Origin of the sequence: Streptomyces sp. NPDC047841 (genome assembly GCF_040704085.1) — a bacterium.
In the GTDB taxonomy this organism is placed as follows: domain Bacteria; phylum Actinomycetota; class Actinomycetes; order Streptomycetales; family Streptomycetaceae; genus Streptomyces; species Streptomyces argyrophylli.
In genome coordinates, this window is sequence record NZ_JBEYRP010000030.1 from 1 (window position 1) to 57671 (window position 57671).

A 57671-nucleotide genomic window follows, 5' to 3' on the forward strand; every position below is an offset into this window, starting at 1 on the left:
GTACGACGCGGGCCTCGGAGGTGGCAGCCACCCCCGAGGCCCGCGTCGTACCGGCGGCCGGCGGACGTTCAGCCGTGCACGCGGATCGACTGCGCCGGGCACAGGTCGGCGGCCTGGTGGACCGACTCGTGGTGATCCGCGGCCGGCTCCTCCCGCAGCACCAGGACGAGGCCGTCGTCGTCCTGGTCGAACACCTCGGGGCTGAGCATCGCGCACTGGCCCGAGCCCACGCACCGGTCCCGGTCGGCGGTGACACGCATGAGGGGGACTCCGTTCGGGTCGGCCGTCACCAGGTGACGGGGAGTTCGTAGACGCCGTAGACCATGGCGTCGTCCTTGAAGCGCAGTTCCTCCGGCTCGGCCGCCAGCCGCAGGCCCGGGACGCGGCGCAGCAGCGTGCCGTAGACCGTCTCCAGCTCCACCCGGGCCAGGTTGGCGCCGATGCACTGGTGGATGCCGTAGCCGAACGCCAGGTGGCTGCGGGCCTCCTTGCGGCGGATGTCGAGGGTGCCCGGGTCGGGGAAGACGGACTCGTCGTGGTTGGCGGCGTTGTTCAGGGCGAGGATGCCCTCGCCGGCGCGGATGGTGACGCCGCCGACCTCGATGTCGTCCACCGCCACCCGTGCCGTGCCGGAGTCCGAGATGGAGAACACCCGCAGCAGCTCCTCGATGGCGTTGGGCAGGAGCGCGGGGTCGTCCCGCAGCGCCGCCATCTGCTCGGGGTGCTGGAGCAGGGCCAGCACCCCCAGGGCGATCATGTTGGCCGTCGTCTCATGGCCGCCGACCAGCATCAGCCGGGCCATCGTCACCACGTCGGCGTGGTCGGCGACCTGCTCGGCGCGGTTCTTCTCCAGGAACCGGCTGATGAGGTCGTCGCCCGGCTCGTTCTCCTTGAGGGTGACGAGCTTGTCGAGGTACGCGTCCAGGGCCTGCACCGCCGCCCCGTACTCCGCCGGGCTCAGATCGTGGTTCATCATCGCCGCCGACCACTCCTCGAACTGCGCGTGGTCCTCGTAGGGCACGCCGAGCAGTTCGCAGATGACGAGGGACGGCACCGGCAGCGCGAGCGCGGTGACCAGGTCCACCGGGCCGCCCTTCGCCAGCATCGCGTCGACGTGCTCGTCCACGATCTGCTGGATGCGCGGGCGCAGCTCCCTCACCCGCCGCGCGGTGAACTCCGGTATGAGCATGCGCCGCTGGGCGGTGTGCTCCGGCGGGTCCATGTTGAGCATCATCAGCCGGACCTGTGCCAGCATCTCCTCGGGGATGTGGAACTGGTGCGGGTAGCCCGGCAGTTTCAGGTTGGAGCTCACCCGGCTGTCGCCCAGCACCTGCCGGACGTCCTCGTGCCGGGTGACCAGCCAGGCCGGCTTGCCGTTCACCTTCAACGCGGCGCGCGAGACGGGTTCCTCCGCGCGCATCCGGGCGTACTCGCGCGGCTCGCTGAACGGGCAGGTGCGCCGCATCGGGAACCGCTGGAGCGGCTCATCCGTCTCGGGCAGGGCGTCGGCGGACTGGGTCATGGCTGCCTTTCGGAACGTGTCGGTGACGGAAGCGGGGTACGGGGGCGGGGTCGCGGTGTCACCAGGTGACGGGCAGCTCGTACAGGCCGTAGACGATCGCGTCGTCCTTGAACCGCAGCTCCTCGACCGGGGCGGCCAGGCGCAGCGTCGGCACGCGCCGCAGCAGCGTCGAGTACACGACGTCCAGCTCCATGCGCGCCAGGTTCTGCCCGATGCACTGGTGGACGCCGTAGCCGAACGCCAGGTGGCTGCGGGCCTCGCGCCGCACGTCGAGGCGGTCGGGGTCGGGGAACACCCGCTCGTCGTGGTTGGCCGCGTTGTTCAGCGGCAGGATGCCCTCGCCGGCCCGGATGGTCACCCCGCCGAGCTCGATGTCCTCCAGGGCGACCCGGGCGGTGCCCGCGTCGGAGATGGAGAAGAAGCGCAGCAGCTCCTCCACCGCCTTCGGCATCAGCTCGGGCTCCTCGCGCAGGGCGGCGAGCTGCTCGGGGTGCTCCAGCAGGGCCAGCACACCCAGGGCGATCATGTTGGCGGTGGTCTCGTGCCCGGTGACCAGCATCAGCTTGGACATGCTGACGATGTCGGAGTGCTCCACCGCCGGCGTCTGCCGGTTGAACTCGATCAGCCGGCTGATCATGTCGTCGCCGGGCTCGCTCTCCTTGGCGGTGACCAGCCCGTCCACGTACCGGTCCAGCTCGTAGTGCGCCAGGCCCCGGTCCTCGTCGCTGATGTCGTGGTTCATGATGGCCCACGCCCACTCCTCGAACCGGCCGTGGTCCTCGTAGGGCACGCCGAGCAGTTCGCAGATGACGAGGGACGGCACCGGCAGCGCCAGCGCGGTGACCAGGTCGACCGGACCGTCCGCGCCCTTGGCGAGCATCTGGTCGATCTGCTGGTCCACGATCTGCTGCACCCGGTCGCGCAGCTCGCGCATCCTGCGGACGCTGAACTCCGGCGCCAGCATGCGGCGTTGCACGGTGTGGTCCGGCGGGTCCATGGAGAGGAAGGTCAGCGGCACCGACTGGAGCGTCTCCTCCGGGACCGGCACCTGGAGGGGATATCCGGGCAGCTTCAGGTTGGCGCTGACCCGGGAGTCGCCCAGGATCTTCTTGTACAGGTCGTGGCGGGTGACCAGCCAGGCGGGCTTGCCGTTCACCTTCAGCCGGGCCCGGGAGACCGGCTCGGTCTCGCGCAGGTCGGCATAGGCGGCCGGCGGGCTGAAGGGGCAGGCCCGCCGCATCGGGAACTGCGGCAGCGCGGCCCCGTCGGCCGGTTCGGCAGGTGCAGTCATCATGTCCTCATCGCACGGAGGGAGCGGGACACGCCGGTATCGGAGCGGGTCCGGGCCCGGCGCCGGTGCGGCGCTGTCAGCCGCCCCTCGCACGCTAAGCAGCCACGACCGGGGCCCCAACCCCTAGGCGCCCCTAGGCACCGCTGCCCGTGACATGCGGGTGCGCGCGAGGCGGCCCACGGCCGGGGACGGCTGCGGCTCCCGGCGACGGGACCCGCTGCGGGCGCCCACCGTGGACGGCCATGCCGCTCGGCGATGCACCGGCCCTGGGGGAGGTGGGCGCGGTCTGTGTGGGTGGGCCGGCTGCTGGGTGGTGTGGGGGCCGTGGGCAAGGGCGGACGCGGTCGGTTGGGGTGAGTTCGCTTCCGGTGGTGGGCGGGTCGTGGCCGAGGGCGGGCGCCTTCCGTGTGGGTGAGCTCGCCGCCGGCGGGGTACCGCAGGGTGGGCGCGCTCCGCGTGGGCAGGCATCCGACGGGCGCCGGGACGTGCCGGCCGGGGGCGCGCGTCCCGGCGCTCACCCCGGCGCTCACCCCGCCGCTCATCCGGTCGCGCGGAGCCGCACGGTCCGGTTCCTTGGGGCACGCCGCGGCTCGCGGACGGCCGTCGCCCCGCCGCCCGGCGACCCCCTAGGCACCGCCCTCCCGGACGGACCCCGCCTAGGGGCGGTTAGGGGTCCGGCGGCGACGCGGCGGCGGTTAGCGTCGGCTGCGGAACACGGGCAGAGGCACCGCGGACCGGACAGGGGTACGGACCCCGCCGCCCCGGCTCTCCCGGTCCCGGCCGGCGTCCCGTCCCCGGCCGCCGCCGACGTCCCGCAGCCGAGCAGAGGTGATCAGCGTGTCCCCGGATCCCAGCGCGAAGGGCACCGTCCCCTTCGGGGAGTACCGGACCTGGTACCGGGTGACCGGTGAACTCGGCGCGGGACGCCCGGCGGTCGTCACCGTGCACGGCGGCCCCGGCAGCACCCACGACTACCTGCTGCCGCTGGCCCGGCTCGCCGAGGACGGCTGGCCCGTCGTCCACTACGACCAGCTCGGCAACGGCGGCTCCACCCATCTGCCCGACAAGGGCGCCGAGTTCTGGACCGTCGAGCTGTTCGAGAGGGAACTCGCCAACCTGGTGGAGCAGTTGGGGATCGGCGACGACTACGTGCTGTTCGGCCAGTCCTGGGGCGGCCCCCTGTGCGCCCGGCACGCCATGACCGCCCCGGCCGGTCTGCGGGGACTGGTCATCGCCAACGCGCCCGCCTCGTACCCGATCTGGCTCCAGGAGATGGCCCGCCTGCGCGCGGAGCTGCCGCCGGACGTGCAGGAGGCGCTGCTGCGGCACGAGGCCGCCGGCACCTACGACAGCGAGGAGTACCTGGCCGCGATGCGGGTCTTCTACGACCGCCATGTGTGCCGCGTGACGCCCTGGCCCCGGGACTTCCTGTCCTCCTTCATGGAGATCTACAACGACCCGACCGTCTACTACGCCATGAACGGACCCAACGAGTTCCACGTCATCGGCTCTCTCAAGGACTGGTCGATCGTCGAAGACCTGCACCGCGTCCGCACGCCGACCCTGCTGATCAGCGGCCGCCACGACGAGGCGACGCCGGCCGTCGTCCAGCCGTACCAGGACGGCATCCCCGGAGCGCGCTGGGAGATCTTCGAGGAATCCAGCCACCTCCCGCACCTGGAGGAACCGGAACGGTTCTTCGCGGTGATGACCGACTTCCTCAAGAGCCTGTGACATCCACGCGTCCGTGAAAGGGGGCGGAGAACCCGCCATGGCACACGACACCGCGCTCGTCTTCCCCGGCATGGGCCCCGTCCCGTTCGCCGAGGTCGGCAGGTTCATGGTGGCCAACCCCTTCGCCCGGGACCTGGTCGCCGTCGCCGACGAGGCACTCGGCTATTCGCTCGTGGACGCCTTCCGGACCTCCCCGGGCGACTACTCCGAGGCCGCCCAGGTCGCCTTCCTCGTCAACTGCCTGGCCTGCGCCCACTGGGCCCGGGACCACCTCGGCGTGGAACCCGGCATCGTCGCCGGGCCCAGCTTCGGCGAGAAGGCCGCCCTCGCCTGGTCCGGCGCCCTGGAGCTGCCCGACGCGATCCGGCTGACCGCCGAGATCGCCCGCTGCCTGGAGGAGTACTTCGCCGAGGAGCACCAGGACAAGGTCACCCTGTCCTTCGTCCGCGCCCCCCGCGACGGACTCGACGCGATCCTCGCCGACCTCGACGCGGAGGGGGAGTGGCACGAGATCTCCTGCCACGTCGACGACGGCTTCTACATGCTGTCCCTGTCCGAGCACCGCGTGGAGTGGATGCAGCAGCGGCTGCGCGCCATCGGCAGCCTCCCGCTGTACACCATGCGGCCCCCCATGCACGCCTCGGCCTTCCGTTCACTGCGCGACAAGGCCGCGCGCGAGGTGGTGTCCCGCTACACCTTCGCCGACCCCGAGCTGCCCGTCGTCGCCGACCAGGACGGCAGGCTGCTGCACACCGGCGAGGAACTGCGCACCATGCTGCTCGACGGCTTCGACCACGCGATGAACTGGCCGAGCGTCACCACGGCCCTCAAGGACGCGGGCGTCCGCCGCCTGTGCGTCGCCGGGCCCGACAGCCTCTTCGGCCGGGTTCCCAGCACGACCCGCCAGTTCGACGTCGTCGCCGCGCAGCCGCGGCTGGCGATGACCCCCCGGCGCCGCTCGCGCGCCGCCTGACCCCACCCGACACGTTGGAGGCACCCATGTGGGACGACCGGTTCGAACAGATACTCCGCCCCTTCCTGCCGTTCCTTCCGCCGCAGGAGGAGCTGACGCCGGAATCCGACCTGAAGGACCTCGGCCTGGACTCGCTCGGCACCGTCCAGCTCCTCGGCACGCTGGAGGAGGACTACCAGGTCCGCTTCCGCGACAGCGCGCTGACCATGGACACCTTCCGCACCGCCGGCGTGCTGTGGGACACCGTGCACAGCATGCTCCAGAGCACCGCGAGCTGACGGGACGGCCACCGTGCACCCCACCATGGACGGCACGCTGTCCGGCCGGTTCGCGCGCGGCCTGGCCCTCGCCCCGGACCGGCCCGCGCTGCGCGCCGACGGCGTCGAGCTCACCTACCGCGAACTGCACGAACGCGCCCTGCTCCTGGCCGGCTCGCTGCTGGCCGGGCTTCCCGGGCGGCAGCCCGCCGTGGGGGTGCTCGCCGGCAAGGGACCCACGGCGTACGCGGCCCTGCTGGCCGGCCTGTACAGCGGTGTCACCGTCGTACCCCTCCAGCCGGCCTTCCCCGCGGCCCGCACCCGGCAGATGATCGAGGCCGCCGGGGTCGGCGCGCTGCTCGCCGACGACGACGCCCTGCCCGCCCTGACCGCGCTGCACGAGGCCGGTGTCACCCTGCCGACCCTGTTCGCGCCCGGCGGGCACCCCATGCCGGCGCTCGCCGTCGACCCGGACAGCGCCCTCAAGGCGCCCCTGCCGGCCCGGCCCTCCGACATCGCCTACGTGCTGTTCACCTCCGGCTCCACCGGCCGGCCCAAGGGCGTTCCGGTCACCCACGCCAACACCGCGCACTACTTCCGCCTGCTCGACGAGCGCTACGACTTCGGGCCGCACGACGTCTTCTCGCAGACCTTCGACCTCAACTTCGACTGCGCGATGTTCGACCTGTTCTGCGCCTGGGGCGCCGGCGCCGCAGTCGTACCGGTCCCGGCACGGGCGTACGCGCACCTGCCGGAGTTCGTGGCCGAGCAGCGGATGACCGTGTGGTTCTCCACGCCCAGCGCGATCACCCTGGTGCGCCGCACCGGCGGGCTCGCGCCGGGCGCGCTGCCGTCGCTGCGGTGGAGCTTCTTCGCGGGGGAGGCGCTCAGCTGCAAGGACGCCGAGGACTGGGCCGCCGCCGCACCGGGCGCCACCCTGGAGAACCTGTACGGCCCCACCGAACTCACCATCACCGTCACCGCGCACCGCTGGACGCCCGGCCGGTACCTGAACGACATGGTGCCCATCGGCGCCGTCCACCCCGGCCACGCGACGCTGCTGCTGGACCCCGCCGGCGCGCCCACCGCCGGGGACGAGGGCGAACTGTGCGTCGCCGGGCCCCAGTTGACCCCCGGCTACCTCGACCCGGCCGACGACACCGGACGGTTCCTGGAGCACGACGGCCACCGCTTCTACCGCACCGGCGACCGCGTCCGGCGCGCCGGTGACGGCGGCTGGCTCTACCTCGGCCGCCAGGACGCCCAGGTCCAGGTGCACGGCGTGCGGATGGAACTCGCCGAGGTGGACGCCGCCGTGCGCACCTGCCCGGGCGTCGAGGACGCCGTGACCGTGGCGGTGCCCGTGGACGGCACGGTGGAACTGGCCGTCTTCCACACCGGCGAGCCCCTGCCACCGTCCCGGCTCGCCCGGCACCTGCGGGAGCTGCTGCCGGCCGGGGTCGTCCCGCGCGCCTTCCACCACCTGGACGCGCTCCCGCTCAACTCCAACCGCAAGACCGACCGCAGGAAGCTCGCCTCCCAGGCCACGGCCATGCGGCAGGCCACCGGGGCGGGACGCACACACGAAAGGCGGCAGGAGTCGCAGTGAACGGTCAACCCACAGCCCAGGCCCGTACCGACGCCCGGGTCCACGACCTGCTCGACGAGGCCACCGCCGAGCGCCCCGACGCCCCGGCGGTCACCGACGGCACGGGCCGCTGGACCTACCGGGAACTCGCCGCCCACAGCCACGCCGTCGACGCCTGGCTGGAAGAGCGCGGCATCGGCCACGGCGACCGGGTCCTCGTCCAGCTGCCCAGCACCCGCGAACTGGTCGCGCTGCTGTACGGCACCGCGCGCCGGGGCGCCGTCCTGGTCCCCGTCAACACCGGCATGAAGGACTACCACCTGCGGTCGGTCGCCGAGAACGCCGACCCCGCGCTGGTCGTCGTCAGCGACCCCGCCGTCGACCGGATCACCGCCCTCGCCGGCGGCGTACCGGTCCTCGGCCTCGGCGAGGCGTGGCGGGAGATCACCGCGCTGCGGGTGCGGGGCGCCCGCTCCGGCGGAGCGGACGTCGACCCCGAGGACATCGCCGTCCTCGTCTACACCTCCGGCTCCACCGCCGCCCCGAAGGCGGTCATCTGCCCGCACGGCCGGATGGTCTTCGCCACCGAGGCCATCAACCTGGAACTCGGCTACCGCCCCGACGACGTGGTGTTCTGCCGCTTCCCCATCTCCTGGGACTACGGCCTGTACAAGGTGCTGCTCACCGCGGCCGGCCGCTGCGAGATCGTGCTCGCCGACGGCGAGTCCGACCTGGTGCTGCTGCGCCGCATCCGCGAGACCGGCGCCACCATCGTGCCCATCGTGCCGTCCCTGGCCACCATGATCTGCGCCCTCGCCGAACGCGAACCCGGCCGGGAGTCCCGGGTGCGCATGTTCACCAACACCGGTGCCGCGCTGCCGAAGTCCACCGCCGACGGGCTGCGCACCGCGTTCCCCGGCGCCGAGGTGGTCATCCAGTTCGGGCAGACCGAGTGCAAGCGCGTCTCCGTGCTGCCGCCCGCCCACCAGGACGCCAAACCGGACTCGGTCGGCCGCCCGCTGCCCGGCACCCGCGCCTTCGTCGTGGACGACGACGGCAACGCGCTGCCGCCGTGGCAGACCGGCGAGATCGTGGTCGAGGGCCCGCACGTCATGCCCGGCTACTGGCGCGCGCCGGAACAGACCGCACGCGCCTTCCGGCCCGCGCCCGGCGGCGGACTGCGGCTGCACACCGGCGACTTCGGCCATGTGGACGAGGACGGCTTCCTGTACTACGAGGGCCGCCGCGACGACATGTTCAAGCACAAGGGCGTGCGCATGAGCACCACCGAGATCGAGAGCGCCGCCACCGACGTCCCCGGCGTCCGCGCCGCCGCCGTCCTGCCGCCCGCCCCCGGCCGCGACCTCGCGGTGTTCGCCGAGGGCGACATCGACCCGCACACCCTGCTGAAGGAGCTGTCCCTGCGGCTGGAGCCCGCCAAGGTGCCCGGCGTGAGCCGCGTCGTGGCCGAGCTGCCGCTGACCCCGCACGGCAAGCACGACCGCAAGCAGCTCGCCCGCCTCCTGGAAGGAACCACCCCGTGACCGGCCCCACCGAGCTGGCCGAACGCTTCGGCACCCCGTCCTACGTGTACGACCTGGACCGGGTGGCGGCGGCCCGCGACGACCTGTTCGCCGCGCTGCCCGACGAGGTCGAGGTGTTCTACGCCGCCAAGGCCAACCCGCACCCCGAACTGCTGCGCGAGCTGCGCTCCGGCGGCGCCCGCGGCTGCCGTGCCGAGATCAGCTCCGTCGGCGAACTCGACGCGGCCCTGCGGGCCGGCTTCCCCGGCGACCGGATCCTCTACACCGGCCCCGGCAAGACCACCGGGGAACTGACCGAGGCGCTGACGCGCGGTGTCCGCCTGTTCTCCACCGAGTCCTACGGCGACCTGTGCCGCGTCGGCGAGACCGCGCTCGGACTCGGCGTCACCGCCGACTGCCTGATCCGGGTCAACAACGCCACCGGCGCCGCCGCCACCAGCATCCGCATGACCGGCGTCCCCTCGCAGTTCGGCTTCGACAGCGAGACCCTGCCCGGCCTCGCCGCCGCACTGCGCGAGGTACCCGGCACCAGCATCGCCGGACTCCACTTCTTCCCGCTGAGCAACGCCAAGGACGAGGCCAGCCTCGTCGCCGAGTTCCGCCACACCATCGCCACCGCCGCCGCCCTCCAGGACGCCCTCGGCGTCGCCTTCCGCTTCCTCGACATCGGCGGCGGGTTCGCCGCGCCCTACGCCGTGCAGGGCGAGCGGCCCGTCTACGGCGGGCTCCGCGACGCCCTCGCCGAGGCACTGGACGAGCACTTCCCCGGCTGGCGGGACGGCGCCCCGCGGATCGCCTGCGAGTCCGGCCGCTACCTGGTCGCCGACAGCGGCACCCTGCTGACCTCCGTCGTCAACGTCAAGGACAGCCGCGACACCCGCTACCTCGTCCTCGACGCCGGCATCAACACCTTCGGCGGCATGTCCGGACTCGGCCGCATCCTGCCCGTGTCCGTCGAACCGCACGAGTCCGTCGGCGCGGACGGCACCCCCGCGAGCCTCGCCGGGCCCCTGTGCACCCCGGGCGACCTGCTGGGCCGGAACGTCCCGCTGCCCGACCTCGCACCGGGCGACGTGCTCACCGTGCCCAACGCCGGCGCCTACGGCCCCACGGCCAGCCTGCTGATGTTCCTCGGCCGGCCCGCACCCGCCGAGATCGTCGTCCGCGGCGACGCCCTCGTCTCCGTCTCCCGCATCCAGCACACCCGCACCTACGACCACGGACAGGCCCTGTGATGAGCCCCTTCCCGACCGCCCCCGCCCCCGGCGACCAGCCCGTGCTCGTGGCCGGCGGCATCTCCGACTCCCACACCTGGAACCTCGTCTACCTCCAGCTCCTCCTGGAGGAGCACGGGCACCGCGTGGTCAACCTCGGCCCCTGCGTCCCCGAGGACCTGCTCATCAGCGAGGCCCTCGCGCACCGCCCGGCCCTCATCGTGATCAGCAGCGTCAACGGCCACGGCTACCACGACGGCATGCGCACCGTCACCCGGCTGCGCGAACAGCCGGAACTCGCCGGTGTGCCCGCCGTCATCGGCGGCAAGCTCGGCATCGCCGGCCCCTGCGGCGACGACGAGGTGGCCGCGCTGCGCGCCGCCGGCTACGACGCGGTGTTCGACGACAGCGCCGAGGGCGTCGCCGCCTTCCGGCGGATGCTCGACACGCTGCCGCAGCGGGCCCTGGTGTGACCGGCGTCGGGTTCGGCGCGTTCGTGCGCCGGGCTCACGACGCCGGCCACCTGGTGGTCCAGCCCCGGATGGGGATGAGCAGCCCGGCACGGATGCGGGCCGGGCTGCTCGCCACCCGGGGCGCCGCGGCGACCACCGTCGGCACGATCACCCTGGACAGCTACACCCGGGTCGGCGACCTGGAGTCGGCCGGACTGGCCGTCCTGGAGGGCGTCGCCCTCAACGGTTACCCGATCGTGAGCCACGAGACGACCACGACCCTGAACGTCCTCGACGGGATCCACGGACCCGACTTCCCGGTCCAGGTCCGGCACGGCTCGGCCGCGCCGCAGGACATCTTCCGGGCGCTGACGGCCGTCGGACTCGACGCCTCCGAGGGCGGACCGGTCTCCTACTGCCTGCCCTACGGCCGGGTCCCGCTGCGCGAGTCCGTCGCGCACTGGGCCGTCTCCTGCGAACTGCTAGCCGCCCAGCGGGACTCGGGCGGCGAACCGCACCTGGAGACCTTCGGCGGCTGCGTCCTCGGCCAGCTCTGCCCGCCCGCCCTGCTCGTCGCGGTCAGCGTGCTGGAGGCACTGTTCTTCCGCCGGCACGGCATCCGCAGCATTTCCGTGAGTTACGCCCAGCAGACCGACCCGGGCCAGGACGCCGAAGCCGTGGCCGCATTGCGCAGCCTGTGCGCGCGACTGCTGCCGGACACCGAATGGCACGTCGTCGTCTACGCCTACATGGGGCTGTTCCCGGAAACCGAGCAAGGCGCCTACCGGCTGCTCGGGAAAGCCGCCGAACTCGCCGTCGCCAGCGGCTCCGAACGGCTCATCGTGAAAACCGTCGCGGAATCCCGCCGCATTCCGTCGGTCGAGGAGAACGTCGCCGCCCTCGAATACGCCGCGACCGTCGCCGCGCGTACGCCCCGCGCCCCGCTCGACGGCACCGCCACCCAGACCTACGCCGAGGCGTCGGCGCTGGTGAACGCCGTACTGGAGCTGGACGACGACCTCGGCGCCGCGCTGCTCACGGCGTTCGCCAGGGGACTTCTCGACGTTCCCTACTGTCTGCATCCGGACAACGCCGGATTCAGCCGGAGTTACATCGCCGCGGACGGCCGGCTGTGCTGGTCCGACATCGGCAGGATGCCGCTGAACGGTGTCGCCGACGTACGCCCGGCCCGGGCCATCACCTCCGCGGACCTGCTCGACTCGCTGTCCTATGTGCGCCGTTCGTTCGACCGGCACCACCCCGGGGACAGATCGCCGGTCGAGGTGCCGGCCCCTAGGGGTGCTTAAGGGTGTGGCCTTTCTGGGGCCGTCACTACGGTGTGGAAAAAGGAGAGGAAAACCGGTGTCGGCCGAAAGCGGAGATGCGTGGATGAACGGGCCCGGAACCGACTCAGCTCTGGCACGGCGGCTCGCCACGGCCGTACCGTCCCAGCACCGCAGGCTGGTGACCGAACTGGTGCGCACCGCCGTGACCGAGGCGATCGAAGCGGCCCGGCCGGGCACGGTGGACGGCCTCGACCCGGCCGCCCCGTTCGCCGCGCAGGGACTCGACTCCCTCGCCGCCGTCGACCTGCACCGGCGGCTGACCGAGCGCACCGGGCTCGACCTGCCGGTCGGTGTCGCCTACGACTGCCCGACCGTGTACGACCTCGCGGCCCGTCTGCTCGTCGAGGCCCACGGCCGGGCCGACGTCCCCGACGAGCCGGCCGCCGACGGCAGCGCCGACGAACCCGTCGCGGTCGTCGGCATCGGCTGCCGCTTCCCCGGCGGCGTCTCCTCGCCCGCCGACCTGTGGCGGCTGCTCACCGAGGGCGGCGAGGTGCTGTCCGGCTTCCCGCAGGACCGCGGCTGGGACCTGGACGCCCTCTTCGACGAGGACCCCGAGGTGCCCGGCAGCGCCTACGTCCGCAGCGGCGGATTCCTCGACACCGCCACCGAGTTCGACGCCGACTTCTTCGGCATCAGCCCGCGCGAGGCGCTCGGCATGGACCCCCAGCAGCGGCTCGTCCTGGAGACCTCCTGGCAGGCCCTGGAGGACGCCGGCATCGACCCCACGGGACTGCGCGGCACCCCGGCCGGCATGTTCTTCGGCGCCGAGGTGCAGGAGTACGGGCCGCGTCTGCACGACGCCCCGGACGGACTCGACGCCTACCTGCTCGCCGGGAACGCGAGCAGTGTCATCTCCGGCCGCGTCGCCTACGTGCTGGGCGCCGAGGGACCGGCCGTCACCGTCGACACCGCGTGCTCCGCCTCCCTGGTCGCCGTCCACCTGGCGTGCCGCTCGCTGCGGCAGGGCGAGTCCTCGCTGGCGCTCGCGGGCGGTGTCGCCGTCATGGGCGGCCCCGGTGTGTTCACCGCCTTCAGCCGGCAGCGGGGCCTCGCGCCCGACGGCCGCTGCAAGGCGTTCGCCGCCGCGGCGGACGGCACCGGATTCGCCGAGGGCGTCGGTGTGCTCGTCCTGGAGCGGCTGAGCGACGCGCGCCGCAACGGACACCGCGTCCTCGCCCTCGTGCGCGGCTCGGCCGTCAACCAGGACGGCGCCTCCAACGGCCTCACCGCGCCCAACGGCACCTCCCAGCAGCGGCTCATCCGCCGGGCACTCGCCGACGCCGGCCTCACCGCCGCCGACGTCGACGTGGTCGAGGCGCACGGCACCGGCACCCGGCTCGGCGACCCCATCGAGGCGACCGCGCTCCTGGCCACCTACGGCCGGGGCCGGCCCGCCGACGCCCCGCTGCTGCTCGGCTCGGTCAAGTCCAACCTCGGCCACACCCAGGCCGCCGCCGGCGTCGCCGGCATGATCAAGACGATCCTCGCCATGCGGCACGGCCGGGTACCGGCGACCCTGCACGTCGACGCCCCCACCCCGAACGTCAACTGGGCCTCCGGTGCCGTCGAACTCGTCACCGAGGAACGCGCCTGGCCGCAGACCGGCCGGGCCCGGAGAGCGGGCGTGTCCTCGTTCGGCGTCAGCGGAACCAACGCCCACGTCATCCTGGAGGAGCCGGACCCCGCGGACGCCGGTCCGCCGCAGGGGCCGCGGCCCGGGGCGCGGAACGCCGGGTCCGTGCCCGCCGGCACCCCCCTGCCCTTCGCCCTGTCCGCCCGCGGCGAGGCCGCCCTGCGGGCCCGTGCCGCCGAGCTGCTGCCTCTCGTGGACGAGACCGACCCCCTCGACCTCGCCCACTCGCTGGCCACCACCCGGGCCGCCCTCGACGACCGGGCCGTCCTCGTCGCCGCCGACCGCGACGAACTGCGCACCGCACTGGAGGACCTGGCCTCGGGAGCCACCCCGCTCACCGGGCGCGTCGACGGCGAGCTGGCCTTCCTGTTCACCGGGCAGGGCAGCCAGCGGATCGGCATGGGCCGCGAACTGGCCGCCGCCCACCCGGTGTTCGCCGACGCCCTGGACGAGGTCTGCGCCCACTTCGACCTCCAGCTCGACCGGCCGCTGGCGGACGTCCTGTTCGCCGCGCCCGGCACCCCGGAGGCCGAGCTGCTGCACCGTACCGAGTACGCGCAGCCCGCCCTGTTCGCCGTGGAGGTCGCCCTCCACCGGCTCCTGGAGAGCTGGGGCCTCGTCCCGGACCAGCTCGCCGGGCACTCCGTCGGCGAGATCGCCGCCGCGCACGCGGCCGGCGTGCTCACCCTCCAGGACGCGACGATCCTGGTCGCCGCCCGTGGCCGGCTCATGCAGCGCCTGCCCGAGGGCGGCGCGATGGTCGCCGTACGCGCCGCCGAGGACGAGGTCGCGCCGCTGCTCACCCCGCGCACCGGCATCGCCGCCGTCAACGGTCCCGCCTCCGTCGTGGTCTCCGGCGACGCGGACGACGTCGGGCGCATCGCCGCCGAACTCGCCGCGCGCGGCCACGACACCAAGCGGCTGCGGGTCAGCCACGCCTTCCACTCGCCGCTGATGGAACCGATGCTGGACGCGTTCCGGCGCGTGGTGAACGTCCTCGACTTCGCCGAGCCGCGACTGCCGGTGGTCTCCACCGTCACCGGCGGGCCCGTCACCACCGAGCTGTGTGACCCCGAGTACTGGGTGGAGCACGTACGCGCCCGGGTCCGCTTCCACGACGCCGTCCGCACCCTCGCCGACGCCGGGGTCCGCACCTTCCTGGAGGTCGGCCCCGACGCCGTGCTGACCGCGATGGGCCCCGACTGCACCGACGTACCCGGCGCCGCCTTCCTGCCGGTGCTGCGGCGCGAGCGGCCCGAGGCCCGCGAAGCCGTCGGCGCGCTCGCCGCCGCCCACGCCCGCGGCGTCCCCGTCGACTGGCGGCGGCACTTCACCGGCCTCGGCGGGCGCCGGACCGACCTGCCGCCCTACCCGTTCCAGCGGCGCCGCTTCTGGCTGGAGCAGCGCGCCGCCACCGACGCCGCGGGCCTCGGCCAGCTCCCCGCCGGCCACCCGCTGCTGGCCGCCGTGGTGGCCGTCGGCGCCGAGGGCGTCGTACTGACCGGGCGGCTGTCCACCCGCACCCAGCCCTGGCTCGCCGACCACGTCATCGCCGGACGGGTGCTGTTCCCGGGCACCGCCTTCGTCGAACTCGCCCTGCGCGCCGGCGAACACGCCGGCGCGCACACCCTGGAGGAACTGACCCTCGGCGCCCCGCTCGTGCTGCGCGCCGACGAGGACGTCGCCGTCCAGGTCGCCGTCGGCGAACCCGACGAGGCCGGCCGCCGCCCCGTCACGGTCCACACCCGCGCCGACGAGGCCGCCCCCTGGACCCAGCACGCCGCCGGCGTCCTCACCCCCGCCGCCCCCGCCGCCACGGCCGGCCTGACCGAGTGGCCCCCGCCAGGCGCCCGGCCGCTCGACACCGCCCGCGTCTACGCGGACCTCGCCGACCAGGGCTACGGGTACGGCCCCGCCTTCCAGGGCCTGCGCGCCGCCTGGCGGCACGGCGACGACGTCTACGCCGAGGTCGCCCTGCCCGAGGAAGCCGCCACCGACGCCGCGCAGTTCGGCCTGCACCCGGCCCTGCTGGACGCGGCCCTGCACGCCGCCGACCTCGATGCCCCGCCGCGCCCCGAGGTCCTGGTGCCGTTCGCCTGGAGCGGCGTCACCCTGCACGCCACCGGCGCCCGGGCCCTCCGCGTCAGGATCACCCGCGCCGGCGGCGACACCATCGCCCTGCGCCTCGCCGACGCCACCGGCGCCCCGGTCGCCGACATCGAGGCCCTGACCTCCCGTCCCGTACCGGCGGGCGACGTCCTGTACGCGGTGCGGTGGTCGCCGTACCCCCGCCCGGCGACCACCGCACCACCCCTGCGCACCGCCGTCCTCACGGACTCCGCGGACGCCCTGCTCGACGGCCCCGCCCCGGACGCCGTCGTCCACCGCGTGCCCGGCCCGGCGGACGCCGACGCCACCACGGCGCGCGCCCACGTCCACCACGTCCTGCGGCTGCTGCGCACCTGGCAGGAGGACGAGCGCCTGGCCGGCACCCGGCTCGTCGTCGTCACCCCGCCCGGCAGCCCCGCCCACGCCGCCGTCCGCGGCCTGGTCCGGTCCGCCCAGGCGGAGAACCCCGGCCGCTACGTCCTCGTCGAGCACGAGCAGCTCCCCGGCGACGCCGACCTGCGCCAGGTCCTCGCCACCGGCGAACCCGAACTGTCCCTCGCCGACGGCGCGTTCAGCGTGCCCCGGCTGACCGCCCAGCCCGCCGGAGACCACGCCGCCCCCGACTGGGGCACCGTCCTCGTCACCGGCGGCACCGGCGGCCTCGGCGCGCTGCTCGCCCTGCACCTGGTCCGCGCCCACGGCGTGCGCCGCCTGGTGCTCGCCGGCCGCCGCGGCACGGCCCCCGCCCTGCACGCCGAACTCACCGCGCTCGGCGCCGAGGTGACCGTCGCCGCCTGCGACGTGGGCGACCGCGAGGCGCTGCGCCGGCTGCTCGCCGAGCACCCCGTCGACTCCGTCGTGCACGCGGCGGGCACCGTGCGCGACGGCGTCGTGGACACCCTCACCGACGCGATGGTGGACGAGGTCTTCCACGCCAAGGCGCTGGGCGCCTGGCACCTGCACGAACTGACCCGGGACCGCGACCTCGCCCACTTCGTGCTGTTCTCCTCCCTCGCCGCCGTCCTCGACGGCCCCGGCCAGGGCAACTACGCCGCCGCCAACGCCTACCTCGACGCCCTCGCCGCGCACCGCGCCGCCCTCGGCCTGCCCGCCACCGCGCTCGCCTGGGGCCTGTGGGACACCGACAGCGGCATGGGCGCGGCACTGGACGAGGCCGCCCGCGAGCGCATCGCGGCCTACGGCGTCCCCGGCCTGTCCGCCGCCCGCTCCCTGGAGCTGTTCGACGCCGCCGTCCGCTCCCGCGCGCCCCACCTCGTCCCCGTCGAGATCGACGCCGCCGCCGTACGCCGCCGCTCCGACGGCGTACCGCCGCTGCTGACCGGCCTGGTCCGCCCGGTCACCCGCCGCGCCGCCGCCGGCGCCGCTCCCGCCACCGCCACGGACGGACAGCTCGCGGCGCTGCCCGCCGCCGACCGCGACCGCGCCCTGCTCGACCTGGTGCGCACCGAGGTCGCGGCCGTCCTCCGGCACGACGGGCCGTCCGCCATCGACCCCGGCCGGGCCTTCACCGACCTCGGCTTCGATTCCCTGGCGGCCGTGGAGCTGCGCAACCGGCTGGGCACCGCCACCGGGCTGCGGCTGCCCGCCACCCTCGTCTTCGACCACCCCACCTCCCGCGCCCTCGCCGAGCACGTCCGCGACACCCTCTTCGGCACCGGCCCGCAGGACACCAAGGCCGTCGCCGCCCGCACCGCACCGGACGACGACCCGATCGCCATCGTCGGCATGAGCTGCCGCTACCCCGGCGGGGTCCGCTCCCCGGAGGACCTGTGGCGGCTCGTCGCCGACGGCGTCGACGCGGTCGGCGGTTTCCCCGCCGACCGCGGCTGGGACACCGAGGCGCTGTACGACCCCGAGCCGGGCACCCCCGGCCGCACCTACACCCGCGAGGGCGCCTTCCTGTACGACGCGGCCGAGTTCGACCCCGGCTTCTTCGGCATCAGCCCCCGCGAGGCCACCGCCATGGACCCGCAGCAGCGGCTGCTGCTGGAGGTGTCCTGGGAGGCGCTGGAGCGCTCCGCCATCGACCCGCAGCGGCTGCGCGGCTCGCGCACCGGCGTGTTCGCGGGCGTCATGTACCACGACTACGGCACCTGGCTCGCCGAGGTGCCCGAGGACCTCGCCGCCTACCTCGGCAACGGCAGCCTCGGCAGCGTCGTCTCCGGCCGGGTCGCCTACGCCCTCGGCCTGGAAGGACCGGCCGTCACCGTCGACACCGCCTGCTCCTCCTCCCTGGTCACCCTGCACCTGGCGGCGCAGGCGCTGCGGCAGGGCGAGTGCGACCTCGCCCTGGTCGGCGGCGTGACCGTCATGTCGACCCCGGACACCTTCATCGACTTCGCCCGGCAGCGCGGGCTGGCCGCCGACGGCCGCTGCAAGTCCTTCGCCGCCGCGGCCGACGGCACCGGCTGGGGCGAGGGCGCCGGCGTCCTCGTCGTGGAACGCCTCTCCGACGCGCGCCGCAACGGCCACCGCGTGCTCGCGGTGGTCCGCGGCTCCGCCGTCAACTCCGACGGCGCCTCCAACGGCCTGACCGCGCCCAACGGCCCCTCCCAGCAGCGCGTCATCCGCGCCGCGCTGGCCGCCGCCGGGCTCGGCCCCGCCGACGTCGACGCCGTCGAGGCGCACGGCACCGGCACCACCCTCGGCGACCCGATCGAGGCCCAGGCGCTGCTGGCCACCTACGGCCAGGACCGCGCCGAACCGCTGTGGCTCGGCTCGGTCAAGTCCAACATGGGGCACACCCAGGCCGCCGCCGGCGTCGCCGGTGTCATCAAGATGGTCATGGCGATGCGCAACGGGGTCCTGCCGCGGACCCTGCACGTCGACGCGCCGTCCCCCCAGGTCGACTGGGACGCCGGCGCGGTGCGGCTGCTCACCGAGCGGCGCCCGTGGCCCGCCCCCGGCCGGCCGCGCCGCGCCGGTGTGTCCTCCTTCGGGATCAGCGGCACCAACGCCCACGTGATCCTGGAGGAGTTCCCCGAGCCCGAGCCCGCCGAGCCGGACCCCGCCACCGCCCCGCCGCTGCTCGCCCTGCCCGTCTCCGCCCGCTCGCCCGAGGCCCTGCGCGGCCAGGCCCGGCGCCTGCGCGAGCTGACCGGCGCCACCGCGGCCGACCTCGGCCTGGCCCTGGCCACCACCCGCGGCACCCACCCGCACCGCGCCGTGCTCCTCGCCGGCGGCGACGACGAGGCCGCCGCCGCGCTGGACGCCCTGGCCCACGGCACCGAGGCTCCCGGGCTGCTCGTCACCGGCTCCGCCACCGACGGCACCCTGGCCTACCTGTTCTCCGGCCAGGGCGCCCAGCGCCCCGGCATGGGCCGCGACTGGTACGACGCCTTCCCCGTCTACGCCGAGCACTTCGACCGCGCCGCCGCCCTCTTCGACAAGCACCTCGAACGGCCCCTGGCCGAGGTCGTGTTCGGCGACGACCCGAAGACCCTGGAGCAGACCGCCTACACCCAGGCCGCGCTGTTCACCACCCAGGTCGCGCTCTACCGGCTGCTGGAGTCCTTCGGGCTGCGCCCCGACTGGCTGGCCGGCCACTCCGTCGGCGAGTTCGCCGCCGCGCACGTCGCGGGCGTGTGGTCGCTGCCGGACGCCGTCACCGCGGTCGCCGCCCGCGGCCGGCTCATGCAGGCGCTGCCCGAGGGCGGCGCGATGACCGCCGTACAGGCCACCGAGGAGGAGGTGGCCGCGCTGCTGGACGGACGGTGCGGGATCGCCGCCGTCAACGGCCCCCGCGCCGTGGTCGTCTCCGGCGACGAGGACGCCGTCGCCGAGGTCGCCGCGCACTTCCCGACGGCCCGCCGGCTGCGCGTCTCGCACGCCTTCCACTCGCCCCGCATGGAGCCCATGCTGGCCGCGTTCCGGGAGGTCATGACCGGCATCGAGGCCGGCGAACCGACCGTGCCGATCGTCTCCACCCTCACCGGCGCCCCGGCCACCGCCACCGAACTCGGCTCCGCCGGCTACTGGGTACGGCACGTGCGGCAGACCGTGCGCTTCGCCGACGCCGTCACCACGCTGGCCGCGAAGGGCGCCGGCACCTTCCTCGAACTCGGCGCCGCACCCGTGCTCACCGCCCTCGGCCCCGACTGCCTGCCGGACGCCGCGGAGACCGCGTTCGTCCCGGCCGGCCGCAAGGACACCGACCCGCTGCCCGGCCTGCTGACCGCCCTGGCCACCGTGCACACCCGCGGCTTCGACGTCGACTGGGCGGCGCTCTACGCGTCGTACGAGGGCCGCCGGGTCGACCTGCCCACCTACGCCTTCGAGCACCGCCGGTACTGGCTGCCCACGCCCGCCGTCGCGGCCGGCGACGCCGCCGGACACGGGCTCGCCGCCGCCGGCCACCCGCTGGTCAGCGCCCGCCTGGACCTGCCCGGGGACGCCGGGGTCCTGCTCACCGGCCGGATCTCCGCCGCCACCCACCCCGTCCTCGCCGAACACGCCGTGCTGGGCACGGTCCTGGTGCCCGGCGCCGCGCTGGTCGACCTCGCCCTGCACGCCGGCCGCCTCACCGGACGCCCCGTCGTGGAGGAGCTGACCCTCCAGGCCCCGCTGGTGCTGGCCGCGGACACCGCCGTCCACCTCCAGGTCGCCACCGGACCCGACGGCACCGTCGAGATCCACTCACGCCCCGAGAACGCCCCGGCGGACGAGGGCTGGACCCGGCACGCCACCGGCACCCTCACCGGCTCCGCCACCGCGCCCCCGCCCCCGCCCGGTGCCTGGCCGCCGCCCGGCGCCACCCCGCTCGACGTCACCGGCCTCTACCCGCGCCTGCACGCCGAGGGGTACGACTACGGGCCCGTCTTCCGCGGGGTCAAGGCCGCCTGGCGGCACGGCGACTCACTCCTCGCCGAACTCGAACTCCCCGACTCCGCACGGCAGGACGCCGCCCGGCACACCCTGCACCCGGCCCTGCTGGACTCCGCCCTGCACGTCACCTCCCTCGCCGACGGCGAACCGGGCGAGACGTCCGACGGCATCGCCCTGCCCTTCGCCTGGACCGGCGTCGCCGCGCACGGCCAGGGCGGGCTCACCGCCCGCGTCCGTGTCACCCCCGGCCCCGACGGCACCCGCATCGACCTCGCGGACGGCGAGGGCCGGCCCCTCGCCACCGTCGAGTCCTACGTCACCCGGCCGGTCACCGCCGACCGGCTCACCCAGCGGCAGCGCCACCTCTACGCCGTCACCGACGAACCGCTGCCCGAGACCGCCGGACGCCCCGGCCGCCGCACCTGGGCGGTCCTCGGCGACGACGACCTCGGCCTCGGCGTCCCCGTGCACGCCGGCCTGGAAGCACTCGGTACCCCCGTGCCCGACGTGGTGATCCTTCCGGTCGGCGCACCGCCCGCCGACGGCGAACGGCTGCCGGGCGCCGTGCGGGCCGTGCTCGACCGCACCCTCACCACCCTGCGGGCCTGGACGGCCGACGACCGGTACACCGGGTCCGTGCTGGTGGTCCTCACCGGTGGCGGCCTCGCCGACGCCGCCGTGCACGGTCTGGTGCGGGCCGCGCAGGCCGAGGACCCCGGCCGCATCCTGCTCGTCGCAACGACCGGCCCCGACGCCCCCGTACCGGACCGGGCCGCGCTCGCCGCCCTCCTCGACTCCGGGGAACCGGAGGTCCGCTGGCGCGACGGCCGCGCACACGCCCCGCGCCTGGTGCGCGCCGACGACTCCCCGGCACCGGACCGCCCGTGGGGCACCGTCCTCGTCACCGGCGGCACCGGCGGACTCGGCGCGCTCGTCGCCCGGCACCTGGCCGCCCGGCACGGCGTCACCCGCCTGGTGCTCACCAGCCGCCGCGGGCCCGGCGCGCCCGGCGCCGCCGGCCTGCGCGCGGACCTGGCGGAACTGGGTGCCGAGGCGGAGATCGTCGCCTGCGACGTGTCCGACCGCGCGGCCCTCGCCGCCCTGCTCACCGCGCACCCCGTGGACAGCGTCGTCCACACCGCCGGCGTCCTGGACGACGGCCTGGTGGCCTCCCTGACCCCGAAGCGGCTGGACACCGTGCTGCGGCCCAAGGCGGACGCCGCCTGGCACCTGCACGACCTCACCCGGGACCGGGAACTGTCCCGCTTCGTGCTGTTCTCCTCGGCCGCCGGCACCCTCGACGCCTCCGGCCAGGGCAACTACGCCGCCGCCAACGCCTTCCTCGACGCGCTGGCCGCCCACCGCGCCGCACTCGGCCTGCCCGCCACCTCCCTCGCCTGGGGACTGTGGTCCGGCGGCGGCATGGGCGCCACCCTCGACCAGGCCGGCGTCCAGCGCATCGAACGCTCCGGCATCGGCGCGCTCGGCCCGGACGAGGGACTGGAGCTGTTCGACGCCGCCGTGGCCACCGGCAGCCCCGCCCTGGTACCGGTACGGCTGGACACCGCGGCCCTGCGCCGGCGCGGCGACGACGTCCCGGCCGTGCTGCGGACCCTGGCCGGCGTCACCGCCCGCACGGACGGCGACGACCCGGCCCGCACCCTGGGCGAGCGGCTGGCCGGACTCCCCGCCGCCGACCACGAGCACACCGTCCTGGAGGCGGTCCGCACCGAGGTCGCCGCCGTCCTCGGCCACGCCGGACCGTCCGCCGTCGAACCGCGCCGCGCCTTCACCGAACTCGGCTTCGACTCGCTCGCCGCCGTCGAACTGCGCAACCGGCTGAACGCGGTCTGCGGACTGCGCCTGCCCTCCACGCTGATCTTCGACTACGCCACCCCGGCGGCCCTCGCCGGCCACCTCCTGGAACGGCTCCTCCCGGACACCGCGCCGGACGCCGAGCCCCCCGCCCCCGCGCACGGCGACGACGAACTGCGCGCCCTGATCTCCCGCATCCCCGTCGCCCGCATCCGGGAAGCCGGCCTGCTCGACAGCCTGCTGAAGCTGTCCGAGCGGGCCCCGGCCCCGGACCCCGCCCCCGCCGACCGCGCCCTGGACATCAAGTCCATGGCCGTCGCCGACCTGGTGCGCGCCGCGCTCGACCGCAGCGCCACCCAGTGACACCGCCCCGGTGCCGGACGACGCGCCGCGTCCGGCACCGGGCCACCCGTACCGGCGCACCTCCACCGCGTCACCAGCGCCGCCGAACCAGCAGGGAGCGACACCGACCGTGGACACATCCGTCGAGCAGATCGTCGAGGCGCTGCGCGAGTCATTGCTCGAGAACGAGCGGCTGCGCCAGCAGAACGCCCAGCTCACCGAGACGGCGCAGGAGCCCGTCGCGATCGTCGCCATGAGCTGCCGCTACCCCGGCGGCGTCACCACCCCCGAACAGCTGTGGGAACTGGTCGACACCGGCACGGACGCCGTCGGCGACTTCCCCGCGGACCGCGGCTGGGACGTCGAGGGCATCTACGACCCCGACCCCGACGCCCCCGGCAAGACGCATGTGCGCGAGGGCGGGTTCCTGTACGACGCGCCGCGGTTCGACCCCGGCTTCTTCGGCATCAGCCCCCGCGAGGCCATCGCCATGGACCCGCAGCAGCGGCTGCTGCTGGAGACGTCCTGGGAGGCCTTCGAACGCGCCGGCATCGACCCGCACACCCTCAAGGGCAGCCGCACCGGCATCTACGCCGGCGTCATGTACCACGACTACGGCAGCTGGCTCACCGAGGTACCGGAGGGCGTCGAGGGCTACCTCGGCAACGGCAACCTGGGCAGTGTCGCCTCCGGCCGCGTCTCCTACACCCTCGGCCTGGAAGGCCCCGCCGTCACCGTCGACACCGCCTGCTCCTCCTCGCTCGTCGCCCTGCACCTCGCGGTGCAGGCACTGCGCACCGGCGAGTGCGACCTCGCCCTCGCGGGCGGCGTCACGGTCATGTCCACCCCGGACACCTTCATCGACTTCTCCCGCCAGCGCGGGCTCGCGCTGGACGGCCGCTGCAAGTCCTTCGCGGAGGGCGCGGACGGCACCGGCTGGGGCGAGGGCGCCGGCCTGCTCCTGCTGGAACGGCTCGGCGACGCCCGGCGCCACGGCCACCGCGTCCTGGCCGTGGTGCGCGGCTCCGCCGTCAACCAGGACGGCGCCTCCAACGGCCTGACCGCCCCCAACGGCCCCTCCCAGCAGCGGGTCATCCGCGCCGCCCTCGCCGACGCCCGCCTGGAACCCCGCCAGGTGCACGCCGTCGAGGCGCACGGCACCGGCACCCCGCTCGGCGACCCGATCGAGGCCCAGGCCCTGCTCGCCACCTACGGCCAGGGCCGCGCCGAACCGCTGTGGCTGGGCTCGGTCAAGTCCAACATCGGGCACACCCAGGCCGCCGCCGGTGTCGCCGGCGTCATCAAGATGGTGATGGCCATGCGGCACGGCCGGCTGCCCAGGACCCTGCACGCCGAACAGCCGACCTCCCAGGTCGACTGGGCGGAGGGCGCCGTCGAACTGCTGAGGGACGCCCGCGACTGGCCCGCCGACGGCGAGCCCCGCCGCGCCGCCGTCTCCTCCTTCGGCATCAGCGGCACCAACGCCCACGTCATCATCGAGGCCGCCCCGGAGCCCGAGGCCCGCGCGGAGGACCCCTCCTGGACCGGACCGCTGCCGCTGGTGCTGTCCGGCCACGGCGAACAGGGCCTCGCCGCCCAGGCCCGCAGCCTCCTGGACCACCTCACCACCGGCACCGACCCCGTCCCCGACGTCGCCCACACCCTCGCCACCGGACGCGCCGCGCTCACCGAACGGGCCGTCGTCACCGGCGCCGGCCTGCCCGCCCTCACCGCGGGCCTGACCGCCCTCGCCGAAGGCGGCACCGCGCCCAACGTGGTACGCGGCAGGCCCGCGGCCGAGTCCCGGATCGCCTTCGTCTTCCCCGGACAGGGCTCCCAGTGGGCCGGGATGGCCGCCGACCTGCTCGACACCTCGCCCGAGTTCGCCGCGCGCATGACCGACTGCGCCGCCGCCCTCGCACCCGTCACCGACTGGGACCTCATCGAGACCGTGCGGGCGCGGCAGCCGCTGCAGCGGGTGGACGTCGTCCAGCCCGTGCTGTGGGCGATCATGGTGTCGCTCGCCGAGGTGTGGCGCGCCCACGGCGTCCGGCCCGCCGCCGTCATCGGCCACTCCCAGGGCGAGATCGCCGCAGCCTGCGTGGCCGGCGCGCTCTCCCTCGCCGACGGCGCCCGCGTCGTCGCCCTGCGCAGCCAGGCCATCGCCCGCGAACTCTCCGGCCGCGGCGGCATGATGTCGGTGGCGCTGCCCGAGGCCCGGGTGCGCGACCTCATCGCCCGCTACGACGGCCGGGTCTCGGTGGCCGCCGTCAACGGCGCCTCCTCCGTGGTGCTGTCCGGGGACGCCGACGCCCTCGACGAACTCCGGGAGACGATCGTGGCCGGCGGCGACCGCGCCAAGCGGCTCCCCGTGGACTACGCCTCGCACTCCGCGCACGTCGAGTCGATCAGGGAGCGGCTCCTCGCCGACCTGGCGGGCATCCAGGCCCGGCCCGCCGAGGTGCCGTTCTACTCCACCGTCACCGGCGCCCGGCTCGACACCACCCGCCTCGACGCCGGCTACTGGTACACCAACCTGCGCCAGAGCGTGCTGTTCGAGCCCACCACCCGCACCCTGCTCGACGCCGGGTACGGGGTGTTCGTGGAGTGCAGCCCGCACCCCGTGCTGCTGCACAGCATCGAGGAGACCGCCGACGCCGCCGGCGCCGACGTCACCGGCCTCGGCTCGCTGCGCCGCGACGACGGCGGCCCGGAACGCGTGCTGACCGCGCTGGGCGAGGCCTTCGTCGCGGGCGTCCCGGTCGACTGGTCCGCCGTGTTCGACGGCATGCCGGTCCGCCCCGCCGACCTGCCCACCTACGCCTTCCAGCGCGAGCGGTACTGGCTCGGCCGGTCCGCCGCCACCGGTGACGTCACCGCCGCCGGCCTCGACACCACCGGCCACCCGCTGCTGGGCGCCGCCGTCCCGGTCGCCGAGGGCGGCACCCTGTTCACCGGCCGTCTCTCCACCGCCACGGCCCCCTGGCTGGCCGACCACGCCGTGTCCGGCACCACCCTGCTGCCCGGCACCGCCCTGGTCGAGCTGGCGCTCGGCGCGGGCCACGACCTCGGCTGCGGACACCTCGCCGAACTGACCCTCCAGGCACCGCTGCCGCTGCCCGAGCGGGGCGCGGTCCAGCTCCAGCTGCACGTGGCCGCCGCCGACGAGGGCGGACACCGCGCGCTGACCGTCCACTCCCGCCCCGAGGGCGCCGACGACACGGCCTGGACCCTGCACGCCACCGGCCTGCTCGCCCCTCGGGCCGCCCCGCCGTCCTTCGACCTGACGGCCTGGCCGCCCCGGGGCGCGCGCCCCGTACCGGTCGAGGACGCCTACGACCGCCTCACCGGCCTCGGCTACGACTACGGGCCCGCCTTCCAGGGGCTGCGCGCGGTCTGGCGGCGCGGCGACGAGACCTTCGCCGAGGTCGAACTGCCGGTCGAGCGCGAGGGTTTCGCCCTGCACCCGGCCCTGTTCGACGCCGCCCTGCACGCCGACGGCCTCGCCGCGGACGGTTCCCCCGCCGACGGCCAGGTCACCGCCCGGCTGCCCTTCGCCTGGACCGGGGTCTCGCTGTACGCGGCCGGGGCCACCGCCCTGCGGGTCCGGCTGCACGGCGGTGAGACGCTCTCCATCCAGCTCGCCGACCCCACGGGCGCCCCGGTCGCCGAGGTGGAGGCCCTCGTCTCCCGGCCCGTCGACCCGGCCGCCCTCACCCAGGCCGCCCGCCCGGACGACCTGTACCGCCTGGACTGGCCGGCCCTGCCCGTGCCCGAGGCGTCCGCGCCCGGCTTCGCCGTCCTGGACGAGCACGGCCCGGCCGCGCTGGACACCGTGCCTGCCTGGGTGGTGCTGCCGGCCGGCGACCCCGACCCGGTCGCCGGCGCGCGCCGGGCGACCGAGCGGGTGCTGGCCGCCGTACAGGACTGGCTGGCCGACGAACGCACCGCCTCCGCACGGCTGCTGGTGCTCACGCGGGGCGCCGTCGCGGTGGGGGAGGAGGACGTCACCGACCTGGCGGGGGCCGCCGTGTGGGGCCTGGTCCGGGCCGCGCAGGGCGAGCACCCGGAGCGGTTCGTGCTCGTGGACGGCGCCGACGCCGACGCCGCCGTGGCCGTCGCGGCGGCCACCGGTGAGCCCCAGCTCGCCCTGCGCGACGGCACCGTGCACGTGCCCCGGCTCGCCCGTGCCACGCCGGCGGGACAGGCGCCCGCCCTCGACCCGGACGGCACCGTGCTGATCACCGGCGGCACCGGCGTGCTCGGCGCCTTGGTCGCCCGGCACCTGGTCGCCGCGCACGGTGTGCGCCGCCTGGTGCTGGCCGGGCGCAGCGGCACCGCCGCCGACGACTTCGCCGACCTGGACGCGGACGTCGTCGTGGCCCGCTGCGACGCCGCCGACCGCGGCCAACTGGCCCGGCTCCTCGCCGGCGTACCGGCCGGGCACCCGCTGACCGCCGTCGTCCACCTCGCCGGTGTCCTCGACGACGGACTGGTGACCGACCAGACGCCCGAACGCCTGGACGCCGTACTGCGCCCCAAGGCCGACGCCGCCTGGCACCTGCACGAGCTGACCCGCGACCTCGGCCTCGCCGCGTTCGTGCTGTTCTCCTCCGCCGCCGGCACGGTCGACGGCGCCGGACAGTCCGGCTACGCCGCCGCCAACGCCTTCCTCGACGCGCTCGCCGCCCACCGCAGGCACCAGGGCCTGCCCGCGCACTCGCTGGCCTGGGGCTTCTGGGAGCAGCGCACCGGACTGACCGCCCACCTCACCGACGCCGACGTGGCCCGCATGGCCCGCGCGGGCGTCCGGCCCCTTGCCACCGAGGAGGGCCTGCGGCTGCTCGACGCCGCCCTGGGCGCCGCCGAGCCGCTGCTGCTCCCGGTCGGCCTGGACCTGGCCGTCCTGCGCCGTGCCGGCGACGTCCCGGCCGTGCTGCGCGGCCTGGTGCCCGTGCGCGCCCGCCGTACCGCGGCCTCCCGCGCGGAGACCGGGTCGCTCGCCGACCGGCTGGCCGCCCTCGGCCCCGCCGAACGCGACGCGGCCCTCACCGAACTGGTCCGCACCCACGTCGCCGCCGTCCTCGGCCACGGCGGCGACATGACACTCGACCCGCGCCGCTCCTTCCGCGAGCTGGGCTTCGACTCGCTGACCGCCGTGGAGCTGCGCAACCGCCTCGGCAACGCGGCCGGCCTGCGCCTGCCCGCCACCCTCGTCTTCGACTACCCCGACGCGGGCGCCCTCGTGGGCTTCCTGCGCGGCGAACTCCTCGGGGACCAGGCCGAGGCCGCCGTCGAGGCCACCGCGCGGGAAGCCGACGAGCCGGTCGCCATCGTCGCCATGGCCTGCCGCTACCCCGGCGGCGTCGGCACCCCCGAGGACCTGTGGCGGCTGCTCGCCGACGGCGGTGACGGCATCGGCGCCTTCCCCGCCGACCGCGGCTGGGACCTGGACGGCCTGTACGACCCGGAGCCGGGCAAGGCCGGCCACTCCTCCACCCGCTCGGGCGGATTCCTGTACGACGCCGCCGACTTCGACCCCGACTTCTTCGGCATCGGCCCGCGCGAGGCCCTCGCCATGGACCCGCAGCAGCGGCTGCTGCTGGAGACGTCCTGGGAGGCGCTGGAGCGGGCCGGCATCGACCCGCACTCCGTGCGCGGCTCGCGCACCGGTGTCTTCGCGGGCGTCATGTACCACGACTACGGCAGCCGGCTGCGGCACGTCCCGGAGTCCGTCCGGGACTACCTCGGCAACGGCAGCCTCGGCAGCGTGGCCTCCGGCCGGGTCGCCTACGCCCTCGGTCTGGAGGGCCCGACGCTCACCGTCGACACGGCCTGCTCGTCGTCCCTGGTGGCACTGCACCTGGCCGCGCAGGCGCTGCGGCAGGGCGAGTGCACCCTGGCCCTGGCCGGCGGTGTCTCCGTGATGTCGACCGTCGACACGTTCGTGGACTTCAGCAGGCAGCGCAACCTGGCCGCCGACGGCCACGCCAAGTCCTTCGCCGACGCCGCCGACGGCACGGCCCTGTCCGAGGGCGCGGGCATGCTCGTCCTGGAACGGCTGTCGGACGCGCGGCGCAACGGGCATCCGGTGCTGGCCGTCGTCCGGGGTTCCGCCGTGAACCAGGACGGGGCGTCCAACGGTCTGACCGCGCCGAACGGTCCGTCGCAGCAGCGGGTGATCCGGCAGGCGCTGGCGTCGGCCCGGTTGTCGGCGGCGGACGTGGACGTGGTGGAGGCGCACGGCACGGGTACCACGCTGGGTGATCCCATCGAGGCGCAGGCGCTGCTGGCCACCTACGGCCAGGAACGCTCCGCCGGCACCCCGCTGTGGCTGGGGTCGGTGAAGTCCAACATCGGGCACACGCAGGCCGCCGCCGGTGTCGCCGGTGTCATCAAGATGGTCCTGGCGATGCGCAACGGGGTGCTGCCCAAGACCCTGCACGTGGACCGGCCGTCGGCCAAGGTCGACTGGGACGCCGGACAGGTGCGGCTGCTGACGGAGGAACAGCCCTGGCCCCGCACCGGCCGGCCGCGCCGGGCCGCTGTGTCCTCCTTCGGCATCAGCGGCACCAACGTCCACGCCATCATCGAGGAGGCCCCGGCGGAGGAGCCCGCACCGCACACGGACGCGGCACCGGCCCCGCTGCTGCCCCTCGTGATCTCCGGCGCCACGCCCGAGGCACTGGCCGCGCAGGCCGCACGGCTGCGCGCGGTCGCCGACCGGCCCCTGCCCGACCTCGCCCGCTCCCTGGCCACCGGCCGCGCCGCCCTCACCCACCGGGCCGCCGTCGTCGCCCGCGACCGGGACGAACTCCTCGCCGGACTCGCCGCGCTGGCCGACGGCACCGCCTCCGACACCGTGGTCCGCGGCCGGCCCGCCGACGGCAAGACCGCCGTCCTCTTCACCGGCCAGGGCGCCCAGCGTCCCGGCATGGGCCGCGCCCTCCACGCCGCCCACCCGGCCTTCCGGCAGGCCCTCGACGAGGTCTGCCAGGCGCTCGACGCCCACCTCGAACGCCCGCTGCGGGACGTCATGTGGGCCGAGCCCGGCACCGAGGAGGCCGGCCTGCTCGACCACACCCTCTACACGCAGAGCGCGCTGTTCGCCGTCGAGACCGCCCTGTACCGGCTGCTGGAGTCCTGCGGCGTACGCCCCGACTGGCTCGCCGGGCACTCCATCGGCGAACTGACGGCCGCCCACGTCGCCGGTGTCTGGGACCTGGCGGACGCCGCCCGGCTGGTCGCCGCGCGCGGCCGGCTGATGCAGGCGCTCCCCGCCGGCGGCGCGATGCTCGCCGTCGACGCCACCGAGGAGGAGGTGCGGGAACACCTCGGCCCCGAGGTGTCCGTCGCCGCCGTCAACGGCCCCCGCGCCGTCGTCGTCTCCGGCACCGAGGCCGCCGTCGCCGCCGTCGCCGAGGCGTTCTCCGGCCGCCGCACCAAGCGGCTGCGGGTCAGCCACGCCTTCCACTCCCCGCTGATGGACCCGATGCTGGCGGAGTTCGAGAAGACGGCCCGCGAGCTGCGCTACACGCCCCCCGCGATCCCCGTCGTCTCCAACGTGACCGGCGCACGCGCGAGCGAGGACGAGCTGTGCGCGCCCGAGTACTGGGTCCGGCACGTCCGCGAGGCGGTCCGCTTCGGTGACGGCGTCCGGACGCTGGAGGCCGACGGCGTGCGCACCTTCCTCGAAGTCGGCCCCGACGCCGTCCTGTCGGCCATGGGCGCGCAGGCCGCGGCCGACGCCGAACGGTCGGCGTTCGTGCCCGCGCTGCGCCGCGACCGCGACGAGGAGCGGACCTTCGCGACGCTGCTCGGCACCGCCCACGTGCGCGGTGTGACCGTCGACTGGCAGCGGGTCTTCGCCGGCACCGGCGCCCGCCGCACCGATCTGCCGACCTACGCCTTCCAGCGGCGGCGGCTGTGGCTGGACGACGAGCCCGGCGCGGTCACCGACGCCGGCGGGCTGGGCCAGGCACCGGCCGGGCACCCGATGCTGGGCGCCGCCCTCGAACTCGCCGGCGACGACCGGGTGGCCCTCACCGGCCGGCTGTCCCTCGCCACCCACCCGTGGCTCGCGGACCACGCCGTCGCCGGGGTCGTCCTCGTCCCGGGCAGCGCCTTCGTCGAACTGGCCGTCCAGGCCGGCGACCGCACACAGTGCCCGCGCGTGGACGAACTCACCCTGGAACGGCCCCTGGTCCTGCCCGAGCGGGGCGCCGTCCACCTCCAGGTGGCCGTCGCGGCCCCCGACGCCGAGGGGCGCCGGCAGCTGACCGTGCACGCCCGTCCGGAGGGCGCGGACGGCGAGTGGACCCGGCACGCCACCGGCGTCCTCGCCCCGCACACCGCTCCCGAACCGGCCCCGGTCACCGACTGGCCGCCCGCCGGAGCCGTACCCGTGGACGTCACCGGCACCTACGACCACCTCGCCGGCCAGGGCTACCACTACGGCCCGTCCTTCCGCTGCCTGCGCGGCGCCTGGCGGCTCGGCGAGGAGGTCTGGGCCGAACTCGCCCTGCCCGACGCCGGGGCGGCCGACGGCTTCGCACTGCACCCCGCGCTGCTCGACTCCACCCTGCACGCCATCGACCTGCTCGAAGGCCAGGACCCGACCGTGATGACCCTGCCCTTCTCCTGGGAGGGCGTCACCCTGTACGCCACCGGCGCCACGGCCGTCCGGCTGCGCCTCACCCCGCACGGCACCGACCACATGACCCTGCGCCTGTACGACGGCACGGGCGCCCCCGTCGCCGAGGTGACCGCGCTGCGCGTCCGCCAGGTCACCGCCGAACAGCTGAACGCGGCCGCACCCGCCCCCGGCGACCTGTTCCGGGTCCGCTGGACCGAACTCCCGCTCACCGCCGCCGACCCGGCACCCGAGCCCCGCACCCTCACCGTGGCCACGGACGGCGAACCCGGTGACGACCTGTCCGCGCCGGCCCGGCGGACCGCCGTGCGGGCACTCGCCGCGCTGCGGCGGGACCTCGTCGACGCGCCGGACGGCGCACCGCTGGTGGTGGTGACCCGGTCCGCCGTGGCCGTCCACGCCGACTCCGTGCCCGACCCGGCGCAGGCCGTGCTCTGGGGCATGGTGCGCGCGGCGGCGGTCGAGCACCCCGGCCGGTTCGTGCTCGTCGACACCGACGACGACCCCGCCTCGGCCGCCGTCCTCCCGGCCGCCGTCGCCACCGGGGCACCGGAACTCGCCCTGCGGGCGGGCACGGTGTACGTGCCGGAACTGGCCAAGGCCACGGACGCGGAGCCCGGCCCGGCGCCCGCGCTCGACCCGGACGGCACCGTCCTCGTGACCGGAGGCACCGGCAGCCTCGGCCGGCTGCTGGCCCGGCACCTGGTCACCCGGCACGGCGTACGCCACCTGCTGCTGACCGGCCGGGGCGGGCGGCTGCCCGAACCCGGCGCGCTGGACGACCTGGCCGCCCTCGGCGCGAAGGTGACCGTGGCCGCCTGCGACGCCACCGACCGGGACGCGCTCGCCACTCTGCTGGCGTCCGTGCCGGCCGAGCACCCGCTGACCGCCGTGGTGCACGCCGCCGGCGTCCTCGACGACGGGCTGCTCAGCGACCTCACGCCCGAGCGGCTGGAGGCGGTCATGCGGCCCAAGGCCGACGCCGCCTGGCACCTGCACGAACTGACCCGCGACCTCGGCCTCGCCGCGTTCGTCCTGTTCTCCTCCGCCGCCGGCACCCTGGGCGCGGCCGGGCAGGCCAACTACGCCGCCGGGAACGCCTTCCTGGACGCCCTCGCCGCCCGGCGCCGCGCCGAGGGGCTGCCGGCCCTCTCGCTGGCCTGGGGACTGTGGGACACCGGGGAGGGCATGGCGGCCGGTCTCGGTGAGACCGAGCTGCGCCGGCTGGCCCGCGACGGCATCCTGCCGCTGCCCGCCGACCGCGCGCTGGAGCTGTTCGACCGCGCGCTGACCGAGGCGGGCGCCCCCGGCGCCGACCGCGCCCTGCTGCTGCCGGTCCGCGTCCAGGTCACCGCAGACGCCCCCGCCCTGGTGCGGGGCCTCGCCCCGGCGGCCGTACGCCGCACCGCCCGGGCGGCGGCCACCGAGGCGCCGGCAGCCGCCGAGTCGCTGCCGCGGCGGCTGGCCCGGCTGAGCGCCGCCGACGCGCTGGGGCTGCTGGTGGAGACGGTGTGCGGGCATGTCGCCGACGTCCTCGGACACGGCTCCGGCAGCGCCGTCGATCCCCAGCGCTCCCTGGGCGACCTGGGCGTGGACTCGCTCGCCGCGCTGGACCTGCGCAACCGGCTCAGCGCCGACACCGGCCTGCGGCTGTCCACCACGCTCACCTTCGACTACCCGACCTCCGAGGCCCTCGCCCGGCACCTCTACGAGGAACTGGGCGGGGACACCTCCGGCGATCCGGTCGACGTCGAGGCCGAAGTGGTGCGCCTGGAGGCGCTGTTGGGCACGGCACTGGACTCCGCCGCGCTGGACGAGGAGCAGCGGGCCCGGGTGGCGGCCCGGCTGCGCACCCTGAGCGCGCGCTGGGACGGCACCGGCGAGTGGCGGGACAACGGCACCGGGCCCGCCGGGGACACGGGCCTCGAGACGGCCACGGCCGACGAGCTGTTCGGCATCCTGGACGACGAGCTGGGCAGCTTCAGCTGAGGCACACGCGTGACGGAGCGCGGCCCCACCGGAGGACACCTCCGGTGGGGCCGCGCTCCGTCCGGTGGTACCGGGTGGCGGACGGCGGGCCGCCGGGACCGCTCAGCCCGCGGACGAGTGGGTGCTGGCCCAGCGGTCCGACAGCTTCGGTATGCGGTGGTCCAGCATCTTCGACGGCAGCTCCGAACGGTTGGCCACGTTGAGCTTGCGGTAGACCCGGGTGAGGTGCTGCTCGACCGTGCTGATCGTGACGTGCAGCCGGGCGCTGATCTCCCGGTTGGTGTACCCGAGCGCGGCCAGCCCGGCGACCCGGCACTCCGCGTCGCTCAGGATGGCGGGGCCGGCGTCGGAGTCGGTGCCGTCGGCCCGTACCGGGTCCTCCAGCAGGTGCGCGTCGACCGGCGACTCGATGCGGCACGCCTCGGCCTCCCGCGCCGCCTGCCGCGCCACCAGCCGCGCCCGGGCGTACTCGCCGAGTTCGTAGTGCGCCGCGGACAGGTCGGCGTACGCCTGGGCCAGCGCGTACCGGTCGCCGCACGCCTTGAGCAAGTCGATCGACTCGCGCAGCAGCGAGGCCCGGCGGTGCGGCTTGCAGGTGGCGGCCAGCAGGCGCAGCGCCATCGCCCGGGCCCTGGAACTGTGCCCCCCGGGCAGCCTCAGCTGTTCCTCGGCCCACTCCCGGGCGGTGCGGGCCTTTCCGATCCGCAGGTTGGCCAGCGCCAGGTCGGACCGCCAGGGGATGCCCTTCTGCAGGCTGGGGTTGCCCTCCCGGAGCAGCCGCCCGCAGGTCTCGAAGTCGCCCAGCGCCGCGAAGGGCCGGTCGGTGGCGAGGAAGTGGTGCCCGCGGGCGCGCAGGTACTGGATGCCGAACACGGTGCGGAACATCGGTTCGGGCACGTCGTGCTTGAGCAGTTCCTCGGCCTCGTCGTAGGAGCCCATGGCGGTGTGCGCGGAGATCGCCGTCGACAGCGGGAGGCCGATGAGCACGCCCCAGCTCTCGGCGCGCAGGGTGCCGAGCGCGGTGAGCGCCCCCTGCGAGGCGGTGGTCACGTCCCCCTGGAGCAGGGCGATCTCCGCCCGGATGGAGCCGAGCAGGGCCTGCCATGTCGTCGCCCGGCGTTCCGCGGCCCGCTCCAGCAGTGCCTCGCAGGCCTCGGCGGCGATCGCGGGCCGGTCCGCGTGGGCGACCGCGAGCAGGGACATGGCGACCAACTCCAGGTTGAGGTGGTCCAGTTGGTGGCCCTGGAGGGCCTGGGCGACGGCCGCGGCGGAGTCGTCGGTGGCCTCGCCGCCGATGAGCGCCGCCACTCGGGCGGCCAGCCCGCCGGCACCGGCGTGCGCTTGCCGGCGGCGCGGGTCGAGGCCGGTCACGGGGGCGCCCTTACCGGAGAGCGCCACGCCGTAGAACCACTGCCGCACGAACTCGACCTCGGCGACGATCTGGGCGTCGGCGGCCGATTGCGCGTGGATGAGGGTGGCGACGGCCTGGGCGGCCAGTTCGGTGTCGCCCTGCCACAGCAGGTAGCGCAGGACCGTGGCGGCGTCCCGCATGCTCAGTTCGCCGGCGAGCGCCGCCTCGCGCAGCGGTTCGAGATGGGGAGCGGCCGCCGCCGGGTTGGTGCGCCACTCCGCGCGCGCGAGGGCCACCGACAGCGCGTGGCGTTCCTGTTCGTCGGTGCAGTCGCGCAGGACCAGGCCGAGGTAGTCGGTGCAGCGCTCCACGTCGTCCGCGGCCAGGGCCTGTTCCGCGGCGGTGCGCAGGACGCCCGCGCCCCAGCCCGCCGGGACGAGGTCCGCGAGCCGGAGGTGGTGCGCGACCTCGGCGGCGGGCGCGCCGGACCGGTACAGCATCTGGGCGATCCGGCCGTGCAGCCGGGTGCGGGCGGCGGCCTCCATGTCCTCCAGCACCGCCGCGGCGGCGGTGGGGTGCCGGAAGGCGTGACCGTCCAGCAGGCCGGAGGAGTTGAGGACGTCCACGGCTTCCTGGGTGCCGGCCGGTGTGGTGCCGGCCAGGTCTCCCACGGGGACGGTTCCCGCCAGGGTGCCGAGCGCTGCCAGGGCCCGGGCCACCCGGACGTGTCCCGGCTCGCCGCGGTGCAGCAGGGACAGCACCGCCTGGCGGTAGGCGGCGCCGGCGATGGGCGGGCCGATCTCCGGGGCGAAGTGGGCGCTGTCGTCCAGCAGGGCGTGGACGAGGAGCGGGCTGCCGGCGGTGGCCCGGTGGTAGGCGTCGCGGACGTGTCCGGGCAGGGTCCGGCCGGCCTGCGCGGCGAGCAGTTCGCCGACGCTCGCCGCGGACAGGGGAGCCAGGCGCACGCGCCGGTGGGGCTGGCGGAGCAGCTCCGTGTGCGCGGGCGAGCGGGTCTCGGCGAAGTGCCCCGACGTGGCGCACACCACGAGGACCCGCCGGGAGCGGCCGCGGTGCAGCAGGTGGACGATGGTCTGTAACGAGGCCCGGTCCATGGCGTGGGCGTCGTCCACGGCGACGACCAGGGGCCGGTCGCCCTTGGCGAGACGCAGAAGCGTCTCGGTCGCGTTCTCGTGTCCGTCGGACGCGCCGGCGGGCTGGTGCCCGGCGTCCGCCGGCCGGCGGACGTCCCCCGAGGAGTGCGCCGCCGGCCGGGCGTGGTGTGACATCGCGCACTCCGCCTCGGCGTTGCGGAGCAATTGCCCGGCCAGGCTCATCGGCTGATCTCGTTCAGCCGAACCGGCGGTGGCGGTCAGTATGCGGGCGCCGGTGCTGTTCAGCGTGGTCAGGAATTCATGCACCAGCTGGGTCTTGCCCGATCCTGGACCACCCGTGATGATCACGAGACGGCCGTGTCCTCGCGCGCTGTCAGCGAACGCCTCACCCAAGGCCTGCAGTTCTCGCGTACGGCCGAAAAGGTGCATCGAGGATCCCCCCTAGATTCATTTTTTCGAGCGAGGTGTCGCCCCGTTTCCCCCCGGACGAGGCGGCGTCGTACGACGCGGCGTGGAGAGTTTGTAAGGCGACGGCACTGTCGCAAAGGCGGCGCGCCGGGCTGGCCTGGATTCGGTCGGAATGGCCCCTGACCGGCGGCGAAGAGTATCGCATCGATGACCCGAATGATTTCGGCCAATTTATGGCTGACTTTGGTTCGGATGTTCCCGGCTTTGCTGGTGAAGTACCGAATAAAGATTAGGTGCCCATAGCAGGCAGAAACGCTATCTGTCCAGGCCAACGTTGTCAACTGTCACTCCGGATGGCCTCCTGGCGCACTGCGGGCATGGTCCACCGAGGCGTCCTTTTACAGTCTGTTGAATTACCGGCCGGTTAAAGAAAGGGGCCGGACGCGGTCAATCGTGACATCGGTCACGGGAAAGCGCTTCCGCTGCCCGTTCGGGCACAGACGATTGCCCCGGGGAACCAACTGAGCCCTTTAGGCCGGGACGGTATACGAAGTGGGTGTGCAGGTGTCCCTCCTGTCCCGTGCCCGAGAAGTGCCCTGGTTGCCCGCCACCTCCCGCTTCCGCTGGTCACGCGCGGTTGATGAGCGGCGCCACCCGCTGCGCCCCGGGGACCTGCTCGCCTACGGCGCCTCCGCCGGCCTGCACCACGTCGCCCTCTGCCTCGGCGCCGGAAGGTGGTGGAGGCGCGGCGGTCCGGCACCAGGCTGATGGTCAGTGACGTCCGCCTGGGCGCCGACCACTTCCGCGCGGTCCGCGTCAACACCGGCACCGTCGAGGGGCCCGCCCCGCGCACCTGGGGCTCCGGCGTCCGGGCCGAGGCCCAGCCCTCCGTCCGGGCCGCCCGCGGCTACGCCTTCCCCGGCCCGACGACCGTCCGCGTCGCCTGCCGGAAGCACGCCGAACCCGTCATCGCCGAGGGCTGCACCAACGACGCCTGGTCCTGCCTCCCCGACTACCGCGCCTGGGTGACCGACATCTGCGTCCAGGGCCCGGCCCGGCTGGACGGCGTAGCGGCCCGCGCCGACCGACCCGCCCCGACGGGTCCGTGGGTCAGGGACGCGTGAGGACGACCAGCTGCCGGGTCGCCCGGGTCATCGCGACATAGTGGTCGACGGCCCCTTCGATTCCCTCGCCGAACCTCTCCGGATCGACGAGCACGACCAGGTCGAACTCGAGCCCCTTCGACAGCTCCGGCGTCAGGGAACGGACCCGGGCGGTCGGCCGGAACGCGGGATCGCCGATGACACAGGCGATCCCGTCGGCGTGCGCGGCGAGCCAGGTGTCGAGGATCGCGTCACGCTCGCGGACCGAGCCGTGGACGACGGGGACACCGCTGCCGCGGATGGACGTCGGCACGTTGGCGTCCGGCAGCACGGCCCGGATGACCGGCTCCGCCTCCGCCATGATCTCCTCCGGCGTCCGGTAGTTGACGGTCAGGGACGCCAGCCGGATCCGGTCGAACCCGACCCGGGTGAGCCGTTCCCGCCACGACTCCGTGAACCCGTGCCGGGCCTGGGCGCGGTCCCCGACGATGGTGAAGCTCCGGGACGGGCACCGCAGGAGCAGCATCTGCCACTCCGCGTCGGTCAGTTCCTGCGCCTCGTCCACGACGATGTGCGCGAACGGCCCGGCGAGCAGGTCGGGGTCGGCGGCGGGCAGGGCGCTGTCGTCGACCAGGGAGTTGCGCATGTCCTGGCCGTGCAGCATGACCAGCACGCCTTCGCCGTCGTCGTAGCTGTGGGCTTCCAGCAGATTGTCCACGACCCGGTCCATGCGCTCGCGTTCGGCGGCGAGGGCGGCGGCGTGCCGGCGCTTTCGCCGGGCGGTCTCCGGGTCGCCGAGCCGCTGCCGGGCCGCGTCCAGGATCGGCAGGTCGGACACCGTCCAGGCCTGGGGCTCCGCGCGCTGCAACAGCCGTACCTCCTCGCGGCTCAGCCACGGGGCGCACATCCGCAGGTAGGCCGGTACCGACCACAGGTCCCCGACGACATCGGCCGCCTCCAGCAGCGGCCAGGCGCGGCCGAAGGCGGTCAGCAGGTCCCTGTTCCGCAGCAGCGACCTGCGCAGCAGTTCGGGCGGGGCGTCACCGTCGTGCTTGTCCATCAGGATCGTGAGCAGTTCCTCCCACACCTGCTCCCGCGCCTCGTTGTGCGGAGTACCGGGTTCCGCCGCGTCGAACGCCACGGCCCAGTCGTCGGCGCTCAGCCGGATGTCGGACCAGTGCGTGGTGACCGTCATCCCCTCGGCGGGCGGCTCCTCGTAGAACCTCACGGCCTTCTCGATCGCCCGCACCATGTCCGCGGACGACTTCAGCCGGGCCACCTGCGGATCGGCCTCGGCGACGGCCCCGGCGCCCTCGGCGACCAGGTCCCGCAGGGTGCACGTCTGCACGCCCTCCTCGCCGAGGCTGGGCAGGACGTCGGCGACGTAGGCCAGGTACGGCCGGTGCGGACCGACGAACAGGACGCCGCCCCGGCGGTGACCGAGCCGCGGGTCGGAGTGCAGGAGGTAGGCGGAGCGGTGCAGGGCGACGACGGTCTTGCCCGTGCCGGGGCCGCCGTCCACGACGAGGGCGCCGCGCGAACCCGCCCGGATGACGGCGTCCTGGTCGGCCTGGATGGTGCCGAGCACGTCCCGCATCCGCGGCGACCGGCTGCCGCCCAGGCTGGCGATGAACGCCGACTGGTCGTCCAGCGCGGCGTGCCCGGCCAGCCCGTCCAGGGTGAAGACCTCGTCCCAGTAGTCGGTGATCCGGCCGTCGGTCCAGCGGTACCTGCGACGGCTCACCAGGCCCATCGGCTGGGCGTGGGTGGCTCCGAAGAACGGTTCGGCCGCCGGGGAGCGCCAGTCGACCAGCAGCCGGCGGCCCGCGCTGTCGGTGAGCCCGAGCCGGCCGACGTAGACGGGCTCCCGGCTGTCCGCGCCGACCATGCGCCCGAGGCACAGGTCCAGTCCGTAGCGGCTCAGGGTGCGCAGGCGAGCGGTCAGCCGGTGGATCTCGGCGTCCCGGTCCATCGCCTGGCGGCCCTGGCCGCCCGGCGCCCTGCGCTCGGCGTCGAGACGGCCGGAGAGGTCGGCGATCGACTGCTCCAGACACTCCGCGATGGCCGTGAAGTGCCGCTCGTCGTCGGCGATCAGCGCCGGGTCGGCCTTGGCGGCGAGGCGGCCGGGGAGGTCGAAGACACGGGTGGGCAGGGGCAGTTTCACGTCAGGGGCTCCCTTGTGAGGCCGGTCGTGGCCGTGGCGGGCGGCAGGGCGGTGGGACGGGGTGGGGTGACGGGGTGGGGCGACGGGCGCGCGGCACCTACGCGCGGTGGTCCGTGCGCCGCGTGGCCGCTCCCGGTGCGGGCCGACGGGCTCGGCCGCGCGGCGCCGAGCAGCAGCCCTGCGGCCGCCGGCGCCCCGTCGGCGCGGACCCGGCCGACCAGGTCCGCGACAGAAGTACACGCACTACGTGAATCACCCGTTTCCCTGGCTTCCTGGCCTCGGCGGGCAATTCTGCGCTATGACCGGGGCCTTGCCGCAAGCCCCCCGGTGCGCTATAAGTTAACAGTGGCGAGGAGTGGATGGCTCCTTGCCTTTCCCTTTCTCCGGAACGCCCCGCCCAGCAAGGTGCCGGATGCCCCGCGGTGGGTGATTCTGTAGGAATGCGGGGTGAGCGAGGTGCGCGGCTCCGGGCGGCCTACGCCGCCTCCGGTCGCCGTGCCCTGCGCGTGACACTCGTGGCCGCAGCCGGCTTCTACGCCTTCCGCTACATCGTCGACCGTCCCGTGGCCGCGACCTACGCGCTGTTCACCGTGGTCGCGCTGGGCGGCCTGGCCAGGATCCCGGGCACCGGGCGGCAGCGCGCGGCCGTGATGACGCGCCTGCTGCCGGTGTGCTGGGTGCTGGTGGCCGCGGGCACCTACCTGTCGGTGCGGACCTGGAGCGCGGTCGCCGGCATGCTGGTGGTCGGCTTCACGCTGGCCTTCGCCGCCGTCGGCGGACCCCGCCCGGCGGGCGCGGCGCCGGGCCTCCAACTGCTCTACATCCTCCCCTCCTTCCCGCCGTACGACCCCGGCTCGCTCGGCGACCGGCTGATCGGTACGACGACGGGGCTGGCCCTCTTCGTCGCGGCCGAGGCGCTGCTCTTCCGGGAGCCCGCTCCGCCGCCGTACCGGGAGCGCGTCGCCCGGGCGGCGGTGGTCGCCGAGCGGTGCGCGGCGAAGCTGGCGGCGCACCGGGGCGCCCTGTCCGGCGCCGACGTGCTGACGGCCCAGGAGGTGAGCCAGTCGCTGCGCTCGCTCAACGTGCCCGAGGCGGAGCGCCCGGCGGGCCCCGGGGTGCGCGCTCGCGCCCTCGCCCACACCGGCCTGGCCACCCGCACCCTGCTCGGCAGGCTGGCCGAGCTGCCCCGGCTGCCGCACCGGGGCCCGGCGCCCGAGGTGACGGCCGTGCTGCGGGCGGTGGCGCGCACGGCCACGGCGACCACGAGCTGTCTGCGGACCGGGACGTCCCCCGCGGCACGGCAGAAGGAGCTGACCGCGGCACGCGCGGACCTGTCCGCCGTGTCCGAAGGCCCCCCTGCCACCCCGGCCGGCGCCTGCCTCCCGCCCGACGTCCTGCGCTGCCACGCCGCCGTGCTGGAGATCGCCGACGCGGCGCTGGCCATGGGCGCGGCGGCCGATCTGGCCGTGCGGGGCCGGCACGCCTCGGTGGAACTGCAGCCCGGCCGGTTCTGGTACGCGACCACCCGGGCCCCCGTGCTGTGGTGGCACCGGCTGCGCGGCCACGCCGGGCGCCGCTCGGTGTTCTTCCAGAACGCGGTCCGCATCGCCGTGGCCCTGACGGCGGCCCGGCTGGTGGCCGGGGTGGACACGCTGCCGCACGGCTTCTGGGCGATGCTGGCGACCCTCACCCTGACCCGCACCACCTTGGGCGGCACCTGGAGCACCATCCGCCTGGCGCTCGTCGGCACGCTGGCCGGGGCCCTGCTGAGCGCCGGTCTGCTGATCCTCGCGGGCTCCGACACCACCGTGTACGCCGTCCTGCTGCCGCTGTGGATGCTCCTCGGCTTCACGGTGGGACCGGTCAGGGGCGTGGGATGGGCGCAGGGACTGTTCACCGTGCTCGTGGCGCTGGTCTTCGCGCAGCTCGCGCCGCCGACCTGGCGGCTGGCGGAGGTCCGGGTGCTGAACGTGCTCATCGGCAGTGCGATCGGCGCGGTCTTCGGCGTGCTGGCCTGGCCCCGGGGCGGCCATGAGGAGCTGCGCCGCACGGCCGCGGACCTGCTGCGCAGGGCCGCAGAGATCGTCGTGGCCACCAGTGCCTCGGTGGCGTGCGGCACGGTGTCGCCCCCGCTGTCCAGGGTGCCCGGTCACCGCTGTCTGCAACGTGCCATCGTCCTCGCCGAGTCCGCGTACGCGCAGGTGCAGAGCGAGCCGACGCCGCCCTTCGGAGGCGGCGCGAACCGGGTGCGGCCGCCCGCCGTGGACTGGCAGGCGACGCTGATCGCCGGACACCACACCCTGTGGGGCTCGGCACGGCTGCTGGAGCCGCCGCTCACCCCGCTGAGCCCGGCGGCGGCCCTGTCGGCCGGCATGCTGGGGGAGCGGGTGGCGGGCCGGATGCTGCTCGTCTCGGCGGCGCTGGACCCGGGGGACGACACCCCCGTCGCGGCGACACCGCTGATCGATCCCGCCCTTCCCGGCCTCGCCGCCGAGCCGCCCGGCGCTCCCCGCAGGTACTACGCGACCGTGGCGTGGCTGGACTCGCTCATGACCGACCTGACACGCATCACGTACGCCGCCCCGTGGCACCCCTCGGCGAAGGAGACGGCGGACACCTCCTGAGCCGGGCCGCCGGTGCGCGGCCGTACGGGTCCGGGCACCTCGCCGGCCGCGGACGGCCCTGGTCCCGTGGCGCCCGCCGCCTTCCCGGAACCGGCCGGGGAGGCGGCGGGGCCGTTCGCGTCAGGTGGTGACGCAGCCGATGGAACCGGCGGGGACGTTGTTGCCCGTCGACGTGGCGGTGAAGCCGAAGGTGACACTGCTGTCGGCGGGCACGACCCGGTTGTGGTCCGCGTTGCGGACCGTGACCGTGCCGTCGGTACCGGTGGACAGCGTGCCGTTCCACACGCTGTTGATCTTGGTGCCCGCTCCGGGCTGCCAGGCCACGGCCCACCCGTCGAGCGGCGTGGTGCCGTGGTTCATGACCTCGACGGAGGCCTGGAAGCCGCCGTTCCAGGAGTTCACCACGGAGTACGTGGCCATGCAGGAACCGGTGTGCGGATCCGTGGGAGTCGGCGTGGGCGTGGGTGTCGGCGTGCCGCCGGAGGTGCGGATGCCCGTCACCTCGCCGTGGCCGCCGTCGAAGACGATGTCCGAGCAGGAGAAGAAGTTCTCCTGGCTGTCCGAACGCACCCACTGGATGAACAGCAGGGCGTCGCCGGACCGCCCGGAGGGCAGATTCAGGTCCCAGTAGTAGTGCCCGCCGTCGGTGCCCGGCGAGCCCTGCTGCGGCGGATTGGTGACCGTCTGGATCAGGTCCAGGTCGGCCCAGCGCAGGGTGGAGGTGGGCGACCAGCCGGGCTTGGTGAGGTAGACCCGGAAGTCACCGGGGTGCGCCGCCCAGTTGCTGTACTGCGCCTGGATCGTCGCCCCGCTGGTCAGATGGGTGCGGGGCCAGTCCGAGCGGGCCGCGTTGTAGCCGCGGAAGTCGTACGGCGACTTGTCGCCCGCACTGCACAGGGTGCCGTCCGGGACGTAACCCGCGCCCCGGCCGCCGGCGTTGGAGTCGAGCACGGCGAACCAGTTGTACAACGCCGTCGCACCGCTCTTGGCCAGCGCGTCCCGGCACGCCGGGTTGGTCGGGTCCAGCCCGCCGGTCGTCGTGTGCGCGTCCAGGTAGCACAGGTAGGTGCGGGATCCGGGCAGCATCGCCACCCCGTGCGCCTGGGCGCTGGTCTGCCCCAGCAAGGTCAGGGCGAGTGCCGCCAGCAGCGTCGACAGGGCCGCTGCCACCGACATCAGTCTGTTGCGTCGAGCCACGTTCAGCTCCTTCGGATTGGGATCAGACGGGCGGTAAACCCCGGGCGGCCGCCGTACCGGAGTACGCGGGGACCGCCGGGACGTGGGGGTGGGGCACGCCGGTGCCGGTGCCGGCGAACGCGCCGCCGGCACCGGGCCCCACGGCGGGGTGCGCGGTGAGCTGCCCGGTCAGGCCCAGCGCCAGGGTGGCGAGCGCCGCGCCCAGCGAGGCAGCCCGGTGCCGTCGGCGCCCCGGTCTCGGCCGGTGCGCGGGTGTCCGGCGGGCGGGGTGTGTCATGCGTCCTCCTCGTGCGGGGTGCGGGTGGTGCGGGGCGCGTGCGGTCGGCGGGCGCGCACTCAGCTCCCGGCGCAGTGCGGGACGGGTGTGCCGGCGGTGCCTTCCGCGGTGAAGCCGAACGACGTGGTGGCGCCGGGCCGCAGGGAGCCGTCGAAGGCGGCGTTGCGGACGGTGGCCCGGCCGTCGGCCGTGGTCAGGGAGCCGTTCCAGAGGCTGGTGACGCGGGAGCCGCCCAGGTCCCAGTCCACGGACCAGCCCGTCAGCGGGGCCGGGCCGGTGTTCTCGACCGTCACCTCCGCCTGGTAACCGCCCTGCCAGGAGGAGGCCGTGCGGAACCGCGCGGTGCACGCCGCGGGCGCCGGGGTGGGCGCGGGGCCGGCACCGGAGTACGTCAGTCCGTAGCCGTACGGGAAGAGCGGGTCCTTGCCGTCACCGTCGTTGACCGGTTCCTGCGAGGAGGTACGCGGCCAGCTGACCGGCAGCTTGCCGGTGGGCGCGTAGTCGCCGAACAGGACGTCGGACACGCCGGCGCCCTCCGTGCCGGGCAGCCAGGCGGCCAGCAGCGCCTTCCAGTCGGGCAGTTGGGCGGAGACGTCGAGCGGACGGCCGGAGACGAGGACCACGACGACCGGCACCCCGCTCGCCTTCAGCCGGGCGAGGGTCTGCAGGTCCTCCTGGTCCAGCCCGAGCCCGCCCGGACGGTCGCCCCGGCCCTCGGCGTACGGGGTCTCGCCGACCACGGCGACCGCGGCGCGGTACGAGGAGTCGATGCCGTTGCCGTACCGGTCGTAGGTGACCCGGGACGGGTCGGTGACGGCGGCCCGGATGCCCTCCAGGACCGTGGTGCCGGCCGTGACGGGTCCGCTGCGCCCCTGCCAGCCGACGGTCCAGCCGCCGCTCTGGTTGCCGATGTCGTCGGCGGACTTGCCCGCGACGAACAGCTTGGCCGACTTCGGCAGGGGCAGCACGCCGCCCTCGTTCCTCAACAGCACCTGCGAGGCGCGCACCGCCTGCCGGGCCAGCTCCCGGTGCGCGGCCGAACCGACCGTGGCGGTGTACGAGCGGTCGGTGAACGGCCGCTCGAACAGCCCGAGTTGGAACTTCCTGGTGAGCATGCGGCGGTTCGCGTCGTCGATCCGGGACTGCGGGACGCGGCCCGCGGTCACCTCGCCGCGCAACAGGGTCAGGAACTTCTTGTAGTCATGGGGGACCATCACCATGTCGACGCCCGCGTTGACGGCCGTGGTGATCTCGGCGCCGGTGAAGCCGCTCTGCCCGTCGAGCTGGTCGACCGCGGCCCAGTCGGACACGACGAACCCGCCGAAGCCGAGTTCGCCCTTCAGCAGGTCCGTCACCAGGTAGGCGTTGGCGTGCGACCGCACCCCGTTCCAGCTGCTGTACGACAGCATCACCGCGCCCACGTCACGGCGCACCGCCTCCTTGAACGGCGGCAGGTGGACGGCGCGCAGTTCGGCCTCGGACACCTTCGTGTCGCCCTGGTCCACACCGCCGGCCGTGCCGCCGTCACCGAGGTAGTGCTTGGCGGTGGCCAGCACGGACGCCGGCCCCTCGCCGGGCTTCCCGCCCTGGAGACCGGTGATGAACGTCGTGAGGGCGGTGGGCAGTTCGGGTGTCTCGCCGTACGACTCGTAGGTACGGCCCCACCGGTCGTCGCGGGCCACGCACAGGCACGGCGCGAAGTCCCAGTCGATCCCGGTGCCCGACACCTCCTCGGCCACCGCCCGCCCGATCCGCTGGACGAGCGCGGGGTCACGGGTGGCGCCGAGGCCGATGTTGTGCGGGAAGAGGGTGGCCCCGCGCACCGCGTTGTGGCCGTGCACCGCGTCGATGCCGTAGATCATCGGGATGCCGAGCGGAGTCGTCAGGGCCGTGCGCTGGAGTGCGTCGTACGTGTCCGCCCAGGTCTGCGCGTTGTTGGGGCTGACGGTCGAGTCGCCGCCGGAGAGCACGGAGCCGATCCGGTAGGCGGCGAGGTCGGACTGCGGGACGAGGGCGTCCTTCTCGATCTGCGTCATCTGGCCGAGCTTGTCGTCCAGAGTCATCCGCGCCAGCAGATCGGTGACGCGGTCCGGCACGGGCAAGGACGGGTCCTGGTACGGCAGGACCGCGGCCGGGAAGGCGGCGGCGGGCTCCGGTGCGGCGGCGGCCGGTGCGGTGAGGGCCAGGGCCGCGGCACACGCGGCCAGGGCCGTCACCGGGCGGTGGCGGGCGAGCGGGAGGCTCATGCGGGCGGGCCTTTCCGGGAACGGTCCGGGAACGGGTCGGCGCTGCGGTGGAGCCGGGAGCGGGGCGGCGCCGGGGTGGAGCCGGGGTGGAGCCGGGGTGGAGCCGGGACCCGCCCGATCGGCGGGTGCGGGACGAGCGGGTCCCGGTGCTGGTGGGGGTGTCACGCGGTGGCGCAGGCGGCCCCGTTGAGGCTGAAGCCGGAGGGCTTGGCGAACGTGCCGCCGTAGCTGCCCTGGAACCCGAAGGACACCTGACCGCCGGGCGCGATCTGCGCGTTGTAGGGGAGACCGGTCGCCGTGACCGCCCCCGAGGACGGCGTCACGGTGGCGCCCCAGGCGCTGGTGATCCGCTGCCCCGCGGGCAGGGTGAAGGCGAGCTGCCAGCCGCTGACGGGGGAGGAGCCGGTGTTGGTGACGGTGACCTCGGCGGTGAAGCCGCCCTGCCAGACGTTGGTCCCGTACGCCACCTTGCAGGCCGCCGGGCTCCCGGGGCCGCCCGGACCGCCGCTGCCGGTGTCGACCGTGGAGGAGAACGAGTTCACGGCCAGGCCGGCGCCGTTCTGCCAGGGCTCGAAGCCCGCCTGCACGCTGGTCAGGTACCAGCTGTCCTGCGCGAGCCCGCGGGACACGGCCTGCCGGACGAAGTCCATGACGTCGAAGCTCCAGCTGGTGATCGCCGACGGCGCGACGAAGGACAGCACGTCGTTGCCGCCGTTGTTGCCGGACCACACCTGCCACTGGCGCCCGGCGACGGTCGCGGTGCCGACCTGCGAGCCCACCGGCTGGATGGAGCCCACCTTGTTGAACCACACCATGATCTCGGTCTTGTTGACGCCGTCGGTGCGGGGCGTGGGGTCGAGCCAGATGTCGTACGCGGCGTCGTACACCGCGTTGCTCACATAGCCGTAGGAAATGCTGGTCGGCGCGCGGGAGATGCTGCTGAGCCGGGCCGGGAGGTTCGTGCCGGGCGAGCAGTTGGTGTAGTGGCAGCCGTTGAAGACGGACGGGTAGGACTTCGGGGCGCCGTTCGTCGGGACCGAGCCATCGGCCTGGGTGACGCGGAATCCGGAGTCCGTGACGCCGATGCACTGGGTCTCGGCGGTGCCCCAGCGGTTGTTCTGGACGACGTAGCGGTCCTGGATCGTCGTCGAGCCGTACTGTTCGCAGATCGTGGTGTCGGCCTGGGCGGCGGGAGCGACGGCGAGCAGCGCCGCCAGGGCGGCGAGCGCGGTGAGCAGGGCGCCCAGCAGGCCGCGCGCTCCACGGGCAGGGTGCTTGTACGGTCGCATGCGGGTCCTCTCCATGACGGTGAGGGGAGTTCGGGAGCGCTCCCGGGCGCAACTGGATGGGAGCGCTCCCATTCCCTCCGTTGGGCAGGGACTGTAGGGAGAGTTCATGTCCCTGACAAGGCTCCGTGCGAGGCGAGTGTCGAAGAAGTCTCGAAACCGCAGGTGGAGGCGGTCCGGCCGGCACGGGCCCCGTCAACTGGGAGCGCTCCCGAAAACCGGCCCTGCCGCAGGGCGCCCGGCATGCCCGGCGGCCCTACGCCGACTCGCGCACCACCAGCTCCGTACGGAGGATCACGTGCCGCCACGCCACGGGCGACTCCTCCATCTCCTCCAGGAGCAGCCGCACCATGGCCCGCCCGATCTCCTCCAGCGGTTGGCGCACCGTGGTCAGCCGCGGCTCGGTCCGCTCGGCCAGCGGGAAGTCGTCGAAACCGATTACGGCGACGTCCTCCGGCACCCGGCGTCCCGCCGCGCGCAGCGCCTCCAGGGCGCCGGCGGCGGTGGTGTCGGAGGCGGCGAGCACACCGTCGATGTCCGGGTGCCGGCCGAGCAGCCGGGCCATGGCGCGCCGGCCGCTCTCCGCGGTGAAGTCACCTTCCGCGACCCAGGACTGCGGGGCGTCCAGCCCGGCGTGGGCCAGGGCTTCACGGTAGCCGCGGAGCCGGCACCGGGTGACGTACATGTCCAGCGGCCCGGTGATCGTGGCGATCGTCCGCCGGCCCTTGTCCAGCAGATGGGTGACCGCGCTGCGGGCGCCGCCGACGTTGTCCGCGTCGACGTAGCTGACGTGCTCGTCGGCCGAGCGGCGACCCAGCAGGACGGTCGGCAGCCGGGCCTCGGCGAGCATGTCCGGCAGCGGGTCGTCGGCGTGCACGGACATCATCAGCACCCCGTCGACCCGGCCGCCGCGGGCGTACTCCAGGAAGCGCTCCCGTTCGGTGTCCGAGCGGACCAGGGTCAGCAGCAGCTGCATCCCGGTGTCGGTCAGGGCGTCGCCGAGCGAACGGACGATCTCCGAGAAGAACGGCTCCGCGAACTTCCGCCAGTCCGGCTCCGTCATGACGAGCGCGACGGCGTCGGCCCGTCGCCCGGCGAGCGAACGGGCCGCGAGGTTGGGGACGTAGCCCAGCTCCGCGATGGCCTGCTGCACGGCCCGGCGTGTCGACTCCTTCACACCGGCCGCGTTGTTGACGACGCGGGAGACCGTGCCCCGGCCCACTCCGGCGTGAGCGGCCACCTCCTCCAGCGTCGGCGAGCCAGGGTGCCGCTTGCCCATGACCACCTCCCCCAAGAGATCACCGATATTACGGGCCCGGCGACGGCGGGCCCACGGAAAGTTTCGAACGGGCCGCCGGACGGGCGCCGTGACCGGTCACCCCTCGGCCCGCTCCCCGGCCCACCCCGCGCCCCTCCGCTGGGCATATGTCATATTGCGGGTAATCCCGACGAAAGGCGTGTCATGAAGGTCGCAGTCATCGGTGGTACCGGGCTGATCGGGTCGCGGGTCGTCAGGAACCTCAGGGCCGCTGGGCAGGAGGCGGTGCCGCACTCGCACTCCACCGGGGTCGACGTCATCAGCGGCCAGGGGCTCGACGCGGCAGTGGCGGGGGCCGACGTGGTGGTGAACACGACGAACTCCCCGACCTTCGACGCGGACTCCCCGGCGTTCTTCCAGACCTCGATGGACAACCTCCTGGCCGCGGCCCGCGAGGGCGGCGTCGGCCACATCGTGATCCTCTCGATCGTCGGCGTCGACCGGGTGCCGGAGCTGGACTACTACCGGGCCAAGGTGCTCCAGGAGGACATCCTCGCGGCCGGTCCCGTCCCGTACTCGATCGTCCGGGCCACGCAGTTCATGGAGTTCATGGACGACGTCCTGTCCTGGACCACCGACGGCGACACCGTGCGGCTGCCCGCCACGCCCATCCAGCCGATCGCCGCCGGGGACGTGGCCGACGCGGTGGCGGAGGTCGCCATGGGCGCTCCCCTGAACGGCATCCGCAACATCGCCGGTCCCGAGGTCTTCACCCTGGACGAGCTGGGCCGCACGACCCTGTCCCGCAAGGGCGACCGGCGCGTCGTCGTCACCGATCCGACCGCCGGCATGTTCGCCGTCGTCCGGGGGGACGTGCTCACCGATCCGCACGCCCGGCTCGCCCCCACCCGCTACGAGGACTGGCTCTCCTGACCCGCCCCCGCCCCCGCCCCCGCCCCCGCCCCCGGTGCCGGACCGGGACGTCAGATGCCCAGGACGTCCAGGAGGGCCGAAGGGTCCGGTTCCGGGGCGCCCTCCAGCCGCTGCTCCGCCCAGATGACCTTGCCCCGCGCCGCGTAGCGCGTCCCCCACAGGTCCGCGAACCGGGAGACCAGGAACAGCCCGCGGCCGCCCTCGTCGGTGCTGGCCGCGCGCCGCAGCCGGGGTGAGGTGCTGCTGCCGTCCGCCACCTCGCACACCAGGGTGCGGCCCAGCAGCAGCCTCACCCGCACCGGCGGGGCGCCGTAGCGCAGCGCGTTGGTCAGGAGTTCGCTGAGGATCAGCTCCGTGCCGAACGCCGTCTCCTCCAGCCCCCACTCGGCGAGCCGCCGGCTCACCTCGCCGCGTACCCGGGGCACGGCCTCCACGTCGAAGGGGACGTCCCAGGTCGCGACGCACGCCGGGTCGAGCAGCCGGGTCCGGGCGACCAGCAGCGCCACGTCGTCGCTGGGATGCCCCGGCAGCATCGTCTCCACCAGGGCGCGGCACGTCTCCTCGGGCGTCAGGCCGGCGTCGGCGACGGCCGAGGACAGCATCGCCAGGCCCTCGTCGACGTCCCGTCCACGGTTCTCGATCAGCCCGTCGGTGAACAGGACGAGACGGCTGCCCTCGGCCAGCTCCAGCTCACCGGCCTCGAAGGGATGACCCCCCACCCCCAGGGGCGGCGACAGCGGGAGGTCGGGGAAGGACACCCGGCCCCGCGGGTCCACCACGGCCGGCGCGAGGTGCCCGGCGCGCGAGAGGGTGCAGTGCCCGCCGACCGGGTCGTAGACGGCGTAGAGGCAGGTGGCACCGGTGAGCGGCACCTGGTCGTCGTCGGCGGTCTCGGTCTGGGTGTCCAGCCGCGTCACCATCTCGTCGAGATGCCCGAGCAGTTCGTCCGGCGCAAGGTCCAGCGAGGAGAAGTTCAGCACGGCCGTGCGCAGCCGTCCCATGGTGACCGCGGCCTGCAGCCCGTGCCCCACGATGTCCCCGACGACCAGCGCCACCCGGAAACCGGGCAGCGGGATCACGTCGAACCAGTCGCCGCCCACGCCGGACTCCGCCGGCAGATAGCGCGAGGCGACCTCCAGCGCGTCCTGGTCCGGCAGGCCCAGCGGCAGCAGATTGCGCTGGAGCGTCACGGCCAGCGCGTGCTCACGGGAGTACCGGCGCGCGTTGTCGATGGCGACGGCGGCGCGGGCCACCAGCTCCTCGGCCACGGCGACGTCCTCCTCCTCGAACCGGGGGGAGCCCGCACCACGCCAGAAGTTGACCATGCCGAGGACCACCCCGCGCGCCCTGAGCGGCACCGTGATCAGCGAGTGGATGCCGTGGTCCAGCGCCTGTCGCGCTCCCTGCGGGTCCTGCGCCCGCCAGTCCCCGGCGGAGCGCAGGTCCGGGACCACGACGGCCTTGCCCCGCCGCAGCGCCGCCGCCATCGGCGTGTCGGCCGCCAGGAACCGGATCACCTCGCCCACCGCCTGCAAGGGGTGTCCGCCCCGCGTGGCCCGCATCGCGGTACGGCGCATCTCGCGGACCGCGCTCGTGGGCTCCTCGCCGCGCAGCACGGAGTCGAGGAGCTCCACGGTGACGACGTCGGCCATGCGGGGGACCGCCACCTCGGTCAGCTCCTCCGCCGTACGCCGTACGTCGAGTGTGGTGCCGATCCGCACGCCCGCCTCGTACAGGAACGACAGCCGGCCGCGCGCCACCTCGGCCTGCCCGGTGAGCGCCCTCAGCTCCGTGGTGTCACGGAAGGTGGCGACCAGCCCCTGGGCGCCGCCGTACGGGGCGGTGGGCCGGGTGTTCACCGCCAGCAGCCGGTCCCGGGCCGGGACGACCTCGTCGGACGCCGTCTCGCCCGACAGCAGCAGCCGTGCCAGGCCCGGCCCCAGCCGCAGCTCCCGCACGTGCCGCTGGTCGGCGTCGCCGGGCAGGTCCAGCAGCCGGCGCGCCTCGTCGTTGGCCAGCAGCACGCACCCGTCGCCGTCGACGATCAGCACGCCCTCGCGCACCGCGTGCAGCACGGCGTCGTGGTGCTCGTACATCCGGGTCATCTCGGCCGGCCCGAGACCGTGGGTCTGCCGCAGCAGCCGGCGGCTGACCAGTGCCGCGCCCCCGGTCGCCAGCAGCAGCGCCCCCGCCGCCATGCCGAGCAGCATCGGGAGCTGCTGGTCCAGCACCTGGCCGACGTTGCTGTACTGGATCCCGGCGGTGACCACGCCGACCACGCGCCTGCCGGGGTCCATCACCGGTACGACCGCCCGCACGGCGTCGGAGGGCCGGCCGTGGAACGCCTCGGTGTACTCCTCGCCCATGGCGGCCCGGCCGACGCCCCCGGCCTTCGTGCCGATCAGGGCGGGGTCGGTGTCGGTGATCCGGATCCCGCGCCGGTCGACGACGCTGACGAAGTCGACACCGGACCCCTTCGTCACCTGCTCCGTCGCCGGCTGCAACTGGGCGGCCGGGTGCGGCGACCGCAGCGCGAGCGCCGTTCCGGGCGCGTGCGCGAACGTCTCCGCCACGGCCAGGGAACGGTCCGCGGCGGTGCGCTGGGCGTCGTACCGCCCCTGCACCGCCAGGGCGGTGGCGCCCGCCGCCACCAGCAGCAGCATGATCAGCGCCTGGAGCACGAAGACCTGCGCGGCGAGCGTGCGGACGCTCAGCGACGGCGGAAGACGGCGTCTGCGTGGCGGCCAGAGCCCGCGGCCCCGCGCCCGGCCGGATGACCCCCGTGAGCCGGGCAGCGCCGCGCCTGCCCGTGGCCAGCGGGAACGTCCGCTCATCTCCCTTTTCTAGCACTGCGCCGCCACGCCCGGCGACCGGTGCGTCCGCCGATGGGGGGCGGGGGCGTGCGGCCGGCGCCGGTGCCGGGCTGCGGGCGTCGTCGTGCCGAGGTGAGCGGACACCTGGGCTGTGATGTGGCCGCCGGTGCGGGCGTGCGTGCGGGGGGTGTGTCACGGGCGGCGCGGCGAGCGGGGGCCGGGGCTGTTCCGCGCCCTGCCGCGCCGGCCGCGTCAGCCAGGCCGGCCCGTGAGCGCCCGGTACGCGCCGGGGCGTGCCGCCCGCCGGCCGGGGGCCCGTCACGCGGCCCGTGTCACGAAACGCCGGGTGACGGCCGGGGCCGCGGCCATGATGTCCGGCCGAGGGTTCACCTCCGGGCAGCTCGGCAGGACGGAACCGTACCGTCGGCGATCAGTACGCCGTGCACGCCCCGCAACCGTCCCTCCGGGTCGGCCGGCGACCACTCGGGGGTCGGCGCCGGTGGCCGCGGCTCGAGGGTGGTGCGGGCGACCCCCCGACCCGTCGGCGGGTTCGCGCTCCGGCGGCAGACGGCTCCCGGCCGGGTGGCGCCCGGCGAGGATGCCCTCGCGCGGCTTCCCTCCGGTACGTCGACGACAAGGAGTCGAGGCCCGTGGCGGAACATGCCGCTGAGTGGAGCAATCACGGCGCGTCGCGGCCGCGCGCACCAGGCTGGACGTCTTGTCGAGTTCCTGTGACAGGAGTCCGTGTGCGAAGACCACGTATGCCGAGGTACGGACATACCGGTCGGGAGCCGGAGGACGGAGCCGGTGCGCGGACGCGGTTGTCGGCCCCTCCGGCATGGATGCGGTGGCTGCCGGCCCTGTACGTCGTGGCCCTTCTGCTGCTGGAACCGGCGACGCCCGTGGAGTGGCCGGTCAGTTTCATGCTGATCGCCCTGCCGCTCGTGGCCGCCTTCGCCCACGGCCCGGCCGCCGTCGGCGGCGCCACCCTGTTCGCCGTCGTCCTGGAAGGCGTGCTGGCCGGTACCCCGTGCTGCGCGGGCCGCGAGGTCGGCTACCTGTGGGACCGCCACTACGTGGCCTCCTACGTCTGCACCGGACTGGTCGGCGTCCTCGGCATGATCCTGGCCGCGCACCGCGTCCGCCGTGAGCGCACCCTGGCCGACGTACGCTTCGTCGCCGACATCGCCCAGCGGGTCCTGCTCCGGCCCGTTCCGCACCAGATCGGCAACCTCCACCTGGAGAGCCTCTACCGGTCCGCCGCCGCGGAAGCCCGCATCGGCGGCGACCTGTACGAGGCCGTCCCCACCCGGTACGGCGTCCGGCTGCTCATCGGAGACGTCCGGGGCAAGGGGCTGCTCGCGGTGGAGACCGCCGCGGCCCTGCTCGGCGCGTTCCGCGAGGCGGCGCACGACGAACCCGCCCTGCCCGCCCTGGTCGACCGGGTCGAGACGAGCATGAACCGCAGGGCCGTGCTGCTCGGCGGCAGCGAGGTGGGCGAACGGTTCGTCACCGCCGTCTTCGCCGAGATCCCCCTCGGGGAACCGCTGATCCGCGTCGTCAACTGCGGCCACCCGCCCCCGGTCCGCATCCGCTCCGGCGAGGTGTGCGAACTGGACAGGGGCCGCTCGGCGCCGCCGCTGAACCTCGGGGTGCTGCTGGGGGAGCCGTACCACGTCGACGCCTACTCCTTCCGGCCCGGTGACCAGCTCCTGCTGTACACGGACGGCATCACGGAGACCCGCGACGCGGCCGGCTCCTTCTACCCGCTGCTCCAGCGCCTGCGTTCGTGGAGCTCCCTGCCGCCCCGGGAACTTCTGGAACGGCTCCGCCAGGACCTGCTGGCCTACAGCGGCGACCGCTTGCAGGACGACATCGCGGCGCTCGCCGTCCGCCTCCCGGCCGGCGAATCCGTACCGGCCGCACCGCCGCCCGGCTGAGAACCGAGCGCTGCACCCCGGGCCGCCACCGCGGGCTCCTGGTAGCGCACCCTCACGGTCGGCGGGCCGGGCCCGGGTCACCGCCGGCCGGCAGCAGCCGGAAGCCGTCCGCGTCCGGGCAACCCCGGCCGCCGCCCAGCCGGGCGTCCGGCGACCAGCGCTGCACCGTTCCCCCGTGCCGGGCGAGGCCGGCCGGCGTCCGGTCCGGACCGGAGGGCACGGCACCGGCCGGGTCGGCGTCCCGCACCGCCCCGGCGAACCGGCGGGTCTCCCGCTCGATCACCGCGCGGTAGGCGTCGTACGGCAGAGGATGCCCCGCCCCGCTCGTCGCCGCCCTCTGCCGCCGCCGTTCCGCCCTGGCACGGATGCCGGTCCCCTCGTCCCGAAGGCGCATCGACGCGGCCGGGTGGCGTACCGGCGCGGGACGGAACCGGGGTTACGGAACGCGGGCCACCGCCGCGTAGATCCCGCTCCCCTCCGGCACCGCGTCCGTACCCGACACGCCCCACTCCGTGGCGGTCACCAGGCCGGGCGGCACGAGATCCAGGCCGTCGAAGAAGCGCTCCACCTCCGGGCGCGTCCGGAAGCCGAGCTGGATGCCGCCCTTGGCGTACTCGGCGGTGACCTGCGCGGCGAGTTCCGGATAGAGGTCGGACGCGGCGTGCGACAGCACCAGGTGACTGCCCGAGGGCAGCGTGGCGACCAGGTTCCGGACGATTCCGTGGGCGTCCTGCTCATCGGTGATGAAATGCATCAGCGCGATCAGCGACAGCGCGATCGGCCGGTCGAAGTCCAGGACCCGGCGGGCGTGCCGGACGATGGAGTCCGCCTCCCGCACATCGGCCTGGATGTAGTCGGTGACGCCCTCGTCGCCGCTGATCAGCAGCGCCTCGGCGTGGCGCAGGACGATCGGGTCGTTGTCGGTGTAGACGACCTTCGCCGACGGCACGATCTCCTGGACGATCTGGTGGAGGTTGGGCTGGGTGGGGATGCCCGTACCGATGTCCAGGAACTGGTCTATGCCCTGCCCGGCGAGCCAGGCGGCGGCCCGGTGCATGAACTGCCGGTTCTGCCGCGCCGCGTCCCGCGCCTCGGCCGGCAGCCGCACCGCCACGGCCTCGTCGACCGGGTAGTTGTCCTTGCCGCCCAGCAGCCAGTCGTAGACCCGCGCGGGATGCGCCTTGCTGGTGTCGATCTCCAGGGGCGCCGGTGAATCGGTCGTCATAGCAGCTCCGTTGCGCGGGATGAGCGGTTCAGGCCATGTGTTCGATCATCCTACTCACGCCCTCCACGTGCCTCGCGCCCTGCGGGGAGCGGGAGTTGGGCCGACGGCCGGCCCCGCGCCCCGGCGACTTCGGGTCACCGGGGCGAAAACCGGGGACCCGAAAGGCCGTTGCGCGATAACCTCGGGGAGTGACGGTGCGGTACTACCTGTACATCAGCGACGCCAAGGTCGACATGCTGCTCTCGCAGATCGACCCCGACTTCGGCCGCAGGAGCACCACCGAAGCCGGCGTGAGCCTCAAGCTGTTCAGCGCCAGGCGCAGCGTCGAGTCACCGGCGCCGGACCGGACGGCCAGACTGGAGCGCGTCCTGCGGCACCTGGACGAGACCGGGCAGACCGGATCGGTGGACGACCCGGGACCGTACTTCCGCGGCACCGTGCCCATGCAGTGGGGTCCCCTGGACGCGGGGAACGGCACGTCACTGGTGTACTTCGGCGGCCGGACCGAGCGGACGGTCCTGGGCCTCGGCGGCGCCGGCGGCCATGTGCTCGGCTCGAGCGCCCCGCAGGCCCAGGAGTTCGCACCCTCCTCCGTGCCGACGCTCCTGGCCGGTCTGGCCTCGGCGTTCGCCGCGGACAGCGCGGCGCCACCCGCCGACGAGCGGTCCCTGGCCTGGGTGCACACCGCCGGGCGCCTGCTGCGCGGTCCCCGGCAGCCCGTGGAGTTCGTCGCCCGGCGCCTGCTGTCCGGCCCCAGCCCCTATCCCGAACTCGACGCCCGGCCCGGCATGCGGGTACTGCTCGGCAGTCCCCTGTACGTGGCCCTGGCCGACTGACGGCACGGCGATGACCCTCGGCACCTGGCGGCCCGGCGCGGTGGTCCTCGACTTGTACGAGGTGCTCGACGACGTGCGCGGCGGCGGCATGGGGGTCGTGCAGCGCGTCCGCCACCGGGGCTGGAACGTGGACCTCGCGGTCAAGACGCCCCGCCCGGAGCTGGTCGCCTCCGAGGCGGGCAGGCGCCGGTTCGAGGCCGAGGCCGGCACCTGGGTGGGCCTGGGGCTGCACCCGCACACCGTCAACTGCGCCTACGTCCGCACGGTGGACGGCCTGCCCCGTGTCTTCGCCGAATGGGTCGACGGCGGCAGCCTCGCCGAGGCGGTCACCGGCGGCCGCCTCTACGCAGGCGGTCCCCGGGCCGCGCTCGCGCGCGTGCTGGACATCGCCGTCCAGACCGCGTGGGGCCTCCAGCACGCCCACGACACCGGCCTGGTCCACCAGGACGTCAAGCCCGCCAACGTCATGCTCGAACCCGGCGGAACCGCCAAGGTCACCGACTTCGGACTGGCCGGAGCGCGCCCGGCGGGAACCGGCGGGACGCCCGCCGCACCCACCGCCGTCACCTACGGCGGCATGACGCCGGCCTACTGCTCCCCCGAGCAGGCCCTCGCTGCGGCCGGGCGCCGCGAGATCCGGCTGACCCCCGCGACGGACGTGTGGTCGTGGGCACTGACCGTGCTGGAGATGTTCACCGGCCGCCGTCCCACCCGGCACGGCCAAGCCGCCGCGGCGGTACTCGAAGCGCTGCTGGACGCCGGCCGGACCGACCCCCGCCTGCCGCCCGTGCCCCCGGCGGTCGTGGGACTGCTGCGCCAGTGCTTCATGACGGACGTGGCGGCGCGGCCGGCCCGGCTGGACGAGGCCGCCGACGTCCTGCGCGACGTGTACGGCGACCTCACCGGCACCCCCTTCCCGCGGCGAGCCCCGGAGGCGGCCGCCCTGCTGGCGGACGGGCTGTCCAACCAGGCGCTGTCCCTGCTCGACCTCGGGCGCACCGAGGAGGCCGAGGCGCGCTGGCGGGAGGCGATGACGGCGGAACCCCACCACCTGATCACGACCTTCAACTTCGGCCTGCACCGCTGGCGCACGGCACGGAAGACCGACGCCGACCTCATCGCCGAACTGGAGTCGGCCCGCGAGGTGGGCGGGGACGACGTCCTGGGCACGCGGCTGATCGGCCTGGTCCACCTGGAGCGCGGCGATCGAGAGCGCGCCGCCGGACTGCTGCGCCCGGCGGCCCCGGACACACCGGCCCCGGACGCACCCGACCAGGCCGAGACCGCGACCGCGCTGGCGGAGCTGGCACGCGATCCGGGGACGCCCCCCGTGGTCCTCGCCGGCCACGAGGCCGGTGTGAGCGCGGTGGCGGTGACGGCCGACGGGGCCCTGGTGCTGTCCGGCGACCATCGGGGCGGCCTGCGGGTGTGGGACACGTCGAGCGGCCGCTGCCTGCGGGAGCTGACGTCCGAGGGGCCGGGCGTCCTGGCGACCGCCGTGGACGCCGAGGGGCGGGTCGGCCTGGTCGGACGCGAGCAGGGTCCGCCGGAGGCATGGGACCTCAGGCACGGCGAGCGGCTCCCCCTG

Annotated in this window: 28 protein-coding genes (1 of these 28 running past the window's edge); 16 read left to right on the forward strand and 12 right to left on the reverse strand. The window is 74.9% G+C overall.

Annotated features, from left to right (window positions below; genetic code table 11):
• Positions 1 to 68: 68 nt before the first annotated feature.
• From AB0947_RS35375 to AB0947_RS35385, 3 genes are read right to left on the reverse strand one after another with little or no spacing between them, the layout of a single operon-like run.
• Positions 69 to 260 carry a ferredoxin gene (locus AB0947_RS35375; RefSeq protein ID WP_366754477.1) on the reverse strand — a complete coding sequence of 64 codons (192 nt, stop codon included), beginning with the start codon at positions 258 to 260 and terminating at the stop codon, positions 69 to 71.
• Between the two features lie 26 nt (positions 261 to 286).
• A complete protein-coding gene (locus AB0947_RS35380; RefSeq protein ID WP_366754478.1) occupies positions 287 to 1522 on the reverse strand; it encodes a cytochrome P450 in 1236 nt (411 codons plus the stop codon).
• Between the two features lie 58 nt (positions 1523 to 1580).
• On the reverse strand, positions 1581 to 2813 hold the full coding sequence (locus AB0947_RS35385) for a cytochrome P450 (RefSeq protein ID WP_366754520.1): 1233 nt from the start codon (positions 2811 to 2813) through the stop codon (positions 1581 to 1583).
• A gap of 837 nt (positions 2814 to 3650) precedes the next feature.
• Between AB0947_RS35385 and AB0947_RS35390 the strand changes: the two genes are divergently transcribed.
• The 10 genes from AB0947_RS35390 to AB0947_RS35435 all read left to right on the forward strand — a co-directional run bounded on the left by AB0947_RS35390 (position 3651) and on the right by AB0947_RS35435 (position 33310).
• On the forward strand, positions 3651 to 4547 hold the full coding sequence (locus AB0947_RS35390; RefSeq protein ID WP_366754479.1) for a proline iminopeptidase-family hydrolase: 897 nt from the start codon (positions 3651 to 3653) through the stop codon (positions 4545 to 4547).
• A 37-nt stretch (positions 4548 to 4584) separates the two neighbouring features.
• The gene (locus AB0947_RS35395; protein WP_366754480.1) at positions 4585 to 5520 is read left to right on the forward strand and encodes an acyltransferase domain-containing protein; all 936 of its coding nucleotides are present in this window, start codon (positions 4585 to 4587) and stop codon (positions 5518 to 5520) included.
• A 26-nt stretch (positions 5521 to 5546) separates the two neighbouring features.
• On the forward strand, positions 5547 to 5798 hold the full coding sequence (locus AB0947_RS35400) for a phosphopantetheine-binding protein (RefSeq protein WP_366754481.1): 252 nt from the start codon (positions 5547 to 5549) through the stop codon (positions 5796 to 5798).
• 25 nt (positions 5799 to 5823) lie between these two features.
• Positions 5824 to 7386 (forward strand): amino acid adenylation domain-containing protein, encoded by a 1563-nt coding sequence (locus AB0947_RS35405; protein ID WP_366754521.1) that lies wholly within the window; start codon positions 5824 to 5826, stop codon positions 7384 to 7386.
• Positions 7383 to 8909 carry an AMP-binding protein gene (locus AB0947_RS35410; protein WP_366754482.1) on the forward strand — a complete coding sequence of 509 codons (1527 nt, stop codon included), beginning with the start codon at positions 7383 to 7385 and terminating at the stop codon, positions 8907 to 8909. The genes AB0947_RS35405 and AB0947_RS35410 overlap by 4 nt, the downstream gene beginning before the upstream one ends.
• Positions 8906 to 10144, forward strand: coding sequence for a type III PLP-dependent enzyme (locus AB0947_RS35415; RefSeq protein WP_366754483.1), 1239 nt, complete (start codon positions 8906 to 8908; stop codon positions 10142 to 10144). Before AB0947_RS35410 ends, AB0947_RS35415 begins: the two co-directional genes overlap by 4 nt.
• Positions 10144 to 10596 (forward strand): cobalamin-dependent protein, encoded by a 453-nt coding sequence (locus AB0947_RS35420; RefSeq protein ID WP_366754484.1) that lies wholly within the window; start codon positions 10144 to 10146, stop codon positions 10594 to 10596. The genes AB0947_RS35415 and AB0947_RS35420 overlap by 1 nt, the downstream gene beginning before the upstream one ends.
• Positions 10593 to 11882, forward strand: a complete 1290-nt coding sequence (locus AB0947_RS35425; protein ID WP_366754485.1) for a methylaspartate mutase — start codon at positions 10593 to 10595, stop codon at positions 11880 to 11882. The genes AB0947_RS35420 and AB0947_RS35425 overlap by 4 nt, the downstream gene beginning before the upstream one ends.
• A gap of 82 nt (positions 11883 to 11964) precedes the next feature.
• Positions 11965 to 22689, forward strand: a complete 10725-nt coding sequence (locus AB0947_RS35430) for a type I polyketide synthase (protein WP_366754486.1) — start codon at positions 11965 to 11967, stop codon at positions 22687 to 22689.
• 109 nt (positions 22690 to 22798) lie between these two features.
• Positions 22799 to 33310, forward strand: coding sequence for an SDR family NAD(P)-dependent oxidoreductase (locus AB0947_RS35435; RefSeq protein WP_366754487.1), 10512 nt, complete (start codon positions 22799 to 22801; stop codon positions 33308 to 33310).
• Between the two features lie 102 nt (positions 33311 to 33412).
• Here the strand turns inward: AB0947_RS35435 and AB0947_RS35440 are convergent, their stop codons facing one another.
• Positions 33413 to 36202 carry an AAA family ATPase gene (locus AB0947_RS35440; protein ID WP_366754488.1) on the reverse strand — a complete coding sequence of 930 codons (2790 nt, stop codon included), beginning with the start codon at positions 36200 to 36202 and terminating at the stop codon, positions 33413 to 33415.
• A gap of 746 nt (positions 36203 to 36948) precedes the next feature.
• Between AB0947_RS35440 and AB0947_RS35445 the strand changes: the two genes are divergently transcribed.
• Positions 36949 to 37305 carry a hypothetical protein gene (locus tag AB0947_RS35445; protein ID WP_366754489.1) on the forward strand — a complete coding sequence of 119 codons (357 nt, stop codon included), beginning with the start codon at positions 36949 to 36951 and terminating at the stop codon, positions 37303 to 37305.
• On the opposite strand, the gene helR is transcribed toward AB0947_RS35445, so the two are convergent.
• Positions 37292 to 39448, reverse strand: coding sequence for an RNA polymerase recycling motor ATPase HelR (gene helR / locus AB0947_RS35450; protein ID WP_366754490.1), 2157 nt, complete (start codon positions 39446 to 39448; stop codon positions 37292 to 37294). The genes AB0947_RS35445 and helR overlap by 14 nt on opposite strands.
• A gap of 440 nt (positions 39449 to 39888) precedes the next feature.
• On the opposite strand from helR, the gene AB0947_RS35455 reads away from it, so the two are divergent.
• A complete protein-coding gene (locus AB0947_RS35455) occupies positions 39889 to 42072 on the forward strand; it encodes an FUSC family protein (protein WP_366754491.1) in 2184 nt (727 codons plus the stop codon).
• Positions 42073 to 42192: 120 nt separating this feature from the next.
• On the opposite strand, the gene AB0947_RS35460 is transcribed toward AB0947_RS35455, so the two are convergent.
• The 4 genes from AB0947_RS35460 to AB0947_RS35475 form a co-directional block, all read right to left on the reverse strand.
• On the reverse strand, positions 42193 to 43269 hold the full coding sequence (locus AB0947_RS35460; RefSeq protein WP_366754492.1) for a lytic polysaccharide monooxygenase: 1077 nt from the start codon (positions 43267 to 43269) through the stop codon (positions 42193 to 42195).
• A 336-nt stretch (positions 43270 to 43605) separates the two neighbouring features.
• A complete protein-coding gene (locus AB0947_RS35465; RefSeq protein WP_366754493.1) occupies positions 43606 to 45792 on the reverse strand; it encodes a glycoside hydrolase family 3 N-terminal domain-containing protein in 2187 nt (728 codons plus the stop codon).
• 161 nt (positions 45793 to 45953) lie between these two features.
• On the reverse strand, positions 45954 to 47081 hold the full coding sequence (locus AB0947_RS35470) for a cellulose binding domain-containing protein (protein WP_366754494.1): 1128 nt from the start codon (positions 47079 to 47081) through the stop codon (positions 45954 to 45956).
• 253 nt (positions 47082 to 47334) lie between these two features.
• A complete protein-coding gene (locus AB0947_RS35475) occupies positions 47335 to 48357 on the reverse strand; it encodes a LacI family DNA-binding transcriptional regulator (RefSeq protein ID WP_366754495.1) in 1023 nt (340 codons plus the stop codon).
• 183 nt (positions 48358 to 48540) lie between these two features.
• Between AB0947_RS35475 and AB0947_RS35480 the strand changes: the two genes are divergently transcribed.
• Positions 48541 to 49269 carry an SDR family oxidoreductase gene (locus AB0947_RS35480; protein WP_366754496.1) on the forward strand — a complete coding sequence of 243 codons (729 nt, stop codon included), beginning with the start codon at positions 48541 to 48543 and terminating at the stop codon, positions 49267 to 49269.
• Positions 49270 to 49319: 50 nt separating this feature from the next.
• Here AB0947_RS35480 and AB0947_RS35485 read toward each other — a convergent pair whose 3' ends face one another.
• Positions 49320 to 51932 (reverse strand): SpoIIE family protein phosphatase, encoded by a 2613-nt coding sequence (locus tag AB0947_RS35485; protein WP_366754522.1) that lies wholly within the window; start codon positions 51930 to 51932, stop codon positions 49320 to 49322.
• 992 nt (positions 51933 to 52924) lie between these two features.
• Here AB0947_RS35485 and AB0947_RS35490 point away from each other — a divergent pair.
• The gene (locus AB0947_RS35490) at positions 52925 to 54022 is read left to right on the forward strand and encodes a PP2C family protein-serine/threonine phosphatase (protein ID WP_366754497.1); all 1098 of its coding nucleotides are present in this window, start codon (positions 52925 to 52927) and stop codon (positions 54020 to 54022) included.
• Positions 54023 to 54074: 52 nt separating this feature from the next.
• Here AB0947_RS35490 and AB0947_RS35495 read toward each other — a convergent pair whose 3' ends face one another.
• Positions 54075 to 54416: a hypothetical protein gene (locus tag AB0947_RS35495; RefSeq protein ID WP_366754498.1), complete on the reverse strand. Its 342-nt coding sequence runs from the start codon at positions 54414 to 54416 to the stop codon at positions 54075 to 54077.
• A 42-nt stretch (positions 54417 to 54458) separates the two neighbouring features.
• Positions 54459 to 55247, reverse strand: a complete 789-nt coding sequence (locus AB0947_RS35500) for an SAM-dependent methyltransferase (protein ID WP_366754499.1) — start codon at positions 55245 to 55247, stop codon at positions 54459 to 54461.
• Positions 55248 to 55435: 188 nt separating this feature from the next.
• Here AB0947_RS35500 and AB0947_RS35505 point away from each other — a divergent pair, with 188 nt between their 5' ends.
• Both AB0947_RS35505 and AB0947_RS35510 read left to right on the forward strand, forming a co-directional pair.
• Positions 55436 to 56083: an SAVMC3_10250 family protein gene (locus AB0947_RS35505; protein WP_366754500.1), complete on the forward strand. Its 648-nt coding sequence runs from the start codon at positions 55436 to 55438 to the stop codon at positions 56081 to 56083.
• Positions 56084 to 56093: 10 nt separating this feature from the next.
• On the forward strand, positions 56094 to 57671 hold the beginning of the coding sequence (locus tag AB0947_RS35510) for a serine/threonine-protein kinase (protein ID WP_366754501.1). The gene runs 1941 nt beyond the window's last position; the window shows 1578 of its 3519 coding nt (coding positions 1-1578); its start codon is at positions 56094 to 56096; its stop codon lies off the right edge, out of view.

Bases quoted from the DNA above. Each gene is read 5' to 3' on its own strand.
- AB0947_RS35375 (WP_366754477.1), bottom strand. From the start codon at position 260: ATGCGTGTCACCGCCGACCGGGACCGGTGCGTGGGCTCGGGCCAGTGC.
- AB0947_RS35380 (WP_366754478.1), bottom strand. From the start codon at position 1,522: ATGACCCAGTCCGCCGACGCCCTGCCCGAGACGGATGAGCCGCTCCAG.
- AB0947_RS35385 (WP_366754520.1), bottom strand. From the start codon at position 2,813: ATGACTGCACCTGCCGAACCGGCCGACGGGGCCGCGCTGCCGCAGTTC.
- AB0947_RS35395 (WP_366754480.1), top strand. From the start codon at position 4,585: ATGGCACACGACACCGCGCTCGTCTTCCCCGGCATGGGCCCCGTCCCG.
- AB0947_RS35400 (WP_366754481.1), top strand. From the start codon at position 5,547: ATGTGGGACGACCGGTTCGAACAGATACTCCGCCCCTTCCTGCCGTTC.
- AB0947_RS35405 (WP_366754521.1), top strand. From the start codon at position 5,824: ATGGACGGCACGCTGTCCGGCCGGTTCGCGCGCGGCCTGGCCCTCGCC.
- AB0947_RS35420 (WP_366754484.1), top strand. From the start codon at position 10,144: ATGAGCCCCTTCCCGACCGCCCCCGCCCCCGGCGACCAGCCCGTGCTC.
- AB0947_RS35430 (WP_366754486.1), top strand. From the start codon at position 11,965: ATGAACGGGCCCGGAACCGACTCAGCTCTGGCACGGCGGCTCGCCACG.
- AB0947_RS35440 (WP_366754488.1), bottom strand. From the start codon at position 36,202: ATGCACCTTTTCGGCCGTACGCGAGAACTGCAGGCCTTGGGTGAGGCG.
- AB0947_RS35445 (WP_366754489.1), top strand. From the start codon at position 36,949: ATGGTCAGTGACGTCCGCCTGGGCGCCGACCACTTCCGCGCGGTCCGC.
- AB0947_RS35455 (WP_366754491.1), top strand. From the start codon at position 39,889: ATGCGGGGTGAGCGAGGTGCGCGGCTCCGGGCGGCCTACGCCGCCTCC.
- AB0947_RS35465 (WP_366754493.1), bottom strand. From the start codon at position 45,792: ATGAGCCTCCCGCTCGCCCGCCACCGCCCGGTGACGGCCCTGGCCGCG.
- AB0947_RS35470 (WP_366754494.1), bottom strand. From the start codon at position 47,081: ATGCGACCGTACAAGCACCCTGCCCGTGGAGCGCGCGGCCTGCTGGGC.
- AB0947_RS35475 (WP_366754495.1), bottom strand. From the start codon at position 48,357: ATGGGCAAGCGGCACCCTGGCTCGCCGACGCTGGAGGAGGTGGCCGCT.
- AB0947_RS35480 (WP_366754496.1), top strand. From the start codon at position 48,541: ATGAAGGTCGCAGTCATCGGTGGTACCGGGCTGATCGGGTCGCGGGTC.
- AB0947_RS35485 (WP_366754522.1), bottom strand. From the start codon at position 51,932: ATGCTGCTGCTGGTGGCGGCGGGCGCCACCGCCCTGGCGGTGCAGGGG.
- AB0947_RS35490 (WP_366754497.1), top strand. From the start codon at position 52,925: ATGCGGTGGCTGCCGGCCCTGTACGTCGTGGCCCTTCTGCTGCTGGAA.
- AB0947_RS35495 (WP_366754498.1), bottom strand. From the start codon at position 54,416: ATGCGCCTTCGGGACGAGGGGACCGGCATCCGTGCCAGGGCGGAACGG.
- AB0947_RS35500 (WP_366754499.1), bottom strand. From the start codon at position 55,247: ATGACGACCGATTCACCGGCGCCCCTGGAGATCGACACCAGCAAGGCG.